Source organism: Leisingera daeponensis, assembly GCF_019801465.1.
GTDB classification, from domain to species: domain Bacteria; phylum Pseudomonadota; class Alphaproteobacteria; order Rhodobacterales; family Rhodobacteraceae; genus Leisingera; species Leisingera daeponensis_A.
Genome location: NZ_JAHVJA010000010.1, coordinates 1 through 54,550, shown reverse-complemented (window position 1 = coordinate 54,550; position 54,550 = coordinate 1). Strand labels below are relative to the sequence as shown.

General features: G+C 64.5%; 56 protein-coding genes (1 of these 56 cut by a window edge). 27 read left to right on the top strand and 29 right to left on the bottom strand.

Going from position 1 to position 54,550, the window contains the following annotated elements:
- The 3 genes in view from KUV26_RS18265 to KUV26_RS18255 are tightly spaced (at most 29 nt apart) and all read right to left on the bottom strand, a layout consistent with a single transcriptional unit that may run on beyond the window.
- Positions 1 to 302: the 5' portion of an ornithine cyclodeaminase family protein gene (locus tag KUV26_RS18265; RefSeq protein WP_222509439.1), read on the bottom strand. 616 nt of this gene lie to the left of the window's left edge; the window shows 302 of its 918 coding nt (coding positions 1–302); it begins with the start codon at positions 300 to 302; its stop codon lies beyond the left edge, outside the window.
- A gap of 29 nt (positions 303 to 331) precedes the next feature.
- On the bottom strand, positions 332 to 952 hold the full coding sequence (locus tag KUV26_RS18260; protein ID WP_222504667.1) for an HAD family hydrolase: 621 nt from the start codon (positions 950 to 952) through the stop codon (positions 332 to 334).
- Positions 953 to 957: 5 nt separating this feature from the next.
- Entirely contained in the window at positions 958 to 1,920 is a 963-nt protein-coding gene (locus KUV26_RS18255) for a DMT family transporter (RefSeq protein WP_222509438.1), read from the bottom strand.
- 416 nt (positions 1,921 to 2,336) lie between these two features.
- On the opposite strand from KUV26_RS18255, the gene KUV26_RS18250 reads away from it, so the two are divergent.
- Positions 2,337 to 2,675 (top strand): NIPSNAP family protein, encoded by a 339-nt coding sequence (locus KUV26_RS18250; protein WP_222509437.1) that lies wholly within the window; start codon positions 2,337 to 2,339, stop codon positions 2,673 to 2,675.
- Here the strand turns inward: KUV26_RS18250 and KUV26_RS18245 are convergent.
- From KUV26_RS18245 to fghA, 3 genes are read right to left on the bottom strand one after another with little or no spacing between them, the layout of a single operon-like run.
- Positions 2,672 to 3,130 carry a YaiI/YqxD family protein gene (locus KUV26_RS18245; RefSeq protein WP_222509436.1) on the bottom strand — a complete coding sequence of 153 codons (459 nt, stop codon included), beginning with the start codon at positions 3,128 to 3,130 and terminating at the stop codon, positions 2,672 to 2,674. The genes KUV26_RS18250 and KUV26_RS18245 overlap by 4 nt on opposite strands.
- The gene (sthA, locus tag KUV26_RS18240) at positions 3,127 to 4,641 is read right to left on the bottom strand and encodes a Si-specific NAD(P)(+) transhydrogenase (protein WP_222509435.1); all 1,515 of its coding nucleotides are present in this window, start codon (positions 4,639 to 4,641) and stop codon (positions 3,127 to 3,129) included. The genes KUV26_RS18245 and sthA overlap by 4 nt, the downstream gene beginning before the upstream one ends.
- A gap of 18 nt (positions 4,642 to 4,659) precedes the next feature.
- On the bottom strand, positions 4,660 to 5,493 hold the full coding sequence (fghA, locus tag KUV26_RS18235; RefSeq protein ID WP_222509434.1) for an S-formylglutathione hydrolase: 834 nt from the start codon (positions 5,491 to 5,493) through the stop codon (positions 4,660 to 4,662).
- A gap of 228 nt (positions 5,494 to 5,721) precedes the next feature.
- Here fghA and KUV26_RS18230 point away from each other — a divergent pair, with 228 nt between their 5' ends.
- Positions 5,722 to 6,063, top strand: a complete 342-nt coding sequence (locus KUV26_RS18230; protein WP_222509433.1) for a cupin domain-containing protein — start codon at positions 5,722 to 5,724, stop codon at positions 6,061 to 6,063.
- A 9-nt stretch (positions 6,064 to 6,072) separates the two neighbouring features.
- Here the strand turns inward: KUV26_RS18230 and KUV26_RS18225 are convergent, their stop codons facing one another.
- Positions 6,073 to 6,996: an AEC family transporter gene (locus KUV26_RS18225; protein WP_222504660.1), complete on the bottom strand. Its 924-nt coding sequence runs from the start codon at positions 6,994 to 6,996 to the stop codon at positions 6,073 to 6,075.
- 277 nt (positions 6,997 to 7,273) lie between these two features.
- Positions 7,274 to 8,248 (bottom strand): iron exporter MbfA, encoded by a 975-nt coding sequence (gene mbfA, locus KUV26_RS18220; RefSeq protein ID WP_222509432.1) that lies wholly within the window; start codon positions 8,246 to 8,248, stop codon positions 7,274 to 7,276.
- A gap of 138 nt (positions 8,249 to 8,386) precedes the next feature.
- Here mbfA and KUV26_RS18215 point away from each other — a divergent pair, with 138 nt between their 5' ends.
- The gene (locus KUV26_RS18215; RefSeq protein WP_222504658.1) at positions 8,387 to 9,004 is read left to right on the top strand and encodes a TetR/AcrR family transcriptional regulator; all 618 of its coding nucleotides are present in this window, start codon (positions 8,387 to 8,389) and stop codon (positions 9,002 to 9,004) included.
- Between the two features lie 12 nt (positions 9,005 to 9,016).
- Here the strand turns inward: KUV26_RS18215 and KUV26_RS18210 are convergent, their stop codons facing one another.
- On the bottom strand, positions 9,017 to 9,493 hold the full coding sequence (locus KUV26_RS18210) for a c-type cytochrome (protein ID WP_261399977.1): 477 nt from the start codon (positions 9,491 to 9,493) through the stop codon (positions 9,017 to 9,019).
- A gap of 112 nt (positions 9,494 to 9,605) precedes the next feature.
- Here KUV26_RS18210 and KUV26_RS18205 point away from each other — a divergent pair, with 112 nt between their 5' ends.
- The 3 genes from KUV26_RS18205 (at position 9,606) to KUV26_RS18195 (ending at position 12,517) form a co-directional block, all read left to right on the top strand.
- Positions 9,606 to 11,279, top strand: coding sequence for a Y-family DNA polymerase (locus KUV26_RS18205; RefSeq protein WP_222509430.1), 1,674 nt, complete (start codon positions 9,606 to 9,608; stop codon positions 11,277 to 11,279).
- A 76-nt stretch (positions 11,280 to 11,355) separates the two neighbouring features.
- Positions 11,356 to 12,045, top strand: coding sequence for an ArsR/SmtB family transcription factor (locus KUV26_RS18200; RefSeq protein ID WP_222504655.1), 690 nt, complete (start codon positions 11,356 to 11,358; stop codon positions 12,043 to 12,045).
- 127 nt (positions 12,046 to 12,172) lie between these two features.
- The gene (locus KUV26_RS18195; protein ID WP_222504654.1) at positions 12,173 to 12,517 is read left to right on the top strand and encodes a DUF2794 domain-containing protein; all 345 of its coding nucleotides are present in this window, start codon (positions 12,173 to 12,175) and stop codon (positions 12,515 to 12,517) included.
- 93 nt (positions 12,518 to 12,610) lie between these two features.
- Here the strand turns inward: KUV26_RS18195 and KUV26_RS18190 are convergent, their stop codons facing one another.
- From KUV26_RS18190 to KUV26_RS18180, 3 genes are all read right to left on the bottom strand, one after another.
- Complete coding sequence (locus KUV26_RS18190; RefSeq protein ID WP_222504653.1) at positions 12,611 to 13,435, bottom strand: C40 family peptidase; 825 nt, start codon at positions 13,433 to 13,435, stop codon at positions 12,611 to 12,613.
- A 4-nt stretch (positions 13,436 to 13,439) separates the two neighbouring features.
- Positions 13,440 to 14,822, bottom strand: coding sequence for a leucyl aminopeptidase family protein (locus tag KUV26_RS18185; protein WP_222509429.1), 1,383 nt, complete (start codon positions 14,820 to 14,822; stop codon positions 13,440 to 13,442).
- An 84-nt stretch (positions 14,823 to 14,906) separates the two neighbouring features.
- Positions 14,907 to 15,266, bottom strand: a complete 360-nt coding sequence (locus KUV26_RS18180) for a hypothetical protein (RefSeq protein WP_222504757.1) — start codon at positions 15,264 to 15,266, stop codon at positions 14,907 to 14,909.
- Positions 15,267 to 15,442: 176 nt separating this feature from the next.
- On the opposite strand from KUV26_RS18180, the gene KUV26_RS18175 reads away from it, so the two are divergent.
- Entirely contained in the window at positions 15,443 to 16,093 is a 651-nt protein-coding gene (locus KUV26_RS18175; protein ID WP_222504651.1) for a carbonic anhydrase, read from the top strand.
- A 2-nt stretch (positions 16,094 to 16,095) separates the two neighbouring features.
- On the opposite strand, the gene KUV26_RS18170 is transcribed toward KUV26_RS18175, so the two are convergent.
- The gene (locus tag KUV26_RS18170) at positions 16,096 to 17,259 is read right to left on the bottom strand and encodes a DUF3095 domain-containing protein (RefSeq protein WP_222509428.1); all 1,164 of its coding nucleotides are present in this window, start codon (positions 17,257 to 17,259) and stop codon (positions 16,096 to 16,098) included.
- A gap of 124 nt (positions 17,260 to 17,383) precedes the next feature.
- Between KUV26_RS18170 and KUV26_RS18165 the strand changes: the two genes are divergently transcribed.
- The 4 genes from KUV26_RS18165 to KUV26_RS18150 all read left to right on the top strand — a co-directional run bounded on the left by KUV26_RS18165 (position 17,384) and on the right by KUV26_RS18150 (position 21,863).
- Positions 17,384 to 18,556, top strand: a complete 1,173-nt coding sequence (locus KUV26_RS18165; RefSeq protein ID WP_222504649.1) for an MFS transporter — start codon at positions 17,384 to 17,386, stop codon at positions 18,554 to 18,556.
- An 82-nt stretch (positions 18,557 to 18,638) separates the two neighbouring features.
- Complete coding sequence (locus KUV26_RS18160) at positions 18,639 to 19,661, top strand: aspartate-semialdehyde dehydrogenase (RefSeq protein ID WP_222509427.1); 1,023 nt, start codon at positions 18,639 to 18,641, stop codon at positions 19,659 to 19,661.
- 125 nt (positions 19,662 to 19,786) lie between these two features.
- Positions 19,787 to 20,119: a hypothetical protein gene (locus tag KUV26_RS18155; protein ID WP_222509426.1), complete on the top strand. Its 333-nt coding sequence runs from the start codon at positions 19,787 to 19,789 to the stop codon at positions 20,117 to 20,119.
- 163 nt (positions 20,120 to 20,282) lie between these two features.
- On the top strand, positions 20,283 to 21,863 hold the full coding sequence (locus tag KUV26_RS18150; RefSeq protein WP_315900143.1) for a DUF4139 domain-containing protein: 1,581 nt from the start codon (positions 20,283 to 20,285) through the stop codon (positions 21,861 to 21,863).
- A gap of 189 nt (positions 21,864 to 22,052) precedes the next feature.
- On the opposite strand, the gene KUV26_RS18145 is transcribed toward KUV26_RS18150, so the two are convergent.
- The 7 genes from KUV26_RS18145 to KUV26_RS18115 all read right to left on the bottom strand — a co-directional run bounded on the left by KUV26_RS18145 (position 22,053) and on the right by KUV26_RS18115 (position 28,964).
- Positions 22,053 to 22,823, bottom strand: a complete 771-nt coding sequence (locus KUV26_RS18145; RefSeq protein ID WP_222509425.1) for an aldolase/citrate lyase family protein — start codon at positions 22,821 to 22,823, stop codon at positions 22,053 to 22,055.
- 15 nt (positions 22,824 to 22,838) lie between these two features.
- On the bottom strand, positions 22,839 to 23,639 hold the full coding sequence (hpaH, locus tag KUV26_RS18140) for a 2-oxo-hept-4-ene-1,7-dioate hydratase (RefSeq protein WP_222509424.1): 801 nt from the start codon (positions 23,637 to 23,639) through the stop codon (positions 22,839 to 22,841).
- On the bottom strand, positions 23,636 to 24,490 hold the full coding sequence (locus KUV26_RS18135) for a fumarylacetoacetate hydrolase family protein (RefSeq protein WP_222509423.1): 855 nt from the start codon (positions 24,488 to 24,490) through the stop codon (positions 23,636 to 23,638). The genes hpaH and KUV26_RS18135 overlap by 4 nt, the downstream gene beginning before the upstream one ends.
- Entirely contained in the window at positions 24,487 to 25,899 is a 1,413-nt protein-coding gene (locus KUV26_RS18130) for a pyridoxal phosphate-dependent decarboxylase family protein (RefSeq protein WP_222509422.1), read from the bottom strand. The genes KUV26_RS18135 and KUV26_RS18130 overlap by 4 nt, the downstream gene beginning before the upstream one ends.
- A 90-nt stretch (positions 25,900 to 25,989) precedes the next feature.
- Positions 25,990 to 26,970, bottom strand: a complete 981-nt coding sequence (gene hpaD / locus KUV26_RS18125) for a 3,4-dihydroxyphenylacetate 2,3-dioxygenase (protein ID WP_222509421.1) — start codon at positions 26,968 to 26,970, stop codon at positions 25,990 to 25,992.
- A 90-nt stretch (positions 26,971 to 27,060) separates the two neighbouring features.
- Positions 27,061 to 28,572 carry a 5-carboxymethyl-2-hydroxymuconate semialdehyde dehydrogenase gene (gene hpaE, locus KUV26_RS18120; RefSeq protein WP_222509420.1) on the bottom strand — a complete coding sequence of 504 codons (1,512 nt, stop codon included), beginning with the start codon at positions 28,570 to 28,572 and terminating at the stop codon, positions 27,061 to 27,063.
- Positions 28,572 to 28,964, bottom strand: coding sequence for a 5-carboxymethyl-2-hydroxymuconate Delta-isomerase (locus KUV26_RS18115; RefSeq protein WP_222509419.1), 393 nt, complete (start codon positions 28,962 to 28,964; stop codon positions 28,572 to 28,574). Before KUV26_RS18115 ends, hpaE begins: the two co-directional genes overlap by 1 nt.
- A gap of 114 nt (positions 28,965 to 29,078) precedes the next feature.
- Here KUV26_RS18115 and hpaR point away from each other — a divergent pair, with 114 nt between their 5' ends.
- From hpaR to KUV26_RS18090, 5 genes are all read left to right on the top strand, one after another.
- Positions 29,079 to 29,519 carry a homoprotocatechuate degradation operon regulator HpaR gene (gene hpaR, locus KUV26_RS18110; protein WP_222509418.1) on the top strand — a complete coding sequence of 147 codons (441 nt, stop codon included), beginning with the start codon at positions 29,079 to 29,081 and terminating at the stop codon, positions 29,517 to 29,519.
- A 273-nt stretch (positions 29,520 to 29,792) separates the two neighbouring features.
- Positions 29,793 to 31,043 carry a sarcosine oxidase subunit beta family protein gene (locus KUV26_RS18105; RefSeq protein ID WP_222509500.1) on the top strand — a complete coding sequence of 417 codons (1,251 nt, stop codon included), beginning with the start codon at positions 29,793 to 29,795 and terminating at the stop codon, positions 31,041 to 31,043.
- Positions 31,044 to 31,059: 16 nt separating this feature from the next.
- Positions 31,060 to 31,347 carry a sarcosine oxidase subunit delta gene (locus tag KUV26_RS18100; protein ID WP_222504639.1) on the top strand — a complete coding sequence of 96 codons (288 nt, stop codon included), beginning with the start codon at positions 31,060 to 31,062 and terminating at the stop codon, positions 31,345 to 31,347.
- 11 nt (positions 31,348 to 31,358) lie between these two features.
- On the top strand, positions 31,359 to 34,370 hold the full coding sequence (locus KUV26_RS18095) for a sarcosine oxidase subunit alpha family protein (RefSeq protein ID WP_222509499.1): 3,012 nt from the start codon (positions 31,359 to 31,361) through the stop codon (positions 34,368 to 34,370).
- The gene (locus tag KUV26_RS18090; protein WP_222504638.1) at positions 34,363 to 34,944 is read left to right on the top strand and encodes a sarcosine oxidase subunit gamma; all 582 of its coding nucleotides are present in this window, start codon (positions 34,363 to 34,365) and stop codon (positions 34,942 to 34,944) included. The genes KUV26_RS18095 and KUV26_RS18090 overlap by 8 nt, the downstream gene beginning before the upstream one ends.
- Positions 34,945 to 34,980: 36 nt before the next feature.
- On the opposite strand, the gene KUV26_RS18085 is transcribed toward KUV26_RS18090, so the two are convergent.
- A complete protein-coding gene (locus KUV26_RS18085; protein ID WP_222504637.1) occupies positions 34,981 to 35,925 on the bottom strand; it encodes a LysR family transcriptional regulator in 945 nt (314 codons plus the stop codon).
- Positions 35,926 to 36,025: 100 nt separating this feature from the next.
- Between KUV26_RS18085 and KUV26_RS18080 the strand changes: the two genes are divergently transcribed.
- The gene (locus KUV26_RS18080) at positions 36,026 to 37,006 is read left to right on the top strand and encodes a sterol desaturase family protein (RefSeq protein WP_222504636.1); all 981 of its coding nucleotides are present in this window, start codon (positions 36,026 to 36,028) and stop codon (positions 37,004 to 37,006) included.
- Positions 37,007 to 37,013: 7 nt separating this feature from the next.
- On the opposite strand, the gene KUV26_RS18075 is transcribed toward KUV26_RS18080, so the two are convergent.
- From KUV26_RS18075 to KUV26_RS18065, 3 genes are all read right to left on the bottom strand, one after another.
- Positions 37,014 to 37,544 (bottom strand): hypothetical protein, encoded by a 531-nt coding sequence (locus KUV26_RS18075; RefSeq protein ID WP_222509417.1) that lies wholly within the window; start codon positions 37,542 to 37,544, stop codon positions 37,014 to 37,016.
- A 100-nt stretch (positions 37,545 to 37,644) separates the two neighbouring features.
- Positions 37,645 to 38,649 (bottom strand): GlxA family transcriptional regulator, encoded by a 1,005-nt coding sequence (locus tag KUV26_RS18070; RefSeq protein WP_222504635.1) that lies wholly within the window; start codon positions 38,647 to 38,649, stop codon positions 37,645 to 37,647.
- Between the two features lie 102 nt (positions 38,650 to 38,751).
- Positions 38,752 to 40,098 (bottom strand): NAD(P)-binding domain-containing protein, encoded by a 1,347-nt coding sequence (locus tag KUV26_RS18065; RefSeq protein ID WP_222509416.1) that lies wholly within the window; start codon positions 40,096 to 40,098, stop codon positions 38,752 to 38,754.
- Positions 40,099 to 40,260: 162 nt separating this feature from the next.
- Here KUV26_RS18065 and KUV26_RS18060 point away from each other — a divergent pair, with 162 nt between their 5' ends.
- A complete protein-coding gene (locus KUV26_RS18060) occupies positions 40,261 to 41,562 on the top strand; it encodes an ABC transporter substrate-binding protein (protein WP_222509415.1) in 1,302 nt (433 codons plus the stop codon).
- Between the two features lie 6 nt (positions 41,563 to 41,568).
- On the opposite strand, the gene KUV26_RS18055 is transcribed toward KUV26_RS18060, so the two are convergent.
- Positions 41,569 to 42,294 carry a FadR/GntR family transcriptional regulator gene (locus KUV26_RS18055; protein WP_222504632.1) on the bottom strand — a complete coding sequence of 242 codons (726 nt, stop codon included), beginning with the start codon at positions 42,292 to 42,294 and terminating at the stop codon, positions 41,569 to 41,571.
- 512 nt (positions 42,295 to 42,806) lie between these two features.
- On the opposite strand from KUV26_RS18055, the gene KUV26_RS18050 reads away from it, so the two are divergent.
- Positions 42,807 to 43,463: an XRE family transcriptional regulator gene (locus KUV26_RS18050; protein WP_315900141.1), complete on the top strand. Its 657-nt coding sequence runs from the start codon at positions 42,807 to 42,809 to the stop codon at positions 43,461 to 43,463.
- A 210-nt stretch (positions 43,464 to 43,673) separates the two neighbouring features.
- Here KUV26_RS18050 and KUV26_RS18045 read toward each other — a convergent pair whose 3' ends face one another.
- The 4 genes from KUV26_RS18045 to KUV26_RS18030 all read right to left on the bottom strand — a co-directional run bounded on the left by KUV26_RS18045 (position 43,674) and on the right by KUV26_RS18030 (position 47,513).
- Complete coding sequence (locus KUV26_RS18045) at positions 43,674 to 44,720, bottom strand: heme-dependent oxidative N-demethylase family protein (RefSeq protein WP_222504631.1); 1,047 nt, start codon at positions 44,718 to 44,720, stop codon at positions 43,674 to 43,676.
- An 11-nt stretch (positions 44,721 to 44,731) separates the two neighbouring features.
- The gene (locus KUV26_RS18040) at positions 44,732 to 45,697 is read right to left on the bottom strand and encodes a PDR/VanB family oxidoreductase (RefSeq protein ID WP_222509414.1); all 966 of its coding nucleotides are present in this window, start codon (positions 45,695 to 45,697) and stop codon (positions 44,732 to 44,734) included.
- Positions 45,694 to 46,305 carry a dimethylamine monooxygenase subunit DmmA family protein gene (locus tag KUV26_RS18035; protein ID WP_222504629.1) on the bottom strand — a complete coding sequence of 204 codons (612 nt, stop codon included), beginning with the start codon at positions 46,303 to 46,305 and terminating at the stop codon, positions 45,694 to 45,696. The genes KUV26_RS18040 and KUV26_RS18035 overlap by 4 nt, the downstream gene beginning before the upstream one ends.
- A 71-nt stretch (positions 46,306 to 46,376) precedes the next feature.
- A complete protein-coding gene (locus KUV26_RS18030; RefSeq protein WP_222509413.1) occupies positions 46,377 to 47,513 on the bottom strand; it encodes an aminomethyltransferase family protein in 1,137 nt (378 codons plus the stop codon).
- A gap of 35 nt (positions 47,514 to 47,548) precedes the next feature.
- On the opposite strand from KUV26_RS18030, the gene KUV26_RS18025 reads away from it, so the two are divergent.
- From KUV26_RS18025 to KUV26_RS17990, 8 genes are all read left to right on the top strand, one after another.
- A complete protein-coding gene (locus KUV26_RS18025; protein WP_222504627.1) occupies positions 47,549 to 47,722 on the top strand; it encodes a hypothetical protein in 174 nt (57 codons plus the stop codon).
- A gap of 343 nt (positions 47,723 to 48,065) precedes the next feature.
- Positions 48,066 to 49,439, top strand: a complete 1,374-nt coding sequence (locus KUV26_RS18020) for an ammonium transporter (protein WP_222504626.1) — start codon at positions 48,066 to 48,068, stop codon at positions 49,437 to 49,439.
- Between the two features lie 11 nt (positions 49,440 to 49,450).
- Positions 49,451 to 49,666: a hypothetical protein gene (locus tag KUV26_RS18015; RefSeq protein WP_222504625.1), complete on the top strand. Its 216-nt coding sequence runs from the start codon at positions 49,451 to 49,453 to the stop codon at positions 49,664 to 49,666.
- 133 nt (positions 49,667 to 49,799) lie between these two features.
- Positions 49,800 to 50,696: a class II glutamine amidotransferase gene (locus tag KUV26_RS18010; protein ID WP_222509412.1), complete on the top strand. Its 897-nt coding sequence runs from the start codon at positions 49,800 to 49,802 to the stop codon at positions 50,694 to 50,696.
- A gap of 1 nt (position 50,697) precedes the next feature.
- A complete protein-coding gene (locus tag KUV26_RS18005; protein WP_222504623.1) occupies positions 50,698 to 51,381 on the top strand; it encodes a GXGXG domain-containing protein in 684 nt (227 codons plus the stop codon).
- An 18-nt stretch (positions 51,382 to 51,399) separates the two neighbouring features.
- Complete coding sequence (locus KUV26_RS18000) at positions 51,400 to 52,731, top strand: FMN-binding glutamate synthase family protein (RefSeq protein WP_222509411.1); 1,332 nt, start codon at positions 51,400 to 51,402, stop codon at positions 52,729 to 52,731.
- Between the two features lie 76 nt (positions 52,732 to 52,807).
- Complete coding sequence (glnT, locus tag KUV26_RS17995; protein WP_222504621.1) at positions 52,808 to 54,139, top strand: type III glutamate--ammonia ligase; 1,332 nt, start codon at positions 52,808 to 52,810, stop codon at positions 54,137 to 54,139.
- A 295-nt stretch (positions 54,140 to 54,434) separates the two neighbouring features.
- On the top strand, positions 54,435 to 54,550 hold a 116-nt coding region (locus KUV26_RS17990; RefSeq protein ID WP_222477505.1), incomplete at its 3' end, for a formate--tetrahydrofolate ligase.

Genomic DNA, 54,550 nt, shown 5'->3' with positions numbered 1-54,550 from the left:
ACCAGGTGGAAATCCACCAGTGCCTCCAGCGTGCCGTCCGTGTCCGAGTAGAGGCAGACAGAGCCGTTGATCATCGGCTTTCCCGCATCGGGGTTGCGCGGGAAGATATTGGCGGTCTTCACCGCCAGCCCCAGCCCGTCAATCCAGGCGGAGCGGCTCAGGAGCGTGTCGGGATCGCGGTAGAGGAAGGTGTCGCCGATCTCTGCCTTGGGCAGGTCGTGGCTGGCGGCCAGCGCTTGGGCGAAGCTGACCCAGTCCAGCAGGGCTTCACCTTCTTCAAAGCTGATGAACGGGATGGTCATGGGCCTGTCTTCCTTTTCCGTGTGCCGTCTCAGGCGGCTTCTTGTTCTGTCAGCAGCCCCGCCTGCACCAGCCGCGCCGCGAACGGCGCAGGGGCGGTGAACAGGTGGGTCTGCCAGCCGCGCGCGGCCGCGGCCTCGATGTTTTCGGGGCGGTCGTCGGTGAACAGCAGATGCTGCGGCGCCACCCCGGTTTCGCGTTCGAGAATGGCATAGATCTCCGGCTCTGGCTTGATGCATTTCAGATGCGCGGAGACAAATGTGCGGTCGAAGCCACGCAGGGCCGGGTAGGCTTCGCAGGCAATCTCGAACGTCTCGGTGCCGAAGTTGCTGAGGGCGAAGACCGGTGTGCCCTTGGCCTGCAGGGCCTGCATCAGCCGGACGGAGCGGGGAATGCCGCACGGCACCATCTGCAGCCAGCAGTCGTGCCACCAGCGGATTTCCTCGCGCCACTCCGGGTGCTGCTCTGCCAGGGCATAGACGGTTTCGCGGAAGGGGTGGCCGCGGTCGACGTTCAGGTTCATCTCGTGCAGCGGCACCTGTTCGAACAGCTGCTGGCGGCGGGCCGCGCCGATGCGGCTGTCGTAGAAGCGCTCCGGCTCCCACTCGATCAGCACGCGGCCAATGTCGAAGACGACGGCGTCAATGGTCATAGGATTCATCCTTCTGCGCGCGGGCGGGGCCGCGGGGCGGGGCGGTTGCGGCGGGTCTCGCGCCAGACCGAGACCAGGCCGGAGGCAATGATCAGGGCGCTGCCGAGCCAGACCTGCAGGTCCGGCCATTCATTGAAGATCAGCACGCCCCAGAGGACCGACATCGGCATCGCGATGTACTCAAATGGGGCCGCCAGCGCCGCCTCGTTCATGCGGTAGGCCTGGCTGACCAGATAGCCGCCGGCCGAGCCCGCGATGCCGACGCCGATCAGATACGGCCAGTCTTTCGGCGCGGGCCAGATCCAGGCGCGCAGCAGGAAGTCGAGGGCGGGGCTGCCGCCGGTGGCAAAACGGCCGTCGCCGAAGATCAGCCCGGCCAGGGCGCTGAGAACCAGGAAGCCCATCATCGGGTAGAAGGCCAGCGTGGCGCCGGCCTCGGAACCGCCCGCGTGCCGGGTCAGCACATGCAGCGTGGCATAGCCGCAGGCGCCGAGGAACGGCAGGATGGCAGCGGGCTGGAAGCTGTCGGCGCCGGGGCGCATGATGATCAGCACGCCGAGGAAACCGGCCATCACCGCGCCCCAGCGCCAGGGGCCGGGGCGTTCGCCCAGGAACAGCGCCGACAGGGTGGTGACGATCAGCGGTGTGGCAAAGGCGATCGCCACCGCCTCGGCCAGCGGCAGCAGGGTGAGGCCGGTGAAGAAGCAGATATTGGCAAAGAACACCACCAGGCAGCGCAGCAGGTGCAGTTTCGGCTGGTGGGTGCGCAGCAGGTGGTAGCCGCCCTCCAGCGGCATGATGATGGCGAGCATCACCGCAACCGCGACGACGGAGCGGAACAGCACCATTTCATACAGCGGGTAGTCGCCCGAGAGGAACTTGAAGATCATGTCGATGACGGAGAAGGCGATGCCTGCGCCGGCCGCGGCAAACAGGCCGGGGACGCTGATCTTCACCTCTGCCGACATGCCGTTGCCCCGCTTGTTTCCTGCCCCCTGATCAGTGGCGGATTTGGCTCAGGCGGGCAATGGGGCGGGGGCGGAAAAATGCAATTTTTCCGGGCAAAGGTCCGGGCGGATATCCGCTGTGCAGATCGCGAGTTTCGGTGGGCAGGGGAGAGGTTGGATTTTTTGCTGAGAAGCGGTTCAGGCCCGGACGGGCGGAGCCCTGCCCCTGAACGCGCCTGCCCGAGTGTGGGAGCGCCTGATCCCGCGCCAAGGTCACGCCGTGCTCAAGCACGGTCCGCGGGCGCGGAGTCTTGCCCCGGGATCAGGCCTGTTTGGCCCGGGCATTTGCGTTTGCGAACAGGGGGATCACGCAAAGTCATTGGGCATGGCGGGTGCCGGCGCCTAGGGTCGGCAGCGAACCTGCAAAAGAGGCGGCGATGATCACCTGCTACATCACTTACGAAATTCACCCGGACAAGCTCGAGGCCTTTGAGGTTTACGCCAAGGCCTGGATCCCGCTGGTTGAGCGGTTCGGCGGCACCCATCACGGCTATTTCCTGCCGCATGAAAGCGCCAATGATCTGGCGGTGGCGCTGTTTTCCTTCCCCTCGCTTGCCGCCTATGAGGACTACCGCGCGAAAAGCTTCGAGGATGCGGATTGCCTCGCCGCGTTCCGGTTCGCCTGGGAGAACGGCATTGTCCGGCGTTATGACCGGACCTTCCTGCGCCCGGTCCTGGAAGGGGATATTGCGCCCTTGAAAGCCGCGATGGCTTAGCTGCCCGCCTTGGCCGCGCGCAGCTCGCGCTCCAGCGCGTCGAGGAAGCGGGAGCGGTCGGCCTTGGTGAAGCCCTTGCCGCCGCCTTGCATGCCCAGCGGGTTGGCGGCGCGCAGGTCGGCCATCAGGTCGCGCATGGCCAGCTGCTGGCCGATGTTGGCTTCAGTGAAAGGCTCGCCGTTGTGGCGCAGCACCCGGGCGCCGGCTTCGATGCATTTGGCGGCGAGCGGGATGTCGCCCGTCACCACCACATCGCCGGGGCCGCAGCGGTCCGCGATCCACATGTCGGCCACATCGGCGCCCTCGGCCACGATCACATTTTCCACCAGCGGGTTCTGCGAGGGGCGCAGGCCGCCGTTGGAGACCACGAACATGCGCAGGCCGTGGCGGGTGGCGACCCGCTCGGCCTCCTGCTTCACCGGGCAGGCGTCAGCGTCGATGTAAAGGGCGGTCACTCTGCAGCCTTCTTGTCCGCTGCGGGGGCTTTCTCCGCCTTGGCCTCGGGTTTGGTTTCGACCTTGGGGGCGGGCTTGGCCTTGCGGGCGGGCTTCTTCACCTTGAACTCTTCCGGGATCGGCATCCGGTTAAAGGCGTCGAGACCGGCGATCTTGTACGCTTCAGCCAGGGTCGGGTAGTTGAAGGTGTTCTGCACGAAGTAGTCCACCGTGCCCTTGAGGTTCAGCACCGCCTGCGCGATGTGAATGAGCTCGGTTGCGCCTTCACCGACGATCTGCACGCCCAGCACCCGGCGGGTTTTCAGCGAGAACAGCATCTTAAGCATGCCGTGCTCCAGCCCCATGATGTGGCCGCGCGAGGTTTCGCGGAAGCGGGCGACGCCGACCTCGTAAGGGATGCCGCGCTCCTTCAGCTCTTCCTCGGACATGCCGCAGGTGGACATTTCCGGCACCGAGTAGATGCCATAGGGGTACCAGGGGCTTTCCGGCAGGGTCGGGGTTTCCAGCGCGTGGCAGGCGGCAACCCGGCCCTGCTGCAGCGAGGTGGAGGCCAGCGACGGGTGGCCGATCACATCGCCGGCGGCGTAGATATGCGGCACCGCGGTCTGGTAGGTCTTGCGGTCCACCGACAGGCGGCCGCGGTGGTCGGTCTCGAGGCCGGTGGCCTCGAGGTTCAGCGAGGCGGTGGCGCCCATGCGGCCGGCCGCAAACAGCAGCATTTCGGAGCGCACGTGGCGGCCGTTGTCGAGGATCACCTCGACATGCTCGCCGCGGTCCTCGATGCTTTCGACAGCGGAGCCGAGCCGCAGGTCGACGCCGTTCTCGCGGATCTGGTGGGTGAATTCCTGGATCAGGGTCTTGTCGATGAAGTCGAGAAAGGTCTCGCGCGGCTCGATCAGGGTAACGCGGACGTCGAGGGCGGAGAACATGGTGGCGTATTCCACCCCGATCACGCCGGCGCCGATCACGGTGAGGGAGCGCGGGATCTCTGCCATCTCCAGGAACTCGTCGCCGTCCACCACGGTCCTGCCGTTGAAGGGCACGTAATCCGGGCGGTAGGTGCGGGTGCCGGTGGAGATCAGGAATTTCTCAGCCGTCAGCCGGGTGGTCTCGCCGGCCTCGGTGGCCACCTCGACCTCATTCGGGCCGATGAATTTCGCCAGGCCCAGCAGGGTATCCACGTGGTTGCGGTTGAACTGGTGCTCCAGCACGTCGACCTCGTAATCGAGGGTCATGTGCAGGCGCGCCTTCAGGTCGTTCGCTTCGATCTGGTCCTTGACGCGGTAGGAGCGGCCGTAGAACGACCGTTCGCGCCAGCCGGAGAGGTTCAGCACGGTTTCGCGCAGGGTCTTCGACGGGATGGTGCCGGTGTGCACCGACACCCCGCCGAGGCGGTCCTTGCGGTCGATCACCAGCACCCGGCGGTGCAGTTTGCCCGCCTGGATGGCGGCGGCGCGGCCCGAGGGGCCGGAACCGATGATGATCAGGTCATAATCAAATTCGTCACTCATGGCCGCGTCCTTTGTTTCTTAGTTCTGGTACAGCGCGTCGGCATGGAAGGAGACATGCTCCTCCATGAACGTCGACACGAAGAAATAGCTGTGGTCATAGCCCGGCTGCATCCGCAGGGTGGCCTGCTGGCGGCGTTCAGCCGCAGCCTGGGCCAGCGCCTCCGGCTTCAGGAGGTCGATGAACTGGTCGGAGGTGCCGGTGTCGATCAGGATCGGGCCGTCGAACCCTTTCTCCCGCATCATGAGGGTGGCGTCATGCTTGACCCATGCAGCCTCGTCATCGCCCAGATAGGCGCTCAGCTGCTTGCGGCCCCAGTCCGACGCTGTCGGGTTGGAGATCGGCGCAAAGGCGGAAACCGATTTGTAGCGGCCCGGCAGGTTCATCGCCAGCGTCAGCGCGCCGTGGCCGCCCATCGAATGCCCGGTGATCGCCTGGCGGTCCAGGTCGATGGCGAAGTTCTCGCCCAGCAGTGCGGGCAGTTCCTCAGCCACATAGTCCCACATGCGGAAGTGCGGCGCCCAAGGCTGTTGTGTTGCGTTCACGTAGAAGCCCGCGCCCTGGCCCAGGTCATAGGCGTCATCGTCCGCAACGCCTTCGCCGCGGGGCGAGGTGTCGGGAAAGACGATGGCGATGCCCTGCTCGGCGCACCAGGCCTGGGCGCCCGCCTTGGTCATGGCGTTTTCATGGGTGCAGGTGAGACCGGACAGGTACCACAGCACCGGCACCGGGCCGTCCTTGGCCTCTTCCGGCAGGAACAGGCCAAAGGTCATGTCGCCGCCGGTGGCGGTGCTGGCGTGTTTGTAGACGCCCTGGGTGCCGCCAAAGGCGCGGTTCTCGGAAACGGTTTCCATGGGTGAGGCTCCTCAAAATCTGTTAGCCCTACCGCTACCTGCTGACGGCCTCAGGGTCCAGCGGATGGGCGGCAGCAATGCCGGTTTTTGCGGCACAAGGCTTGCGATTTCGCAAACATCCGGGGCTTTGGGCGGGCGGCGGCTGCCGCATTTGCGCAGGAGGCTGCTGGACAGCGGCGGTGAAAACCGGGACAGTCCGCCGCCAAGGCAAGAGGGAGGCAAAGGGCCATGGGCGATTTTCTGAGACTGACACCGGAGGCCGCGGAGGCGGAGGTGGAGCGCCCGGCGCCGGCGAAGGTGATCGCGGGCGATCCGGTGTTCACCACCTGGAACGCGGAGGAGCGCGACGGGCTGTATTGCGGCATCTGGCAGTCGACGCCGGGCAAATGGCGGATTTCCTATGAAGAGTGGGAATACTGCCGGATTCTGGAGGGGCGCTCTGTCATCACCAGTGATGACGGCACGGAATATCCGCTGGCGGCAGGCGACAGTTTCATCCTGCGGCCCGGCTTCAGCGGCACCTGGGAGGTGATCGAGACCACCCGCAAGGATTACGTGATCCGGCTCTGATAGGCCGGATCAGGAGACCCAGGCGATCACCGCCGGCACGGTGACGATCGACACCACCGTGGAGATGAAGATGGCGGCGGAAGCCCGGTGCGGGGCCACGCCGTAATGCTGCGCCAGCATGTAGACATTGCCCGCCACCGGCAGGGACGCGGCGGCGATGGCCACGGCGGCGGGGAACGGTGCCGCCGGGATCAGCCACAGCACCGCGACGGCGACGCAGGCGGGATGCAGCACCAGCTTGGCAAGGCTGAGCCAGCCCGCGACCTGCACCCGTTCCGCCGATTTCGACGCCAGCGAGGCGCCGATGGCAAACAGTGCGCCGGGGGTGGCGGCGCCGCCGAGGATGGTGAGGAAATCATTTGCGGGCTCCGGGATCGGCAGCGCCGAGGCCGACCAGCCAAGCCCCGCGACGATGGACAGGATCATCGGGTTCTTCAGCAGGCCCAGGCCGACAAGTTTCAGCGTCGCCAGCCCCAGGCCCTGGCCGCGGCCCGCGTTGATCAGGATCACGATCAGCGAGGAGAACACCACCAGGTCAACGCTGAGCACCACCATCATCGGCGCCGCGGAGGCGGGGCCGAACAGGATGGCCATCATCGGCAGGCCCAGGAAGCCGACATTGCCGATTGCGGCGCATTGCGCCTCCACCGCTGCGGTGGGCACGTCCAGGCCGCGGATCATGGCGACGGCTGTCACCAGCAGGTAGACCGCCAGGGTGCCTGCCAGATAGCCCAGGATCAGGGTGGGATCGAACACCTCGGCAAAGGACAGGTTGGCGGCAAAGCCGAAGATCATCGCCGACAGGGGGAAGTAGAAGACGAAGCGGGTGAGATAGGCGGTCGCTTCCTCAGTGAAGAAGCGGCTGCGCCCGGCCCAGTAGCCGAGGCCGATGATTGCGAAGAAGGGCAGGGTGCGGAAGAAGATGTCAGCCATGGGGAATTGGTAACAAGAACTGACCAATTGACAAGGGCTGTTTTCGGGCAGGCTTGGGACGGGCAGGGGTGTGCCCCCGCCTGTTCAGGGTCATTCGAAGAATGCCCTTCGCAGTTGGGCGTGGCCCCGTGCTGCGCACAGGGCAAGGGGTTCTGCTGAGAGCGCCTGGTCAATTGTGATATCGTCCAAGACAGCCTCAAGGGTAGACCGCTCTGGCGCGCGGCGGCTGTGCTGCCCTTGACCCTGTCTTGGCCAAGCGGAGCAACCCGCAGCGCGTCTAACCGCTCCCGATCAGCATGCCGGCGCCGAGCACCAGCGCACCGCCGAGCACCACCTGCATCGTGGCGCGCCAGAACGGGGTCTCCATGAACCTGTTTTGGATCCAGGCGATGGCCCAGAGCTCCACGAAGACGATCAGCAGCGCCAGGGTGGTGGCGGTCCAGAATTCCGGGATCAGGTAGGGCAGGGCGTGGCCGAGGCCGCCGACGGTGGTCATGATGCCGGAGGCCAGCCCGCGTTTGACGGGGGAGCCGCGGCCCGAGAGTTCGCCGTCGTCGGAGGCGGCTTCGGTGAAGCCCATCGAAATGCCTGCCCCGACCGAAGCTGCCATGCCGACCAGGAAGGTGGTCCAGGTGTCCTGGGTGGCAAAGGCGGTGGCGAAGATCGGCGCCAGGGTGGAGACCGAGCCGTCCATCAGCCCGGCCAGCCCCGGCTGCACCCAGGTCAGAATGAACTGGCGGTGGGCGGTGCGGTCCTCGTCCGCGCGGGTGCCGTCGTCCAGATGCGCCTCCTGCAGCTCGCCGGCGCGGGCCTGGTGGCCTGCCTCGGCAGCGGCCAGGTCGCCCAGTAGCTTGCGGGTGGCCGCATCGCGGGTGCGGGCGGCGGCGGCGCTGTAGAAGCGTTCGGCGCCGTGCTCCATCGCGCGGGCCTCGTCGCGGATGCGGTCCAGGCTGAGGTTTTCCATCAGCCAGACGGGGCGGCGGGCGTAATATCCGGCCACGTGCTCGCGCCGGATCAGCGGGATCGCCGGGCCGAAGCGCGTCTCGTGCAGGGCGATCAGCTGGGCGCGGTGATCGTCTTCCTCCGCAGCCATGCCGTCAAACATCGCTGCAGACGCGGGAAATTCGGCGCGCAGCCGTGCGGCATAACCGCGGTAGATGCGCGCATCATCCTCCTCGGAGGAGATCGCGAGGGCGAGGATTTCCTGCTCCGACAAATCCCTGAAGTGCTTGCGCTGGGTGAAAAAACGCATCTTCTGCCCCTCGATTTAGAATAATTCTAAACATAGCGGTTCCGCGGTGGAGCGCAAGACGGCACGGGTTAAGCTGTTGCAATGCAGCGGCGCAGGCTACAATAGGGCCAGAACCTGATGCCAGCCAACGGAGCCCGCATGAACCAGCAAGCCAGCGTCCTGCGCACCGGCCGGAAATTCGACCAGGTCCTGGAAGGCGCGCGCGACGTGTTCCTGGCGGACGGGTTCGAAGGCGCGAGCGTTGACAAGATCGCCAAGGCGGCGGGCGTTTCCAAGGCGACGCTCTACAGCTATTTCCCCGACAAGCGGGTGCTGTTCATGGAAGTGGTGCGGTCGGCCTGCGTGCAGCAGGCGGATGAATCGCTGGAATTGACGCCCGGCAGCTGCGGGCCGCGGGACGTGCTGCGGGCGGCGGCGGAGCGGGTGCACGGGGTGCTGCTGGGCGGCTTCAGCCTGCAGCTGTTCCGCATCTTCGTGGCCGAAGCCGACCGGTTCCCGGATCTGGGGCCGATGTTCTATGAGAGCGGGCCGATGGTGCTGCACGGGGAGATCCAGGCCTATATGGAAGCCGCGGCGGCGCGGGGAGAACTGAAGATCGAAGACGCCGATCTGGCCGCGGCGCAGTTCATCGAGCTGTGCAAGGCGGATATTTTCCTGCGGTTCCTGTTCAAGATCGATACCGAGTTCAGCGAACAGGAACGCGAGCGGGTGATCAGCGGCGCCATCGACACCTTCATGGCGCGCTTCGGCGCCTGAGCCTGCCCGCCCCTAGTGCGTGGTAAAGCCGTTCGGCGTGTCGCGGTAGGTCTCGTGACAGCTGAGGCAGCTTTGCATCAGGCCGGGGAGGGTGCGGCGCAGCCCGGGCAGGGACCGGGTGTTGAGGTTCCTGGCCGCGGCTTGGGCAGTGCCGGCGCGGGTCTTGAAATCCTCCCAGGCGTTCCAGATCAGGGGCCGGGCGTTGGAGCGCGGGTCCAGCTGCGGTTTCCTGAAATGCTTGCGGATGCTGCCGGTGGATTTGATCAGCTGCCGCCGGGCGCTGCGGGCCTTGTCCCGGTCGAAGATGACGCGCCCGGCCATCATGCCGGTGAGCACGTCCATCGCCGCCTTCTGCCCGGTCATCAGGGCCATGCGGCGGGTCACATGCTTGCTGAGGCCGCTGTCTGCCGTGACCGGGGCCGAGGGGCCGGCGGCCAGGGCTGCAAGCAGGGCAAGACAGGCAAGAGGTTTGAGCAGGCGCAGGGTCATGGCGCAGTGCTCATGCGGATTGACCGAATCGCATATTGAGAACAAAATGGGAACATCTGCCGTGAGTCTCCTGTAACCTGCCGCCTGGCGGCCCTTGCTGCCCGATCTGCCCATGCCCCATCGCCGCATTCTATCGCTGTGGTTTCCGCGCCTTGGCGCCGAACGCATTTTGCGGGCGGAGCGCGGCGGCATTGCCGGGCCGCTGGCCGTTGCCGAGGAAGTGTCCAACACCCAGGTTATTTCCGCGTTAAACATGGCCGCCTCGGCAGAAGGGCTGCAGGTTGGCCAGCCCTTGCGCGATGCCCATGCGATGTGCGCGGGCCTGGTGGTGCGGCCGCGCAGCCGGGCGGCGGAGATGGCGTTCCTGGCGGCGCTCAGGCGCTGGGCGGGCAAGTTCAGCCCCTGGGTGGCAGAGGCCGGGGAGGACGGGCTGACCATCGACCTCACCGGCTGCGCGCATCTGTTCGGCAGCGAGGCGGCGCTGATGGAGACGGCGGGGCAGGATTGCGCGGAGATGGGCCTGAGCGTGCGGATGGGGCTGGCCGACACCCTGGGCGCGGCCTGGGCGCTGGCGCGCTACGCAGGCGAGGAAGCGGCGCCGGAACGGTCGGGCGATGCCATCGACCAGGAGGCGCGCGCGACCCGTGCGCGGGCGCAGAAACGCCAGAGCGTCAAGCGGCGCCATTGGATCCGGGGCGGCGCGGCGCCGCAGCTGCAGGCGGTGGTGCCGCAGCTGGGCCGGATTGCGGAACCGGGCCAGGCCTATGGCGCGCTGGCGCCCTTGCCGGTGGCGGCCTTGCGGCTGGACAGCGCCACGGTGGCGCAGCTGAACCGGCTGGGGCTGCGGCGGGTCGGCGATCTCTTGGGTCAGCCGCGGGCCAGCCTGGCGCGCCGCTTCGGCCAGGGGCTGGTGCTGCGGCTGGACCAGGCGATTGGCAGCGCGCCGGAGCCGGTCTCGCCCGCACGCAGCCCGGACCATTTTGCGGTGCGGCTGACCCTGCCGGAGCCGATCGGGCTGATGGAGGATCTGCTGGCCGGGATCGACCGGATGCTGCCGCGGCTGTGTGCCCGGCTGGAGGCGCGCGGCAAGGGCGCGCGGGTCCTGCGGCTGGAGGCGCACCGCTGCGATCAGGAAATGGAGATGGTGACGCTGGGCCTGGCCCGGGCCAGCCGCGAGCCCGCCCGCATCCGGCCGCTGCTGGAAATGAAGCTGGAGCAGATCGATGCTGGCTACGGCATCGACATGCTGCGGCTGGAGGTGCTGCAGGCGGAGGCCATCCACGCCCGCACGCCCGCCGGCCATGCCGAAGCGGGGGCCGCGGCGCGGGCGCGGCAGGAGGATGGCGCCGCGCTGGAGGATCTGATTGGCCGCCTGGGCGCGCGGCTGGGGCTGGAGGCGATCACCCGCTACCACCCGGCAGAGAGCCATATCCCGGAGAAGACCTTCACCGTGCAGGCGGCGGCCTGGTCGGAGCCTGCCGCCGGCGACTGGCCGCTGCCGCCGCGGCCGCGGCCGCTGCTGCTGTGGCGGCCCGAGCTGGTGCATGCGCCGGATGTGCCGCAGGTGCCGCAGCAGTTCCGCTGGCGCGGCCGCGACTGGGCGCTGGCAGAGGCGGAGGGGCCGGAGCGGATTGCGCCGGAATGGTGGCTGGAGGACCCGGAGTGGCGCAGCGGCGTGCGCGATTACTGGGTGGTGGCGACGGAGTGCGGCACGCGGCTGTGGCTGTTCTTTGCCCATGGCGGCGCGCTGTCGCCGGGCTGGTTCTGCCACGGGTCGTTTGAGTGAGACGGAGCGGAACAGTTCGGCGCGCGGCGAAGGGTTTTGCTTGGGCCGGGCTGCAGGAACCGCGTAGGGTAGGACCATGATCACACCGCGGTTTGACATTCTGGGCCAGGCCATCAGCGACGCCAGCCGCACGCAGATGCTGTGCGAGCTGATGGAGGGCCGCGCCTATACCAACAAGGAGCTGGCAGCGGCTGCCGGGGTGACGCCGCAGACCGCCTCTGCCCATCTGCGGCTGCTGCAGGATGCCGGGCTGGTGGTGGCCGAAAAGCGCGGCCGCTGCGTCTACCACCGGCTGGCGGGGGCCGAGGTGGCCCATGCGCTGGAGCAGCTGGCGGCGATTGCGCCCGCAGACAGCCTGCACCGCGCCCAGCAGCGCAAGGCGGGCGGGCTGGCGCAGCTGCGCAGCTGTTACGACCATCTGGCGGGGCCGCTGGCGGTGGCGATGACCCGCGCCTTCCTGGACCGCGGCATGCTGGTGGAGGAGCAGGGCGCCTTCCGCGCGGTGCCGGCCGGGGAGTGGCTGAAGCTGGGGGTGGTGCTGCCGGAAAAGACCGGCCGCCAGCCCTTTGCCCGGCCCTGCCTGGACTGGACCGAGCGCAAGCTGCATGTGGCCGGACCAATGGGGCGGCAGATCCTGGATCACACGCTGGCGAGCGGCTGGGTCAAACGGCGCAAGCACAAGCGCGGGCTGCTGCTGAGCGCGCCGGGGCGGGCGGCGCTGGAGCAGATCCTGGACCTGCGATGCGGCGCGCTGGCGGCGGCCTGAACAGGGCCGAAACAGGCTCTGATACAGGCGGAAACACGCGTTCCGCACCTGTGCGGATACTGCACCACACGAAAATTCGACCGTTAAAAGCCTTGATTTGCCGCGGAAACGGCGCAACCTTTTATCTATGAGCTTTGATCAGGTGCAGCCTTTTCCCGGATCTTCCTATCCTCAGCAAGTCGCATTTGACCGGCGGGAACTGTCGGTCATTATGACATTGTACGGCCGCATGGTGGCCGCCGGGGAATGGCGCGATTACGGGATATCCTCCTTGCGCGATCTGGCAGTATTCTCCGTCTTCCGGCGCACGGCAGAGCATCCGCTCTACCGCATCGAAAAGCGCCCCAAGCTGCGCAACCGGCAGGGGCAGTATTCGGTGGTCGGCATGGACGGGCATATCCTGAAGCGCGGGACGGATCTGAAGACCGTGCTGAGGGTGCTGGAGCGCAAGCTGATCCGCTCCGTGGAGTAGCCGCGAGGGCTGCGGCGGAGCGGGGACCGGAATTTTCACAAAACTCCGGTCAAAAATCTTATCAAGATTATTTCCCGCGGCATCGGGGCCGCGTTACGCCAGCCGCTTGTGCGCGGTGACCGGGCCGTCGCCCTGCGCCGCGATCCGTTCGATTGCCGCAGCGATGGGCTCAACCGCCACTGCCATGTCGTGGGCATTGGCGTGAATCAGGGTGCCCGAATCCCGCACCATGGCAACATGGCCCTTCCAGAACAGCAGGTCGCCGCGCTGGTAGTCTCCGGCGGGGGCATCCTGTCCCAGCTCCGCCTCCTGCATGTCGCTGTCGCCGGGGCAGGCGGTGCCGCAGGCCAGCAGCGCCGCCTGCACCAGGCCGGAGCAGTCGATGCCGAAGCGGCTGTTGCCGCCCCACAGGTAAGGGGTGCCGAGGAACAGTTCCGCCACTGCCACCGGATCATCCGCATGGGCCCCCAGCGGCGACAGGTGGCGGGCGGGGATGAAGCCGAGGGTGGTTTCAAGGAACCGGCCGCTGCCGCCCAGGACCTCCACCCGGCTGCCGTGGCTGAGGGCATGGGATTCCGGCGATTTGAAGTCGTCGGCGGAATAGGCGTGGGTGGCCGGGGCGCTGACCCAGTGGGTGGCTTCAAAGGGTGTGGTCAGGGCGCTGCTGGGCAGGTAGCCGACGTAGGAATCCTTGGCCGCCTGCAGAAACGCCCAGCCTTCGCGGTCCTCGTAGACCGTGACCGGCTCGCCGTAGACAAGCTGGCGGTCGCGGAACCCGTCCGGGGCGCGCAGGAGATCTGCAACTGGCACGCCGATGCGGGCGGCGCTGCCGTCCGCACGCTCAAGGTCTTCGGGCGCATCGTCCAGATGGGCGGCGGCGATACGGTCGTTCACCGGGGTGCGGCGGCGGTCTGGCATCAGATCACAGCTCCAGCATGTCCGGCAGGGCGGCAAACAGCGCGCGGGCGCCCTGCAGGGCGCCGCCCTTGGAGCGGCCGGGCGCGTCGCTGGGGGTCCAGCCGTAGATGTCGAAATGCATGTAGCGGGTCTCTCCGGCGAAGCGGCGCAGGAACAGGGCGGCAGTGATCGAGCCGGCAAAACCGCCCGCCGGCGCGTTGTCGAGGTCGGCGATGCCGGGTTCGATCATCGTCTCGTAAGGGTCGTGGAAGGGCATCCGCCAGACCGGGTCGGCGGTGCGGGCGGCGCTGGCCGCAAGCGCGGCGGCGTCGCCGTCGTGATCGGTATAGAAGGGCGACAGGTCGGGGCCGACGGCGACCCGCGCTGCGCCGGTGAGGGTGGCCATGGAGATCAGCAGGTCCGGCGCGTCCTCCGCCGCCAGCGCCAGGGCGTCGGCCAGCACCAGGCGGCCCTCGGCGTCGGTGTTGTTGTTCTCCACCGTCAGCCCCTTGCGCGACATCAGCACATCGCCGGGGCGGAAGGCGGCGCCGGAGACGGCATTTTCCACCGCGGGGATCAGCACCCGCAGCTGCAGCTTCAGCCCGGCGGCCATGACCATGCGGGCGAGTCCCAGCACATTGGCTGCACCGCCCATATCCTTTTTCATCAGCGCCATGCTGTTGCCGGGCTTGATGTTCAGCCCGCCGGTGTCAAAACAGACACCCTTGCCCACCAGTGTCAGCCTGGGGCCGGAGTTGCCCCAGCGCAGGTCAATCAGCCGCGGCGCGCGGTCCGAGGCGCGGCCGACGGTGTGGATCAGCGGGAAATTCTGCTCCAGCAGGTCCGCGCCCAGGATCACCGAGGCTTCGGCGCCGAATTCCCGGGCCAGGGATTCGGCTGCGGCCTGAAGCTCTGCCGGGCCCATGTCGGCGGCGGGGGTGTTGATGAGGTCGCGGGTCAGGCATTCGGCGGCAGCCAGCGATTCCACGGCGGCGGCATCCACCTCTTCAGGCGCCTGCAGCGCGGCGGTGACGCCGTTGGCATCCTTGTAGCGGTCGAACCGGTAGGCGGCGAGCAGCCAGCCAAGGGATTCGCTGGCGGCGTCTTCGGCGGGCAGGCCGGAGGCGATGCGGTAGGTCCCCGCGGGCAGTTTCTGCGCGGCTTCGGCCAGCACGAAGCGGCGCCGCGCGCGCTGGGCGGCGCTGCCGTAGCCCGCCAGGGCCATTGCGATTCTGCCGTCCGCGTCCGGCACCGTCAGGGCCTGGCCGCAGGCGCCGGTGAAGCCCTGCGCCTTTGCCCAGACCTGAACGCGCTGCGGCTGGCCCGGGAGCCAGCTGTCGAATGAGTCGCTTGCGATAACATGCACAGGGCAGGCGTCAGGGCCGGGTGCGGCAAAGACTGGCGGCATCGAAATACTCCGGTTGCAATCACTTCTGGTGCGCCAGAGTAGCCGCCGCCGCGCGGCCTGCAAGCCCTGCGGGCTGCTCAAATGTCAGATCGTCATGTCCTGCTGGTCCCAGACCGCGGTCAGAGAGCGCTCGCCCACCCGCATCAGGCGGAACAGGATGGCGGCAACCGCCGGCGCGTCCTCGGCATCGATCGCTTCGGTCACGTCCCTGGAAATGGTTGCCAGCGCGGTCATGCCGATCTGCTCGGCCATTGCAATCAGCGACCGGGCGCTTTTGCGCAGGTTCACCATATCGTTCTGCCGCCACAGGCGCTCGCAATGCGTCAGGCGGACCGCCATTTCCTCAATCGCCCGGCACACGACGTCCTCGGCACCGGCTTCGCCGAGCTGCTCATACAGCGCGGACAGCTTGTCTGGATCTAATCGCACTGTCTCGGAGTGCATCACTGTCAATATATTGGCCACCACAATCACCCAATTCTTCGTACCCCCACGGCACGTCTGCCAATTTGAAAGCCATAAGTTTTCAAAAGGTTTCCGCGGGAAGATCAAATCTCTCGAATTTAGGGACAATGCAGGGTAATACGGCCGTCAACGCGCAACGAATGGAGGATTCGACAATGGAATTTGCCAAACCTCTCCCCAGTTATCTGGTGACCCGGTATCACGGCTGGAAGGCCACATCTTATGAAGAAAACCAGGGCTGGTACCGCCGCCTGGCAACCGAGGGCCAGCGGCCGCGGGCGATGGTGATCTCCTGCTGCGACAGCCGGGTGCATGTGACGTCGATCTTCGGCGCCGACCAGGGCGAGTTCTTCATTCACCGCAACATCGCCAATCTGGTGCCGCCCTATGCGCCGGACGGCGACCACCACGGCACCTCGGCGGCGGTGGAATATGCGGTCACCGCGCTGAAGGTGTCGCATCTGATCGTGCTGGGTCATTCCCAGTGCGGCGGCGTGCAGGGCTGCATCGACATGTGCAAGGGAAACGCGCCGCAGCTGGAAGAGAAGACCAGCTTTGTCGGGCGCTGGATGGAGATCCTGAAGCCCAAGTTCGGCGGCGTCGCGGATATCGACGACCCGGTGGAGCAGGCGCGCCAGTTCGAGCGCCAGGCGGTTGTGGCCTCGCTGGAGAACCTGATGACCTTCCCCTTCATCGAATCGGCGGTCAAGGCAGGCCAGCTGAGCCTGCACGGGCTGTGGACCGATATCGGCGAGGGCGGGCTGGAATGCTACGACCCGAAAACCGGGGCATTCGAGGCGGTCTGAGGTCAGGCCGTTTTTCTGCCGGAAACAAACGCAGCCGCCAGATTGGCGGCTGCTTGCGTATAGCCGCCTGCTGCCCCGTCGACGAAGTGGATGTGATCGTCCTCGACCGGGGAGGGCACGATGCAGGTGACCATGGCGGCGTCCTGTTCGTGCAGGCCGAACTGCACCAGCCCTTCCGCGGCGGCCCGTTCCAGGCGATGCCGGATGCGGTCGCGGATTGCAGGGGTGCAGTCCAGCGTCATTTTCAGCCCGTCGTCGAATTTGCGGAAATCGGAGTGCGCCCGCAGCATCGACAGGTAATGCACCGGATCGAAGGACCCGGCCGGGCGCTTGCTGAGCAGCAGCAGCGCCGCAAAGGCGCAATGGCCAAGCAGGTAGAGCTGCCGCAGGAACAGCGGCAGCCTCCCGCGGGAGGCTTTGGCCTCCAGCGTCAGCCCTTCGGGCGGGAAGCGCAGCCTGGGGCCGGACTCGGGGACCGGGTGGCCGCTGTCTTCCAGCTCTGCCGCAAACTCCAGCAACTCTGCGGCGAGCCCGGCGAAATCCTGCAGGCTGGCCCCGGGGGCGGGATGGGCCACCACCGACAGGATGATGCCATGGCGTGCGGGCGTATTGCTCCAGCGGCAGGACAGGCCGGCAAGGTCGGGCGGCGGGGCCTGCGGCGCGGGCGCGACTTCGAAAGCGCCGGCTTTCATCTGCGCTTCGGCCCAGGCCAGGCCGCCGCCGCTGAACATGGCGAAATCGGCGTGCTCTGAGGCCGCATAGCGGGCGACCTGCGCATCCAGCCCCTCGGCCCGGATCCGGCTGACAGGCAGCACTGCGGCACGCAGGGAGACGCCGTATTCGGCATCTGTCCAGCTGCGCAGGGAGCCCAGAACGCGCTGGGTCGTGCCGCGGCGGCCGGGCGGCACAGCAAAGGAGGCGCCGTCGCCGCCGAACACATAAGGAAACGCCTCCCCCTCCAGCGCGTTGCGCATCGCGGCGATCACCGCGGCGCCGACCATGTTCACGGTCTTGTAGCGGCCGGCCTTCACCAGCCCGGTGGAATTCACGATGTCGGTGCAGCACAGGAGCCAGTCGCCGGGCAGCGGCGCGAAGACCGAGGGGTCGGAGAGAGCGCTGAAGTCGCGGACCTTGGGCAGGCTGGCATAGAATGTGTCCGTTGTCATTTGTCTCAGCCCCCTGACCCGGTCCCGTGACCTGCCGTTTCTGTCTAAACAAATTGTGCGCCCGCGCCAAACATGCAAGCTGTGCGGCAGCAACGAAAACGTTTGCGGATCTTGGGGGCGGAGAATGCAGGCTGGATTGATCTTATTGTGCTTGGCCTATGTGCTGAGCCAGTTTTTCCGCGCCTTTCTGGCCGTCCTGTCGGGAGTGCTGGGCCAGGATATCGGCGCGGCGCCGGATGATCTGGCGTTTGCGTCGGGCATGTGGTTCCTGTCCTTCGCGGCGATGCAACTGCCGGTGGGCTGGGCGCTGGACCACGTCGGACCGCGGCGCAGTGCGTCGCTCCTGCTGCTGCTCGGCGGTGGCGGCGGCGCGGCGCTGTTCGCCGCTGCCACGGCCCCCTGGCATGTAGGCGCAGCGATGTTCCTGATCGGCATCGGCTGTTCGCCGGTGCTGATGGCGTCCTACTACATCTTTGCCCGCCAGTATCCGCCCGCAAGGTTTGCCACCCTGGCGGCGCTGATGCTGGGGGTGGGGTCGGCCGGCAATCTGGTGGCCTCCTACCCGACAGCGCTGGCGGTGGATCTGTTCGGCTGGCGCGGCACGCTGGCGGGGCTGGCAGCGGTCTCGGTTGCAGTGGCAGCGGGAATTTTCCTGACCGTGCGCGACCCGGACAAGCCGGACGGCGAGCACAAGGGATCTGTGTTCGACCTGCTGAAAATGCCGGCGATGTGGGCCATTTTTCCGCTGATGCTGGTGGCCTATGCGCCCTCCGGCGCACTGCGGGGGCTGTGGATCGGGCCCTATCTGAGCGATCTGTACGGGCTAAGCACCCAGCAGGTGGGGCTGGCAACGCTGGTGATGGGGGCGGCGATGATTGCAGGCACCTTTGCTTATGGGCCGCTGGACCGGGTGCTGGGCACCCGCAAATGGGTGATCCTGGGCGGCAACTTGTTGGGCTGCGTGAGCTTGGGCGGGCTGATCCTGGCCACCGGCGCGCCGGTCTGGATGCCGGTTGCGATGATGGCCGCGGTCGGGTTCTTCGGCGCCTCCTTCCCGGTGATCATGGCGCACGGGCGGGCTTTTGTGCCGCCGCATCTGGCCGGGCGGGGCGTCACTCTGCTCAACTTGTTCGGCATCGGCGGGGTGGGAATCATGCAGTTCGCCACCGGCCGCATCCATTCAAACCTGGCCGGAGCGGACCCATCCTTGCCCTATACGGGCATTTTCGCCTTCTTTTTGGCGCTTCTTGGGCTCGGCTGCGCGATTTATCTGCTCAGCCGCGACAGCATGGACTGATCCGCCCCTTTAAACTTGTCTGCAGAAGCTTTATCACACCGGCGCCGGCCATGAGGCCGGGCAAGACTGGAGAAACAGATAAATGGGTTACCGCATCGTCGTCGTTGGCGCCACTGGCAACGTGGGCCGCGAAATGCTGAACATCCTGGCCGAGCGCCAGTTCCCTGTGGATGAGATCGCTGTGCTGGCCAGCCGCCGCTCTCTCGGCACCGAAGTCAGCTTTGGCGATAAGACCCTCACTACCAAGGATCTGGACACTTTTGATTTCTCCGGCTGGGACATGGCGCTGTTTGCCGTCGGTTCCGAGGCGACCAAAGTGTATGCCCCCAAGGCCGCGGCCGCGGGCTGCGTGGTGATCGATAACTCCTCGCTGTACCGTTATGACCCGGAGATCCCGCTGATCGTGCCGGAGTGCAACCCGGAAGCGATCCACGGCTACAAGAACAAAAACATCATCGCCAACCCCAACTGCTCCACTGCGCAGATGGTGGTGGCGCTGAAGCCGCTGCATGACCGTGCGAAGATCAAGCGCGTTGTTGTCTCGACCTATCAGTCGGTGTCCGGTGCGGGCAAAGACGGCATGGATGAGCTGTGGGAGCAGACCAAGGCGGTTTACAACCCCACCACCGATGTGCCGCCGAACAAGTTCCAGAAACAGATCGCCTTCAACGTCATTCCGCAGATCGACGTCTTCATGGAAGACGGCTCGACCAAGGAAGAGTGGAAGATGGTTGTCGAGACCAAGAAGATCGTCGACCCGTCGATCAAAGTCACAGCGACCTGCGTCCGCGTGCCAGTGTTCGTTGGCCACTCCGAGGCCGTGAACATCGAGTTCGAGGAGTTCCTGGACGAGGACGAGGCCCGCGATATCCTGCGCGAGGCGCCGGGCATCATGGTGATCGATAAGCGTGAGCCGGGCGGCTACGTCTCGCCGGTGGAATGCGCAGGCGATTTCGCGACCTTCATCAGCCGCATCCGCCAGGATTCGACCATCGAGAACGGCCTGAACCTGTGGTGTGTCAGCGACAACCTGCGCAAGGGCGCGGCGCTGAACGCGGTGCAGATTGCCGAACTGCTGGGCCGAGAGGTCCTGAAGAAAGGCTAAGCCTTCTACCTTTCCGGATAGGGGGGCTGCTTCGAAAGAGGCGGCCCCTTTTCTTTTGCGCGGCTGCCCGGGAGCCGGGCCGGGTCTAACCTGATCCTGAACGTAAGAGTGATTGAGGTTAGACCATGCTGGCGCCTAAGGAGTTCGCCGCAGATTTCATGAACCGGAACGCCCCATCCGCCCTGAGTGCCTGGGCCACCGCGCGCATCCACAAACGGCTGGATTCGGAGATGGCGGCGCAGTTGCGGATGCTTCTGGCGGGAAGCTTTCAGACCGCCAGAAGCTGGCTGGAGCTGCGCAAGGGGCTGAAGCAGCACGGCTTCTACCTGTGCCGCAGCGGGCTGCGCCTGCTGCTCTGTGACATGCACAGCCATGTGGAGATTTGCTCCTGCCGGTTCCTGGGATTTCCGGCGGCGGTGCTGGAACAGCGTTTGGGCAGTCTTATGCCGCAGGTTTGAACAGTGCGGCGGCCGGGCTGGCCGGACCTTTCTGGCAGGGGTAGCATGGCATCTGGCGGGGGGACGCCCCGATTTTGATTGAGAGATGCCAATGCGATATTCCTTGATGGTCTTTGCCTTAACGTCTTTTGCCGCGGCTGCCGCTGCGGCGGACACAATACCCGTGAGCAGCACGGTGTCGGAGGTGACGCTCTATCCGGGGCTGGCGGAGGTCACCCGCAGCGCCGCGCTGATGCTGCCGGAAGGGCGCCACCGGCTGGTCCTGCAGAACGTGCCCAAGACGGCAGCGCTGGAGACCTTGCAAGTGGAAATAGCTGGTGCCCGCCGGGTCGCCACCCTGCTGCGCGAGAATTACGTGCCGCCGCGCGATGCCGGTGATCCCGCGGCGGAGGCCGCAGAAGCGCGGATGCGCGAGGTTGAGCTGCGGATGGCTGCGGTGCGGGATGAGGCCGCGCGGGCGCGGTCCGGCGTGCGGGCGGCGGAGGCTTCGATCGGCTTCCTGCAGCAATTGGGCGCGAACGAGGGGCTGGCGGAAGCGGATGCCGCTGCGCTGAGCGCGATTGCCCGGATGATTTCCGAAGAGGCCGCGGGCGCCAGCCAGGCGGCGGTGGCGGCAGAGGCGGAGGCGCGCCGGATTGAGCTGCAGCTGGAGGACCTCGAGGAGGAGCTGGCAGCGGCGCAGGCGGCGCTGGCTGCGATCACGCTGGAGGATAACGACCGGCTGTATATCGCGGTGGATATCGAAGCGGAGCAGGCGGGTGAGGGCGCCGTCAGGGTAAGCTATTACACTACGGGAGAAGGCAGAATCGGCTGGCAGCCGTCCTACGAGATGCATCTCAGCACCGTGACGGAGCAGCAGGTTGTCCTGAAGCGGGCGGTGATGCTGGTGCAGGACACCGGCGAGAACTGGCAGGATGTGGCGCTGACGCTGTCGACGGCGGTACCGGGTGACCAGGGCAGCCCGTCGGTACTGCGCCCCTGGCTGCGCCGGGTCGAGGAGCCGCAGCCGCCGCGGGCGCTGAAGTCCATGGGGCAGGATGCGGCGGAACTGTCTGCGCTGGCGGAACCGGCCGCTGCGCCTGTCTTTGCGGAGGAGGCCCGCGGCGGCTGGGGCACCGATCTGGGCGGTGCGGCGGCCACCTACCGGTTCGGCATGCCTGTGTCAATTGCCTCTGGCGCTGATCTGCTGCGGCTGGAGATGGACAGTCTCACCGCCAAGGCAGAGATGCGGGCGGTTGCCGTGCCGTTGCAGGACGGGACCGCTTACCGGGTGGCGACTTTCAGCAACACATTCGGCGAGCAGCTGCTGGCCTCTGACGAGGTGCCGCGGTTTGTCGATGGCAAGCTGGTGACGGTGGAGGATTTTGCCGGGCTGGCGCCGGGGGCGGAGATGGACGCAGGCTTCGGCCCCATCGAAGGCTTGAAGCTGCGCCGCGACGTGCTGGGGCAGAGCGAGGGCGAGCAGGGGCTGATCTCGCGCAGCAACGCGCAGGTGCAGAAGGTGGAGATTACCGTGGAGAACCTGACCGCGCAGGACTGGGCGGTGCGGGTGCTGGACCGGGTGCCCTATTCGCAGCAGGACGACCTGGAGATCGAGTGGAGCGCCAGCCCGAGGCCCGCGGAAGAGAACGTGGAGAAGCAGCGCGGCATCCTGGCCTGGGACCTCGAGCTGGAGGCAGGCGAGAGCCGCACCATCCGGTTGGACACCACGCTCAGCTGGCCCGAGGGCATGGTGCTGCGCTGATCTTGGCATCGCGCTTGATGGCGGAGGGAAGGCTCCCGCCCGTCGTCAGGTATTGGAAATACCTTCCTTCCGTTGGGCACGGCACCGCGCTTCGCGCGGTGCCGTGCCCAAACCCGCTGCCGCTGCGCTGGAAAAGCCTGGGCTGCGGCCGGGCGCCGAAGGGCTCTTTGTGCGATTTGCGGGGCGGGGCTAGTCTGTCTTCCACTTGGCGGCGAGATCGCGGGCGTTCTTGGCCAGCACCATGACGTCGATGCCGACCGCCAGGAACTGCGCGCCCATGTCCGCGTAGGCCTGGGTGGCCTCATCCGTGGTGCCGAGGATGCCGGGGGCGAGGCCTGCCGCCTTGATGCGGGTGATGGCATCGGCAATGGCCGCGCGCACTTCCGGGTGGGCGGAGTTGCCTTGGTGGCCCATGTCGGTGGACAGGTCCGCCGGGCCTATGAACACGCCGTCGATGCCCTCGACCTGCAGGATCTCATCGAGCGCCGCCATCCCGGCGCGGTTTTCGACCTGCACCAGCAGGCAGACCTCCTGATCGGCGGTCTGGATGTACTCGGTGACCGTGCCGAACATGGTGGCGCGCGCCGCCGTGGCGCCGACGCCCCGCACGCCTATGGGCGGGTAGTGGCAGGCACGGACCAGCTCGCGGGCCTGATCGGCGCTTTCCACGATCGGCACCAGCACCGTCTGCGCGCCTGCATCCAGCACCTGCTTGATCATCCAGGTTTCGCCCACCGGCACCCGCACCACCGGGTGGCTGGGGGAGGCCGCCAGCGCGATCAGCTGGTCGCGGATCGAGCGGATGTCGTTGGGCGCATGCTCGCCGTCGATCACCAGCCAGTCGAAGCCGCAGGTGCCCATGATCTCGGCAATCTGGCCGTCGGCAAAGCTCATCCAGCAGCCGATCTGGCGTTTGCCCTGTGACAGAGCCTGTTTGAAGCTGTTCCTGTGTGCCGGCATGGGCAGGGCCTCCTGTCAGGCAAAGTTGATGGATGCAGAGCCGAAGGGGCCGAAATCGGCGGCGATCTCCGTGCCCGGCGGGCATTCGATGGGGCGGATGAAAGAGCCCGAGAGCACGATATCCCCGGCCTCGATCCGTTGTCCATATTCCGCCATCCGCCGCGCCAGCCAGAGGACCGAGGTGACGGGGTCGTTCAGCACGCCCGCGCCGAGGCCGGTTTCCTCCACCGTGCCGCCCCGGGCCACGATGGCACCGACCCAGCGCAGGTTGTGTGCGTCCACCGCGTGGCGTTCCGCTCCCAGCACGACGCCGGCATTGGCAGCGTTGTCGCTGATGGTGTCGGTGATGATGCGGGCCTGGCCCGTCGCCGGATCGGCGCGCAGGATGCGGGTGTCGAGGATCTCCAGCGAAGGCGCCACATAATCCGTGGCGGCCAGCACATCGGCGCGGCTGCAATCGGCTCCTGCGAGGGAGGATTTCATCACGAAGGCGATCTCGGCCTCCACCCGCGGCTGGATGAAGCGGCCTGCGGGGACGGTGGCGCCGTTTTCAAACGCCATGTCGTCCAGCAGCACGCCGCTGTCGGGCGTGGTGATGTTCAGCGCCTGCTGCATCGCACGGCTGGTGAGGCCGATCTTCCAGCCGATTTTTCTGCGGCCGGAGGCTAGTTTCTGCCTTATTAGAGCCTGTTGCACGGCATAGGCATCATCCAGTGTCATGCCGGGATAGGCCAGCGAGAGCAGGCCGCACTGCTGGCCTGTTTGCTCGGCTTTCAGCAGGGTTTCGGCGGCCTCCTGGTGCTGGTTCGGTGTCATGCCTCGTCCTCGACCGTGTTGCGCAAGGTGCCGATGCCGGTGGCCTCGACCTCGACCACGTCGCCGGGCTTCAGGTACTTCGGCGGATCAAACCGCGCGCCGGCACCAGTGGGGGTGCCAGTGATGATGATGTCGCCGGGCTGCAGCGTGGTGAAGGTGGAGATATAGGCGATCTCCTCGCGGATCGGGAACATCATGCGGCTGAGGGCGTCGTCCTGGCGGACCTCTCCGTTCACGCGGGTGACAATGCGGGCCTCATCCAGCTGGGCAGCATCTGTGAAGGGAACCAGCCAAGGGCCGATAGAGCCGGAATTGTCCCAGTTCTTGCCTTGCGTGACGTTGAACTTGGCGTGGCGGACCCAGTCGCGGATGGTGCCCTCGTTACAAAGCGTCAGCGCCGCGATGTGCCCGTAGGCGTCCTCCGGTTTGATCCGGCGGCCTGCCTTGCCGATCACCACGGCGACTTCGCCTTCGTAATCCAGCGTGTGGTTTTCCGGCGGGCGGATCAGCGGGCGTCCGGCGCCGGTGAAGGAGCGCGGGAAGCGGGGGAACAGGGACATGTGCTTGGGCTGGGCGGAGCCGTCCTTGTACTCCGCGTTGCGGTCGGGAAAGTTGACGCCGACGCAGAGGATCTTTTCCGGGTTGGGGATGGGGATCTCGTAGGTGAAATCTGTGTGGGTGACCGGCTGGCCTTTGGCGGCTTCGGCCAGCGCGGGCAGGCCGTCTGCCGCGATCACCTCGCGCAGGGTGGGCCAGTCCGGGAACTGCGGCGAGAGGGCGATCATGCCCGCTTCTGTGACCGTGCCATAGAAGACCTCGCCATCGGCGGTGTAGGTGGCAAAGCGCGTCATTGCAGGCTCCTTGCGATTTCGGTGATGACGCCGAAGGCCATCATCACGTCTGCTTCCGTGGTCTCGAACTGGCCTGCCTGGAAACGGATCACCAGCTGGCCGTCGAGGCGGGTCTGGGTCAGGTAAATGCGGCCGTCGTTGTTAATGGCGTTGACCAGCCGCAGGTTCAGATCGTCCAGATCCGCGGCGGCCTCAGGTGCATAGCGGAAGGACCAGAGCGACCACATCGGCGCGGAAGTGATCTGAAAATCAGGCTCTAACTTGAGCTTTTCGTGCAATTGTTTCGACCACGTGATGTGGTTGCGCAGGCGCTGGCGCAGGCCCTCCAGCCCGTAGGTGCGGATCAGGAACCAGATCTTGAGCGCGCGGAAGCGGCGGCCCAGCGGCACCGACCATTCGGAATAGTTGATGATGCCGTCATGGCCGTGGGTCTTGAGGTACTCGGGGCTGATGGCGAGGGTCTGGACCAGATCATCCGGGTTCTTCAGGAAATGGGCGGAGCAGTCGAACTGCACGCCCAGCCATTTGTGCGGGTTGAAGACGATGCTGTCGGCGCGTTCCACTCCCGGCCAGTAGTGGCGGTATTCCGGGCAGATCATGGCAGAGCCGGCCCAAGCGGCGTCGACATGGGTGTAGAGTCCATGCTTTTCGGCCACATCCAGCACGCGGTCCACCGGGTCGGTGGCGCCAACGCCGGTGCCGCCGACGCAGAGGATGACGCCCGCGGGCTGGTGGCCTGCGGCGAGATCGGCCTGAATTGCTGCCTCCAGCGCGTCCGGGTCCATGCCGCGCCAATCGCCCTTGATCGGCACGCGGATCAGGTTCTGCTGACCAATGCCCGCAACCCAGACGGCGCGGTCGATGGAGGTGTGGACTTCGGAGGAGCAGTAGATGCGCAGCGTTTTCTGTCCGAACAGACCCTGCTGGTTGCCCTGCCAGTTCAGTGCTTTCTCCCGCATGGTCAGGACGGCGGCGAGGGTGGCGGAGGACGCCGAGTCCTGGATGGCACCCTGGAACTGGACCGGCAAGTCCAGCGCCTGGCGCAGCCAGTCCATCATCCGGGTTTCCATCTCTGTCGCCGCTGGTGAGGTCTGCCACAGCATGCATTGCGGCGCGATGGCGGCGGTCAGGAATTCCGCCAGCACCGAGGGCGCGGCGGCGTTGGAGGTGAAATAGGCAAAGAAACGCGGGTGCTGCCAATGGGTGATGCCGGGCATCACGATGTTCTCGAAATCGCGGAAGATCGCCTCCATCCCCTCGCCATCTTCAGGCGGGGTTTGGGGCAGGGCGTTCAGCACTTCACCGGGCTCGGTTCTGGCGCGCACGGGGCGGTCACCAACGGTCAGGTGGTAGTCCTGCGTCCAGTCTGCGACCCGGCGGCCCCATTCGGAGAAATCATCCCATTTCATTTGTGCATACTCTCAATGGACGCGGAGCGGTCCTCAATTTCCATATTTTCTGCCCGGCAGGCGCGCCCCTCAGCTTTGATACCGCGAGGTTCACGGTGCAATAATCGGCTGCGCGTCCAGGGTGCTGGGTTTCGCAGTGGCGCCTGCAAAGACCGAGCCTTCCTCGAACCAGCTGCGCGGTGCCGGGGCACCCCAGAGGGTCTGGCGCTGCGGGTCGGTGAGCGACCATTTGATCGGCTCCAGATCCGGGTCGACGGTCTGGTAATCGGAGCAGTAGATCTCGATCCGGTGGCCGTCGGGGTCGCGCACATAGAGGAAGAAGGCGTTGGAGATCCCGTGGCGGCCGGGGCCGCGCTCGATGTTGTCGACGTAGCCGGTGGTCGACATCAGGTCCAAAAGGTCGATGATGTTGAGTGGCGTTGGCACCCAGAAGGCGGTGTGGTGCAGGCGCGGGCCAAGCCCGTTGGTGAAGGCCACGTCGTGCACGCCGCCCTTGCGGTGCATCCAGGCGGCCCAGACCTTGCCGCTCTCGTCATCCTCGGTGAACTCAGTGACGCGGAAGCCCATCTCGTTGTAGAAGGCGACGGAGGCATCCACATCCGCCGAGAACATGTTGAAATGGTCGATGCGGAGCGGTTTTACCCCGTTATAGAGCCTGTATTTCTGATGGATCGGCTCCAGCCGGTCCATTTTTACATAGAACTCCAGCGGGATGCCCCAAGGGTCGCGGGTGCGCAAAGTGCGGCCCATGCGGGGGCGGTCCACCCATTCGACAGGCAGGCCTTTAGAGGTGAAGAATTCCGCAGCCTTGTCCAGGTCCGGCTCGTCGTACAGCTTGAAGCCCAGAACGCCGACGGAGGCCGTGTCGGCCTGAACCAGCACGATGCAATGGTGGCCGCGTTCCTCCATCGCGCGGAGATAGATGCGGCTGTCGTCCTCATGGGTCACTTGCAGGCCCAGCGTGTCCGCATAAAAAGCGCGGGAGGCGGCGAGGTCGGTGACGGCGTATTCAACGTGGGACAGCCGCACGATGTTGAAAGGCGGGTAGAGGTTGGGGGCGGGGACGGGCATGTTCGGAACCTTTCACTTGGGGCCGGAGGCGGGAGCGAGGAGCCGGCCCCTCGCTCTTCCCGGGAAATTTTCAGCCGTTTGAAGAGCGGATCAGGCGCCGAGGCGCGGGATCTTGTGGGGGCCGGTGGCAAAGCCGATGTGTTTCTGCTCCATGTAGAAATCGAAGCTCCAATCGCCGCCGTCGCGGCCGATGCCGCTGGATTTGACGCCGCCGAACGGGGTGGGCAGGTGGCGGACGTTTTCCGAGTTTACCCAGATCATCCCGGCCTCCAGCGCGTTGGTGAAACGCAGGGCGCGGGTGAGGTCGTTGGTCCAGACATAGCCGGTAAGGCCGTATTGGGTGTCATTTGCCAGTGTCAGAGCCTCATCCTCGTCCTTGAAACGGATCGCGGTGAGGACCGGGCCGAAGATTTCCTCCTGCGCGATGGTCATATCGTTGGTGGCATTTGTGAACAGCGTCGGGCGGACGAACCAGCCCTGATCGCCTGCCCGGGTGCCGCCGACGGCGACGGTAGCGCCGTCCTGTTTGGCGGTCTCGAAGTAGGAGGTCACCTTGTCGAAATGCACCTTGTGAATCAGCGGGCCGACCTCGGTGGCCGGGTCCAGCGGGTGGCCGACATTGATGTTGTTGACGCGCTCGATCAGCTTGGCTTCGAACTCTTCCGCGATGCTCTCCTGCACCAGCAGGCGCGAGGATGAGGTGCAGCGCTCGCCATTGAGCGAGTAAATCATGAAGATCGCAGCATCGAGCGCGCGGTCGAGGTCGGCGTCATCAAAGACCACCACGGGGTTCTTGCCGCCCAGTTCGAAATGCACGCGCTTCAGGGTGTCGGCGCCCTGTTTCATGATCATCGAGCCGGTCTTGCTTTCGCCAACAAAGGCGATGGCCTTGATATCCGGGTGTTCGGTCAGCGCTTTGCCTGCGTCCTCGCCAAAGCCATTGACCAGGTTCCACACGCCGGCGGGCAGGCCGGCCTCATGGGCGATCTCGGCCAGGATGCGGGCGGTGAGCGGGGAGAATTCCGCCGGTTTGTGGACCACGGTGCAGCCCGCCGCCAGCGCGGGCGCAATCTTCCAGGTGGACAGCATGAAGGGGGTGTTCCACGGGGTGATCACGCCGACCGGGCCGATCGGCACCCGGGTGGTCACGTTCATCAGCGTCGGGGATTGCAGTTGCTGGCCGTCGCGGGCGGAGGTGGCCTTGTCGGCGAAGAAGCGGAAGTTCTCGGCACCGCGCAGGGCGGCCTTGGACATGAAGCGCAGGGCCTGGCCGGTGTCCCAGCATTCACACAGGGCGATTTCCTCGGCGCGTTCGACGATCAGGTCGGCGATGCGATTGAGGATCTTCTTGCGGTCCAAGGCGGGCATGTCGCGCCAGGCGGGGAAGGCGGCCTTGGCGGCTGCTGCCGCCGCGTCGATGTCCTCTGCGCCGCCTTTTGCAACTGGGCAGATCACGCTTTCATCCACTGGCGAGGACGTATCAAACGTGGCGCCGGAGGCGGCGGGGCGGCTTTCACCTCCGATGAGGTTCAGGATCCCGTCGGTGCGAAAGCAGGCCAAGTGGCTGTTCAGCATTTCGATGTTGGTGGTCAGATCGCTCATCACGGGTCCGCCTTTTGCATGTGGTCGCGGATGGTGCCGCATTTCGGGGAAAGCTCAGGGTCGATGTCGCGCATCTCCAGCGACAGCGCGATGGAGTGCTGCTGCATTGCTGGTTTCAGGAAATCCTCGGCAGCGTCGAACACCGCCAAGGCAGCGCGTTTACGGGTTTCAAGGTCACGGCCTGCGCGCAGCCGGATGGAGATGTCGATATACCCGTGCTGCAGATCGCCATCGGCAATGGAGACATGATTGGCTGCAAAGGCGCGCACCCGGATGCCCGCCAGAGGGAACACGCCCGTCTCTGCTGCGGCCTGCCGCAGGTGGCGGCAGAGTGCAGCCATGTCGGTCCGGGCTTCCATATTGGCCGAGTAGTCCAGCGTGATGTGCGGCATCTGCGTTACCTTTCCTGAATTACTTAACATGTGTAGCATTTGTGATGCCAGGAGTCAAGCAGAAGAAACCCAAGCCGCAATTGCGTTTAGCCGGCAGCGGGGTGATAATCGGGTATGACCAGGATGATGCCCTCCACCGACCGTTCGCTGCCGATTGCCCTGCTGAGGGCGCGGGAGCGCGTAATGGGTCCGATCCGTTCGCTGCTGAGCGGGGCGGGCCTGACCGAGCAGCAATGGCGCGTGCTGCGGGTGGTGCAGGAGAGCGGGCCGATCGACCCGACCCAGATTGCCGACAAGGCCTGTCTGCTGCTGCCCAGCCTGACGCGGATCCTGCAGAAGCTGGAGGAAAAGCAGCTGATCAGCCGGGAGCGCGATAAGGAGGACCGCCGCCGGCAGGTGGTCCAGATTGCGGTTGCGGGCGAGAAGGTCATTGCCGACAATCTTGAGGCCAGTCTGGAGCTGATGGAGCAGACCCGCCTGAAGATGGGCGCGGAGCGCTATGAGGCGCTGCTGGATCTGCTGAACGAGCTGGATCAGATCGAAATGCCGGAGTGAGTCGGTCCTGCCGCATTTGGCGCGGATGGCGGGGTGCGTGACGCAAACGGGGTTTGTCCCGCCTTTCGGCTTCTTTCGCTCAAATTCAGCAATTATTGAAGTAATATCAGCCGGATAAATCCATGTTGAGCCCGCGGAGCCATGCCTTTGAGTGCTGTGTCCGCATTGGTGATATTCCGCTTGTGACGCATATGGCGCTGCCGATGTCCGAAATCCCCCTGTGACGTGACGCATTTCTCACTCAATCTGCCGGGGACAGTTGATGAGGACATCATGCGGTACTCCGGCCTGAAAGTGATCAAGGAGGCCCTGACGGGCCACAAGGGATGGCGCCCCACCTGGCGCGATCCGGAACCCAAGAAAAGCTACGATGTGGTGATCATCGGTGGCGGCGGGCACGGGCTGGCGACGGCCTACTACCTGGCCAAGAACCACGGCATCACCAATGTTGCGGTGATCGAAAAGGGTTGGATCGGCGGCGGCAATGTGGGCCGTAACACCACCATCATCCGCTCCAACTACCTGCTGGACGGCAATGAGCCGTTCTATGAGCTGTCGCTGCAGCTGTGGGAAGGGCTGGAGCAGGACTTCAACTACAACGCCATGGTCAGCCAGCGCGGCATTCTGAACCTGGTGCACACCGATGCGCAGCGCGATGCGGCGCGGCGGCGGGGCAACGCGATGATCCTGAACGGGTCGGACGCGGAGCTGCTGGACACCGATGGCGTCCGCGCGATGTATCCGTTCCTGAACTTCAACGACGCGCGCTTCCCGATCAAGGGCGGGCTCCTGCACCGCCGCGGCGGCACCGTGCGCCATGATGCGGTGGCCTGGGGCTATGCCCGCGGCGCCGACCTGCGCGGCGTCGACATCATCCAGAACTGCGAAGTGACCGGCTTCAAGATCGAGAACGGCAAGTGCCTGGGCGTGGAAACCACCAAGGGCTTCATCGGCGCCAACAAGGTGGCGAGCTGCGTGGCAGGTTCGTCGAGCCGGGTGATGGAGAAGGCGGGCATGCGCCTGCCGATCGAGAGCCACGTGCTGCAGGCCTTTGTTTCCGAGGGGCTAAAGCCGGTGCTGGACGGGGTCATCACCTTTGGCGCGGGCCACTTCTACTGCAGCCAGTCGGACAAGGGCGGGCTGGTGTTTGGCGGTGATCTGGACATGTACAATTCCTATGCACAGCGCGGCAACCTGCCGGTGGTCGAGGACGTGATGGAAGGCGGCATGGCGCTGATCCCGGCGCTGGGCCGGGTGCGGATGCTGCGCAGCTGGGGCGGTATCATGGACATGTCGATGGACGGCTCCCCCTTCATCGACAGAACCCATATCGACGGGCTCTATTTCAACGGCGGCTGGTGCTACGGCGGCTTCAAGGCGACCCCGGCCTCGGGCTGGTGCTATGCGCATCTGCTGGCGACGGACACGCCGCACAAGGTGGCCTCGGCCTACCGGCTCGACCGGTTCCGCCGCGGCTGCATGATCGACGAAAAGGGCCAGGGCGCCCAGCCGAACCTGCACTGAGGGAAGGAAGACAGCGATGATTATCAACCATCCGATCCTCGGGCCGCGGGACAGCCAGGAGTTCACCTACCTGGGGGACGCGGCGCTGATCGACCGTCCCGACTGGCAGGCCGAGAATGCCGCGGATCAGTTTCACGACTATCTGTACCTGCGCGACAACCCGGCGGGCGAGCACCGCGAGCTGTGGTTCCACGAGCAGGGCGACCGGTCCTGGCTGGTGGTGACCCGCAACACCGTGACCCATGAAATCCTGAATGTCGAACTGGCCCGCGATGTGGCCCGGGCGAGGGGGCGCAGCAAATGACTGATGCAGTGATGAATGCCGGCCGCGTGGCCTTTCAGGCCGACGGCAGCACCGGTGCCCGCAAAGGGGTGCAGGTGAACCGCCTGGACGGCGGGCTGATCAAGGGCAGCAAGGCGCTGACCTTCACCTTTGACGGCAAGAGCTACAAGGGGTTTGAGGGCGACACGCTGGCCTCGGCCCTGCTGGCAAACGGCGTGCGGCTGATGGGCCGTTCGTTCAAATACCACCGCCCGCGGGGCGTGCTGACCTCCGGCTCGGAAGAGCCGAACGCGCTGGTCGAGCTGCGCAGCGGCGGGCGGCAGGAGCCGAACACCCGCGCCACCGTGGCCGAGCTCTATGATGGGCTGGAGGCGAATTCGCAGAACCGCTGGCCGTCGCTGCAGCACGACTTCATGGCGATCAACGACCGGTTCTCGAACTTCCTGACAGCCGGGTTCTACTACAAGACCTTCATGTGGCCTGCGGCGTTCTGGGAAAAGCTGTACGAGCCCATCATCCGCAAGGCGGCGGGCCTGGGCAGCATCAGTTTCGAGGCCGACCCGGACGCCTATGACAAGGGCTTCCTGCATTGCGACCTGCTGGTGATCGGTGCCGGCCCTACCGGCCTAATGGCGGCGCTGACTGCCGGGCGTGCCGGGGCGCAGGTGATCATTGCGGATGAGGATTTTCTGCTCGGCGGGCGCCTCAATGCGGAAACCTTTGGTGTTGGCGACCTGACCGGCGCGGCCTGGGTTGAGCAGGCGCAGGCGGAGCTGGCGGCGATGCCGAATGTGCGGGTGATGCCGCGCACAACCATCATCGGCGCCTTTGACCACGGCATCTATGGCGCGGTGGAGCGGGTTTCCGATCACGTGCTGGCGCCGGAAGCGGGCAAGCCGCGGCAGATCCTGTGGCGGATCTACTCCAAGCGGGCAATGCTGGCGGCGGGCGCCACCGAGCGGCCGATCGCGTTTGAGAACAACGACCGTCCGGGTGTTATGCTGGCCGGTGCGGTGCGCGCCTATGCCAACCGCTGGGCGGTGACTCCGGATCAGACCGTTGCGGTTTTCACCAACAACGACGACGGCCACCGCACCGCGGCGGACCTGATCGCCAAGGGGGTGAAAGTCACCGCGGTGATCGACACCCGCCCGGATGCGCCCAAGGTCGAGGGGGCTGAGCTGTTTGCCGGTGCTCAGGTGATCGACACCAAGGGGCGGCTGGGTCTCGAGTGGGCGCGCGTGCGTCTGGCCAACGGCACCACCCGCGACGTGCCTTGCGGCGCGCTGGCGGTCTCCGGCGGCTGGAACCCGAACGTGCATCTGACCTGCCACCAGCGCGGCCGTCCGGCCTGGCGCGAGGATATTGCCGCCTTTGTCCCTGCGGGCGAACTGCCGCAGAACATGTCGGTGGCCGGTGCCGCCAATGGCGATTTCTCCACCGCCGCCGCGCTGCGCGCCGGTGCCGAGGGTGCCGTGGCCGCATTGTCGGAACTGGGCATCGAGACCAAGGCCGGTGATCTGCCCGAGGCCGAGGACGCGCCCGTCAACGTGACCCCCTTCTGGTACGTGAAGGAAGGCAAGGGCCGCGCCTGGCTGGATCAGCAGAACGACGTCACCGTCAAGGACGTGAAGCTGGCGCACCAGGAGAACTTCCGTTCTGTCGAGCACCTGAAGCGCTACACCACGCTGGGCATGGCGACCGATCAGGGCAAGACCTCCAACATGGGCGGTCTGGCCATCATGGCCGAACTGGCGGGCAAGCAGATCCCCGAGGTCGGCACCACCATGTTCCGTCCGCCCTATACGCCGGTGTCCTTCGGCGTGATGGCAGGCCGCTCGGTGGGCGAGGAATTCCGCCCCACCCGCAAAACCCCCAGCCACAAATGGGCCGAGGAGCAGGGTGCGGTGTTTGTCGAGGTCGGCCAGTGGCTGCGCGCGCAATGGTTCCCCAAGGCGGGCGAAACCCATTGGCGCCAGTCGGTGGACCGCGAAGTGCTGCAGACCCGCAATTCGGTCGGCATTTGCGACGTGACCACGCTGGGCAAGATCGACGTGCAGGGCAAGGATGCGGCGGAATTCCTGAATAAGATCTACGCCAATGCCTTCGCCAAGCTGCCGGTCGGCAAGGTCCGCTACGGGCTAATGCTGCGCGAGGATGGCATTGCCTATGACGACGGCACCGCCGCGCGTTTTGCCGAGGATCATTTCGTGGTGACCACCACCACCGCCAACGCAGTTCTGGTTTACCGCAACATGGAATTTGCGCGCCAGTGCCTGTTCCCTGACATGGATGTGCAGCTGATCTCGACCACCGAGGCCTGGGCGCAGTTCGCGGTGGCGGGTCCGAATGCCCGCAAGCTTCTGCAAAAGGTCGTGGACCCCGAGTTCGATATTTCGAACGAGGCGTTCCCCTTCATGGGCTGCGGCGAGATCACCGTGGCGGGCGGATGCCGGGCGCGGCTGTTCCGGATCTCCTTCTCGGGCGAGCTGGCCTATGAGATCGCGGTCCCGACCCGTTACGGCGATGCGATGATCCGCAAGCTGATGGAAGCGGGCGAGGAGTTCGGCGCTGTGCCTTACGGCACCGAGGCGCTGGGCGTCATGCGGATCGAGAAGGGCCATGCCGCCGGCAATGAGCTGAACGGCACCACCTCGGCGCTGAACCTTGGCATGGGCAAGATGGTCAGCAAGAAAAAGGACTGCATCGGCAACACGCTGAGCGAACGGGAAGGCATGAACCAGGAGGATGCGCTGAAGCTGGTCGGCTTCAAGCCGGTCAATGCCGCCGATCCGGTGCAGGCCGGGGCGCATCTGATGAACGCTGATGGCGAGGTCAGTGCGGCCACAGATCAGGGCTATATCACTTCAGCCGCCTATTCGCCCGTGCTCGGCTGCTCGATCGGGATCGGTTTCTTGAAGAGCGGCGACAGCCGTAAGGGCGAAGTGATCCGCGCGGTCAATCCGCTGGAGGGCAAGGAAATCCAGGTCGAAGTTGTCAGCGCGCATTTTGTGGATCCGGAAGGGGAGCGTCTCCGTGGGTAAGTTCGATAATCATGGGCTGAAAGCCATTTCGCCGCTGGGCGGGCATGAACCGCGGGTGGACGCCTTCACCGGGCTGCTGATCCGTGAAGTCGCCGACCGGGCGCTGGCCTCTCTGGCGGCGCGCCAAGGGCAGGAGGAGGCGGTAAAATCTGCCGCGGCGTCCTATCTGGGCGGTGCGCTGCCCGCACCGGCCAGCTGGAGTGAAGCCGGTGTCTATGCCGCCTGGTGGATGGGGCCGGACCTGTGGATGGTTTCGGCACCGCATGACAGCCACGAGCTGATGGCGGGCGATTTGAAACAGGCGGTGGGTGACGCTGGATCCGTGGTGGAGCAGACCGACGGCTGGTGCCGCTTCGACATCGAGGGCCCGCGCTGTTTTGACGTGCTAGAGCGGCTGTGCAATGCCAATGTCCGCGCGGGCAAGGCGGGTGATGCCACCCGGACCTCAATGGAGCATCTGGGTGTTTTCCTGCTGTGCCAGGAGCCGGGGCAGAAGTATGCGGTGATCGGGCCGCGCTCCTCGGCGGGGTCGCTGCACCATGCGCTGGTGGCGGCAGCCAAGTCGGTGATCTGACCAAACCCTCCGAAGAAAATGCGCTGGCGCTCCCGTTCAGGGGGCGCCTGTTTCGTTTGGCGGCAGCACGACAAAACCGGCGGCGCCGGGGCTGGCGGCCCAAGCCTTGCAGCCGTCCGCAAATGCGCTGACGATGCGGCGCGGATTTTCGCGGTTGTAACCGACGGCCAGTTGCAGCGGCGCGCCGGCGTCGCGCAAGGGCCGGGCCGTCAACTGCTGCCCGCCGTAACTGAGGTCAGTAGCGGGGCGCATGTTCAGCACCGCGCAGCCGTGGCCCGCAGCCACCAGGCAGCGCACCATTTCGGTCGTATTCGCCTGCACGACGGTGTCGGGACCGCGGCCCAGGGATTCGAACAGGCGCTGCTGGTATTCGGTGACCATCGGGCGGTTCAGCGCGATCAGCCGCTCTTCGGCAAGATCCGCGAGGCTGAGTTCCCTGCGCGCAGCCAGCGGGTGGCCGGAGGGAAGCAGGGCATAGGCCGGGGCCTCGAGCAGCACCTCGTATTCGATCTGCGGGCAGGTGCCGTCGGGGACAAACAGGATCGCGTCATAGCGGCCGTCCAGCAAGCCCGACTGGGCGGCGTCGTTGTGGCATTCCTCGAGGTCCAGGCTGACCTTCTGGCCGGGCGCCAGGAACGGCGTCAGAATCTGAGGCAGGAAACCCGGCGCCACCGGGGCATAATACCCCAGGCGGAAACTGCCGCTGAACTCCTGCTTCAGTTCGGCGCCTTCGGCGAGGACCGTGTCGTAATCCTCCAGCAGGCGGGTGAACTTGCGCGCCATTTCCCGCCCTGCACGCGTCGGCGCGATGCCGCGGGCGCGGTGGCGGGTGGCGAGCTGCAGCTGAAACCGGGCTTCGACCTGATCGATGGCGGCAGACACGGCGGAAGCAGCCACATGCAGCTCTTCCGCGGCGCGGCTGATGTTGCCGTGGCGCAGGGCGGTGGTGAAATAGCGCATTGCTTTGAGGGTGACGGGCATTTCTTACCTCTGAAATTCAGAGGAAGATTAGCAAAAAGTTCTGTTTTATAAAGATGTAAGGCCGCGGCACTCTGCTCTGGACCCATTAGAGGATGGTTTCATGAGCGAACAAGAACTGAAGGGCTGGAATCACCTGCCGCCGCTGCCGCTGCAGACGTCGCCGCTGTTCCAGTGGCCGCCGCGCCCGTTGGCGGCGCTGAAATGGTGGCTGAGCGGCTGGTTTCTGATCTCGGAGAAACTGATCATCGCCGGTATCGCGCTGATCTCATTCTACTGGCTTCAGCCGCCGCTGGAGCAGAGCCGGCATTTGGCGCTGGACTGGATCCTGCCGATGTACCTGCGCAACCTGGTGCTGATGGGTGGGGTGGCCGGGCTGCTTCATGTGTATTTCTACAGTTTCACCGCGCAGGGGAAGCGCCTGAAATACGACCCGCGGCCGTTGATGAAGAACGGCCGCCAGTTCACCCTGGGCGGGCAGATCCGCGACAACATGTTCTGGACCATGACCAGCGGCGTGTTCTTTTGGACCGCCTATGAGGTGCTGATGTTCTGGGCGATGGCCAACGGCTATGCCCCGATGATCACCTGGGCGGCGCATCCGTTCTCGTTCATCGCACTGTTCTGGCTGATCCCGATCTGGGAAAGCTTCTATTTCTACTGGATCCACCGGTTGCTGCATATGCCGTTCTTCTACAAGCACGTGCATTCGGTGCATCACCGCAACATTAACGTGGGCCCCTGGTCCGGCATGTCAATGCACCCGGTGGAGCATGTGATCTTCTTGGGGTCGGTGCTGATCCACTGGGTGGTGGCGGCGCATCCGGTGCATATCCTGTACCACCTGCAGTTCAACGCGCTGACAGCGGCGACCACCCACACCGGGTTCGAGGGGCTGCTGATGAAGGACCGTAACAGATTGAACCTGGGCACCTTCCATCACCAGATGCATCACCGGTATTTCGAATGCAATTACGGCTCGCTCGAGGTGCCGTGGGACAGGGTGTTCGGCTCATTCCATGATGGCACGGTGCAGGCGGATGCGGAGATCAAGAAGCGCCGTAAGCGGATCATGGGCGGCTAGTCTGGTGTCATTTACGGTTGTGGAGACGCTGCATCAGGGTCAGATCGCAGGCTGTAGCGTGACCCATGGCGCGTTTGATGCCGGGCAGCATCGCGGCGCCGTTCATCGCAAACGACAGCTCGATCAACCCTGCTTCGCCGTAGCGGCTGAGGATGGCTGCGCGGGCATCCAGGTCGTCCTGCCGCTGCGAGGTGACCGCATCGCTGAGCAGGATGACCGGGGCCAGTTCCGGCGGCAGGGCGGCAAGGTCGGACGCAAGAACCGCGGCGATCACATGTTCTTCCAGTCCGCCCGCCCTGGCCAGGCTGACCTCGGCCTCGACGCAGGTTCCGCAATCCGCGGCCAAGGCGCCGCGCAATCTGGCGGTGTGATAGGCCGCCACCGGGACGTGGCAGTTGGGGTCCAGAAAGCCGAAAATGCGGTTGTAGCGGCGGAGCAGCCCGAGATCCGTCCGGGCAATCTGGCGGATGTAATCCAGCTTTACCCCAAGGCGGATTTCGGCTCGGCGGATCAGGCGGATGGCAATGGCCGTCAGCATTGGCGTTTCCTCGCAGGCGGACTCTCTTCTGAGAAACCATCCTAGCCGAAAAATGCATGCCAGGATTGTGCGGCGATGCGCCGCCTCTGCCCGGTTTGCGTCAGGCCGAGGGGATCGGGCGGTTATCCTGGACCCTGAACAGGTTCACCTTGCGGCGTTCCTCCTGCGGGGTGACGCCGAAGCTTTCGCGGTAATGCTGCGACAGGGTGGAGGAGGTGGCATAACCCACCGCATTGGCGATCGAGGTGATCGAATCGCGCGAATACATCACCAGCTGCCGTGCCGCGTTCATCCGCAGGGTGCGGTAGTAGATGGCAGGGCTTTGGCCGGTGGCGGCCTTGAAGCTGCGCTCCAGCTGGCGCGGCGAGACGCCGATTTCGCTGGCCGCGTCACGGATCGAGACCGGGTGCTCCAGGTTGTCGGCAAACAGCTCAACCGCCTTGGCGACCGGCGGCGGCAGGCTGTCGGCGGTGCTGTCGGTCTTGAAGGCGGGGATTTTCTGGCGCACGCCCTCGGCGCGGACCATCGGATGCTGGAACCAGCAGGCGACCTCAGTCATCACCGCGTCGCCCATGGCGCGTTCGATCAGCTTCAGCGACAGGTCGAACATCGCTGCGGCGCCGCTGGCGGTGAAGCGGCGGCGGTCCAGCACAATGACGTCGTCAACGGTGGTGAGGGACGGGAATTCCGCAGTGAATGCAGCCTTGTAGCACCAGTGAACCGAGCAGCTGTGGCCGTCCAGCAGGCCGGAGCGGGCCAACGGGAACACGCCGCCGGAGACTGCGCCCATGGTGGTGCCGTGCCGGGCCAGGTGGCGCAGCTTGCCGTTGGAGGCCTTGGGGTCGTCGAATTTGCCTTGAGGGCTGGACAGGAGAAACAGGGTGTCGATGTCCTCTGCCGCGTCCAGGGGGCAGTCGGGCTGGAACGCCACATTGGCCGAGGCATTCACGCTGTTGCCGGTTTCGGACACCAGTTTCCACCGGAAGGTTTCAGAGCCGGCAATTTCATTTGCCGCCCGCAGGGGTTCGATGGCCGAGGTCAGGCAGGCCATTGGAAAGCCGGGGAAAATCAGGAAGCCGAGTGTCATGGTTTTATCGCGCTGCATGAGGTGAATTATAGCTTGCGAAGAGAGATTCGCACAGCGGCGAAGGGGTGCCTGCGCCGTACAGGAAGGGAAACGGCGCAGGCAATCTGCAGGGGTGTGCCGTTAGTTCTGCAGATATACTTCCAGCGAGTCGTCCAGGGCGTCCTTCCACGGGGTGTGGTGCACGGGCGCCATGGTGCCGGTGATGACCGATTTGTAGGAGTTGTTGCGGAAGGCCATGATGTCCTGGGCCTTGTGGCCCTTCCATTCATAGAAGGCCTGGCAGGCGCCGGCCACGTCGAAGGTCGGGTAGTCGGTTTCCTCGATCAGCTCCAGCACATAATCGCCCTGGTATTTGATCGCGTATTTGACGTCGTCCGACGCTTCTTCGCGCGCTTCGCGTTCCTTAACGTCGGCCAGAAGGGTTTCCTTGTCCGCCGGGATCTCGATCTTGCCCATGATCGCGTCACGGACCCACCAGGCCTGAGCGTCGAACATGTTGAAGGTGAACCACTGGTCCTGCATGCCGAGGTAGAACATCTTGGGGTTATGGGCGTAGACCACGCCCTTGTAGAGATCGGCGGTGGCCAGGCGGTTGGCGGTCTTCAGGCGCAGGTCGTCCGGCAGGAAGCTGAAGAAATGCTTGTAGCCGGTGCAGAGAATGATCGCGTCGACCTTCTTGCTGGTGCCGTCGACGAAGGTTGCGGTGTTGCCGTCAACCGACTCCAGCGCCGGTTTTTCCTCCCAGTTGTCCGGCCATTTGAAGCCCATCGGCGCGGTCCGGTAGGAGGTGGTGATTGTCTTGGCGCCGTATTTCCAGCACTGGGAGCCGATGTCTTCGGCGGAGTAGGAGGCGCCGAGGAGGAGGATGTCCTTGCCGGCAAACTCGCGGGCATCGCGGAAGTCATGGGCGTGCAGCACGCGGCCGTTAAAGGTGTCGAAGCCGGGGTAGAACGGCACGTTCGGGGTCGAGAAATGGCCCGAGGCGCAGATCACGTGGTCAAAATCTTCCTTATAGGTGCTGTCCTTGGCGTGGTCGTGCACGGTGACGGTGAAGTTGCCCTTGTCCTCGTTGTACTCTACCCAGCGGATCGGGGAGTTGAAGCGGATCCACTTGCGCACGTCCGCCTTCTTCACCCGGCCCTCGATATAGTCGAACAGCACGGCGCGCGGCGGGTAGGAGGCGATCTGCTTGCCGAAATGCTCTTCGAAGGAATAATCGGCGAATTCCAGGCCTTCCTTGGGGCCGTTGGACCACAGGTAGCGGTACATCGAGCAATGCACCGGCTCGCCGTTTTCATCCAGGCCGGTGCGCCAGGTGTAGTTCCACAGGCCGCCCCAGTTGTCCTGCTTTTCGAAGCAGACGATTTCCGGGATCTCTTCACCTTTATTGGCCGCGGATTGAAATGCGCGAAGCTGGGCCAGGCCAGAGGGGCCGGCGCCGATGATGGCAATGCGTTTCTTGGTCATGTGGTTCTCCCGTTGGTTCGGACCAATATTTGGTTTTGGTTCATTTGGTCTGGTCCAATTAGGTCCAAATTCGCCCCCAAAAGTCAACATTTTTTCACATGCGGAATGATTTTTGGCGCAATTGGACTGGAAGCACGTTGTTTTCTTGGTAGGATTCCGGGCATGAAGACGACCAGTTTTGTGCATCAGCTGACTGCCCGTGCAGCGCTGCCCCGCTTGTCCGTGGGGATGGCAGAATCAGTGAATATCGGTTTTTTGGGGCCGCTTTCCGGCCGGGTGGAGAGCTGGGGCTTGCCTGGTCTGAACGGCTGCCGGATCTGGGAGGACGGGCTGAACAAGGCCGGGGGAGTGCTGATCGGCGGCCGCCGCTACCCGATCCGAATCCACTCCTATGATTGCGGCTATGATCCGGAGCGCGCGCTGGAGGGGGCGGTTGAGCTGGTTCAAAAGCACAACGTCAAGCTCATGCTGATGCTGGGGGGTGATACCTTTGCGCCGGTGCGGGATTTCCTGATGCGCAACAAGGTGCTGACCTCGACCCTGCTGCCGACTGACTTGTCGCCGGACACGCCTTATCTGATTGCTCCCAGCGAGGCGCATCCGATCCAGAATGTGACCGGTGTGGCTTGGCTGGCGGAGAACAGGCCGGAGCTGAAGACGGTTGCCCTGTGCAGCCAGGCGGATCTGCTCGGACTGCCGGCGCAAGCGGTTTACCGCGCGGCGTTCAAGGCTGCGGACAAGCAAATTCTGCAGGAAGTGCAGTATGATCCCGGTTCCAGCGATCCGGCACCGGTGGTGGATCCGATGCTGGAGAGCGGTGCGGATATCTTGTGCTGGTGCTCCTCCTACGCGCCGATGGTGCACGCGATGACGGAATATGCCTATGCCAAAGGGTTCAGGGGGCAGATCATCAGCTGCACCATGGATGGCTACGACCGGCTGGTGGAGCGGACGTCAGTGGACTTCATGGAAGGGGTGGTGTTCCAGTTTCCGGACTTTGACGATCCGATGCTGAGTGAGAAGGCGTTTTTCTTCAACCGACCGCATAAGTTCTTTGAGGAGTACAGCCGCCGATTTCCGGGCAGCTGGTCGGCTGTGAGCTGGGAGTATGTTGCGATCCTGGATATCTGGCACAGCGCGGTGGAGAAGGCCGGATCGGTTGCGCCGCCATCGGTGCTGGCGGCGATGAAGCAGCTTGGCCATGTCACCCACGCCTTCGGCCACGCGGAATGGTGGGGCGAGGATATTTTCGGCATTTCCAATGCCTTGGTTGGAGATTGGCCGGTGGTGACGATCCGGGAGGGCAAGGCGCGGATCGCCGAATTCAAGTCAATCCCCGCCTGGCTGGCGGAGCACTCCGGCCTGCTGAAATCGGAAATGGAGACGCTGGGGCAGCTGTGGCACCAGCGGCTGGAAAGCGATGCGCCGGGCAGTGAGGTCAGCTCCCGCGCGGTTGACGGATAGGCGCGGTCAAACCTCCTGCAGAAGCAGTTTCTGCTCGTCGATCAAGTGCAGCTTGATGAATTCCACCGCGGATTCCACATCGCGCGAGGCAATGGCGTTGAACAGCGTGTTGTAGCGTTTCTGATAGTCCTGAATCCGCTGCGGTGTCAGGTGGCGGCGGCGCAGGGCCGTGCGGTAGGACAGGCGGCAGGCCTCGATCGTCAGCTCGTAGCAGGAATGCAGAAGCGGGTTGCCGGTGCCTTCGGCGATTTTGCGGTAGAGGTCCTCCTCGGCCTCGATGAAATCGCCGGGATCGGTGCGCACGGCCTCGACCCGGGACAGGATCTGGTCCAGCTCCTCGATCTGGCGCGGGGTCATGTTGATCACCGCAAGGCGCACCAGTTCCGGTTCCAGAATGCCGCGGACCACAAGGTGGTCGAGTGGTGAGACTTCGTTGGCCAGCGAGCTGTAGGAGGCTTCCGGCTTGGGGTCGGACCGGAATTTCACAAAGCTGCCAGACCCGGCCCGGCGGTGGATGACGTTCTGGCTGGCCAGCACATCCAGCGCCTCGCGCACGGTGTTGCGGGCCACGCCCAGCTCGGACGCCAGGGTGCGTTCGGAGGGCAGCCGGGTGTCCACGGGGTAACTGCCGGATTTGATCCGGGCGAACAGCGTGTCGATCACCACCTGCACCGTCGCGCCGACGGAATGGGTGGTCAGAATTTGCGAAGTGGTTTCTTCCGCTGAGCTCATGTTTTGTCTTTTCCGGGCCTTATGAGCGGGAAACCCTGCTCCTGATCGCCGTGCCTGTGTTGCAATTGCCGGTTATCGCGGCCGTGCTGCAACGGGCTCACACAGCGGTGACTGGCACACAGATTAGCGGTTTCAGCGCCGCTCAGCAAGGACGGGGCGCAAATTGGTTCTGCGCTTGGGTGTTTCCGCCGGCTCTGAAATTCAGACGTAGCTATCTGTTTTTCCGTCATTTTAATTTTACGTGCTGGCCCGAGCGTTCGGTGGGGTCTGGAATTGGTGCTTTTTTGGTCCAGCAGTAGCAGGCCAGCGGCTCCGGCTGGCGCGGGACGCAGTGCTCAGGCGCCCCGGTTGCCGCGGCGTGGCAACTATTTTCTTTCCTCTGGCGGTAAAGGGTTGGGAAAAACAGGTAATGACAGTAAAATAATATTCGCACCGTTCCTTGCGTCGGGGAAAGTTTTCACATATCGGCTGCTGCGCGCTTGTCAGAGGCCATCGATAAGGAAGATAACACAGTGGCTAAACTCAAAGATGACAGTGACGCAGTGGCAAATAACCTTTCTCAAGACCCGCACCGGGTCCGCGATGGTGCGGAAAAAGTTCTGGAAGTTGCGATCGGGCGCGAAGTGCGGTCGTTCCGGCGCCAGCAGGGGATCACCGTGGCGGATCTGGCCAACCTGACCGGGCTGTCGATCGGGATGCTGTCGAAGATCGAAAACGGCAACACCTCTCCGTCGCTGACAACGCTGCAGCTTCTGGCCAATGCGCTGAGCGTGCCGATCACGTCCTTCTTCCGGCGTTTCGAGGAAAGCCGAGAGGCGGTCCACACCAAATCCGGCGAAGGGGCGGAAACCGAACGGGCAGGTACCCGGGCAGGCCATCAGTATCAGCTTCTGGGGCATCTTGGCGCCAATGCCTCAGGCGTCATGGTGGAGCCCTATATGATCACCCTGACCGAGGAATCGGATGTCTTCCCGACCTTCCAGCATGACGGTGTGGAGATGCTCTATATGCTGGAGGGCGAGGTGGACTACCGGCACGGCGACAAGGTGTTTTCGCTGAAGCCGGGGGACACGCTGTTCTTTGATGCGGATGCGCCGCACGGTCCGGAAGGGCTGGTCAAGCTGCCGGCGCGGTATCTGTCGATCATTTCCTACCCGCAATCGAGCTGAGGCGCGGCTGGCGCGTCCCGCCTATTACGGGGCAGCCGGGGTGCTGATGCACGGATGGGCCAGGCGCTGCGCGATGCGCGGCGCTTTTGCTTTCCAGGGCCGCCTTGCGGATTGCGGGCAAAAAGAAACTGCCGAAGCCAGAGGCAACGGCAGTCAGTGAAGCGGGCCTAAGTGACAGGGGGTAGGGACGGCCCGCTAGTCCGCTCGGGATCAGTCGTCGTCGGGCCAGATGCCGTCCGAGGTTGGGCTGCCGTCATCATACTGCGACAGCCATTCCACCATCATCGGTCGGTTGTCGATGAAGCCCTTGTAGGTTGCGAGCTCCTCCGGCAGGTCGCGGATCACCCGGTGCAGGCGGCGGCCCCATTTCGGCACTGTCACCAGATCGCCGAAGCTGATCAGGTAGCAGCGGATCGGGAACACCAGCGCGTTGGAGCGCGGCAGACGGAAGAAGGTCTGCAATTCGACCCGCAGGTGCTGCTTGCTGCCCATGTTCTCCAAGGTGAGGTCCTGCTTCATCTCGCCCCACTTGTGGTAGTTCTCCGGCGAGGTGTCGAGCAGCGGGTTCACTGTCATGGTCCAGTTCAGGCGCCGCGCGGGCTGGCCCTGCTGGATGTTCAGAAGGAACTTGAGGGCGCGCACGAAAATGCCCATCTCATGGGCCTTCGGCACCGGGGCATGCCATTCGAAGAAGTTCATGCCGATGTCGAAATCCAGGCTCCAGTCGGCCTGGGTGGTGACCATGCCTGCGTCCATCCACAGGTTGTCGTCGCGCTGGTCGAGCAGCGCGAAGTCGCCCTGGGTCTGGCGGGTGATGTATTCCATCGGGCCGTAGGGCAGAGTGCTTTCGTCGAGGAAGGTGAAAGTGTCGTCGATGCCCAGCGGCTTGTTCACCCAGCGCCAGCGGTTGCCGTTCTTGTGCAGCTCGAACAGGTCGGGGTATTCGCGCGCCTTGGCTTCCATGATCAGTTCGACCAGATCCCAGCCTGCCAGCGTCATGTGCGGCAGCGACTGGCAGCGCAGCGGGTCATCCGCCAGTACCTGGGCGCGGTCCTTCATTTCGGAGACATAGTGCTCGTCGACATCGAAGGTGCGCTCGAACACGGAGCCGGGCCGGTAGGAGGTGTGCGGCTCCATGTTGACCGAATACATGTAGCTGTCTTCGTGGAACGGGAAGGGGAAGCGCTTGATCGCCCATTCCGAGTTGCGGAAAGTGAAGTCCCCGCGGAAGGTTTCGTCGTTGAATTGAATGGTCATTTCTCTCTCCCTCAGCGGTCCAGAACCAGGGTCTTGCCCTCAAAGCGCGACACGCAGGGCATGATATGCTTGCCGCCGGCCTTTTGCTCGTCGGTCAGCCAGTGGTCGTAATGCAGGAACTTGCCGTCGTAGCCGATGACATTGGTCTCGCACTGGCCGCAGGCGCCGCCGCGGCAGAGGTAGGGGGCGTCGATGCCGGCCGCCTCCAGCGCTTCCAGCAATGACTGGTGCTCGCCGACCTGGACGATTTTGTTCGAAACCGCGCATTTGACCTCGAAAGGCTTGCCGGAGGCAGGCGCCAGGAATTCCTCGGAATGCACCGCCTCGCGCGGCCATCCCATAGCCTCTGCGGTGCCATGCACCCATTCGATCATGCCCTTTGGGCCGCAAACGTAGACATGGGTGCCGAGCGGCTGGTTGGCGAGCAGGGTCTTGAGGTCGATCGCCTCGTTCTGGTCGTCGTGGTAGATGTGGACCTTGCCCGGATAACGCTCAGACAGCTCCTTGGCGTAGGTGCCCAGCGAGGCCGTGCGGACCGAGTAGTGAAGCTCGAAATGCCCGTCCATCATTGACAGCTGGTGCATCTGCGCCATGAAGGGGGTGATGCCGATACCGCCGGCCAGCATCAGATGCTTCTTTGCGCGCAGATCCAGCGAGAACAAGTTCACCGGGTTGGAGATCACCATCTCCATGCCCTCTATCACCCTGGTGTGCATGAACTTGGAGCCGCCGCGGCCCTGGTCGTCGCGGCGCACCGAAATGGTGTAGGCGCCGCGGTCGGCCGGATTGGACATCAGCGAATAGGCGTTGAGCCGGGTGATGTCGCCGTCCTGCATCTCAACCACGGTGTGCGCCCCGCCCGAGAAAGTGGGCAGGTCGCCGCCGCCGGTGCGGACGAATTTGAAACGGGTGACCAGGTCGTTGATCGGTTTGACCTCGGCCACGGTGACATTCAGTTTTGCGGTGCCAGCACTCATTTGAACAGCTCCACTTTCTCGGGGATGTTGCCCGGATCTTCGGCATCCACCCGCACGCCCTGAAAGGCCGCGATGCGGCGCGAGTAGTGGTCGCGCACGAACAGGCTCAGGCCGCAGTGGCTGCACTCGAACGGATCGGTGGTGACGTCCTCGGTGATGCCCTTGCAGTGCACGCACTGCATGCGCCGTGCGGTCGAGCCGCGGTGTTCGGTTTGGATCGCGGTGTGCGGAATGCCTGCGGTGACTGCCTCATGCATCGCCTGGCCCATCAGGCTCTCGGTGCCGGTCAGATAGACCTGGGTGCCCATGTGGCAGTTCTGCAAGGCGCGGCGGATGCGGCTTTGCGCGGCCTCGTAGGAGGGGCCGCAGTAATACTGGCCGGCGCCCAGCTGCTCCAGCTGGCTGCTGTACTTGGTGCCGGTTTTCTTGGGGATGTAGATGATGTGGGTCTTGGCCCAGAACCCGGGGTCAACGGATTTTGCCAGCCCGAGGATAGCTTCGGCGCCTTCGGCATCGGCAATCATCAGGTGGCCGCTGCCGGCCCGCGGTTCAAGCTCGCCGTAGACGGGGCGGCTTTTGATGGAAGGGGGGAATTCGGTCTTAGACATGTGGATCGCTTTTCCTGCAGTCGGGTGAACGGAAGCGGGCGCCCCCGGATTGGGGACGCCCGGGATTCGGCTCAGCCTTTTGCGGTCCGGCGCTTCTTCTCCGGATCGTGGAACGGCATCTCCGCTGCAACGCAGGGGATCTCGCCAGTGGAGTTCTTGACGGTCAGCTGGACGCCGGGTTCAGCGCAGTCGACCGGCATGCGGGCGATGCCCACGTTGTGCTCGTTCAGGGGCGAGTACATGCCGATGGTAACGACACCCACCTGCTTGCCGTCCTTCAGCAGCGGCGCGCCCTCTTCGGCCGGCTCTGAGCCTTCCAGCTTGACGCCGTAGATCTTGAAGCGTTCCTTGCCCTTCAGGCGGTAGTGCTCCTCGGCGCCGCGGAAGCCGGTCTTGCCCGGGGACACGGTGAAGTCGAGGCCAAGCTCCCACAGTGTATCACCGCATTTCTCGTTCTCGAAGGGGTACATCTCCGAGTTGTCATAGGGGAAGAACAGCAGGTAGCTTTCCGCCCGCAGCAGGTCGAGCGTGGTGAAACGGGTCGGGATGATGCCCTTGGGAGCACCTTTTTCGACCAGGTTGTCCCAGATGTGCGGCGCGTCCTGGCCGCGGCAGAAGATCTCGTAGCCGCGCTCGCCGGTGTAGCCGGTTCGCGAGATGGTTACCGGCTTGTCCCACAGGGTGGTGTGAATGTGGCTGAAGTAAACCACGTCACGGATGCCGGGAACGCCCTGTTCCTCGAGGAAGTCGACGGCAGCGGGGCCTTGCAGGGAGATGTCGTGCAGGTTGTCGTCAAAGCGGATGTCGACGTCGCGGCCTTGGGCCGCCATGGTCAGGGTCTCGTGGCCCTGGCCGGAGCCGTGCACGACCATCCAGCTGTTCGGGCCCATGCGGTAGATGACGCAGTCGTCGATGAACTTGCCGTCGTCGTTCAGCATGCAGGCATAGGTGCTGCGGCCGGGTTTGATTTTTTCCGGATTGCGGGTGGTGGCCCGGTCGATCACATGGCTGGCATGCGGGCCGACCAGGTGCACTTTCTTGAGGCCGGACACATCCATGAAGCCCGCTTTGGTGCGGATTGCCATGTATTCTTCGGTCTGGTCCTTGTCATAGGTCCAGGCGGTGCCCATGCCGCTCCAGTCTTCCAGGTCGGAACCCATCGCCCGGTGGCGGTCAGCAAGGGTTGAGAAGCGCCAGGATGCAGTCATTTTATAAATCTCCCTTTTGGTGCGGACCAAAATTCTTGATCTGGTTCCTTTGGTCCGGTCCAGTTAGCCAAGGGAGGGGGCTTCCTGTCAACGATTATTCCTATCAGGAAAAAGATTTTGCTAAAAAGGCTGGATTCGAACGGCTTTGCGGCATGGACTGGGCTGAAATGGTCTTTTTGGGTCTCGGCTTGGGGTTGCAGGAGGGCTGATTTGACCCGTCCGGAGTGAGAATCGCTGACGGGCGTGCCGGAGATTCGCGTGATTCCGTCGCAATCAGGCGCTGGTTTGTCCCGATTGCCGGGAGTGTCCGCAAGTCACCCGCGGCTGCCAGCTGCCGCATGGTAATCAGCGTTTCGCCTTGGGAAGTCCGGGGTTTAGGGGAACCGGAGCAGAGCGGAGGGAGCCGGCCCCTGCCGGAGGGGATTTCCCTAAGGGTAACAATTTTTCACATGATTATTGACAGCTCGGCCCGCTGAGACTCAATAATATAGGAAAATAATTTTCCCAAGAGGCAAAAAGTGTCCGGGATAGTGCCAACAGGAGGGCAAAACATTGGATGGAAATCTGAACGCGTTAACAACGGTGTTCACCGAGTTCTATTACTGGGTGACCGTTGTCTTCATGTTCCTCATTCACGTGGGGTTCTGCATGTACGAGGTCGGCGCCAGCCGCCACCGCAACCACATGCACACATTGATGAAGAACATCATGATCATTCCGCTGGTCACAGTGACGTTCTTCTTCTTCGGCTGGTGGATCTACTGGGCCTTCCCCAGCTTCCCGTTCTTCGGCGGGCTGAACCATGAAGCCGGCGCGGCGAACCTGCCGTGGTCGGAAAACATGGGCACCAACCTTTCGGACCGGATCACCGGTGTGTTCTGGGCAGCGTTCCTGCTGTTCTCCTGGACAGCGGCCTCGATCGTGTCCGGCGCAGTCATTGAACGGATCCGCTCATCCGCTCTGTGGGTGCACGCGGTCATGATCGGCTCGGTGTTCTGGATCATCGATGCCGCCTGGGGCTGGCATGCCGAGGGCTGGATGGTCAAATACCTGGGCTATCACGATGCCTATGCATCGGGTGTGATCCACGCGGTTGCCGGCGGCTATGCGCTGGGCGTCATCATGGTGCTGGGGCCGCGGCTGGGCAAATTTGCCGCCGATGGCACCCCGCGTGATATTCCACCGCATAACCCGTGGATGCTGACCATCGGCATCTTCCTGATCTATTCGGGTTTCTGGGGCTTCTACGCGGCCTGCAACATCCCGGCGATTTCGCCCGAGGGCATCGGAGGCCTGCTGACCGGCGAGACCTGGACGGCCACCAATATCTATCTGGCGCCAACCTCGCTGTCCGCGATCACCTTCAACTTCCTGATGTCGCTGTCCGGCGGCCTGATGGCAGCCTATGTGGTCTCCAAGGGCGATGCGTTCTGGACCTTCTCCGGCGGCCTGGCGGGCATCATCACGGCTTCTGCCGGCAATGATCTGTATCACCCGATCCAGGCGATGCTGGTTGGCGCGGTTGGTGTCGTGATCGTCTACAATCTGCACTACTGGGTCGAACGCACGTTCAAGATCGACGATGCGGTCGGGGCCGTTGCCGTGCACGGTTATTCGGGCATCGTCGGGCTGATCATCGCAGGCTTCCTGCTGTGGGGCGCGCCGAGCTCTCCCTATGAGGGCTATGCAACCGTCAATCCGGTCGGCCAGACCCTTGGTGCCGTCATCATGTTCTTTGTGCTCGGCTGGCTGCCTGCCTTCGTGATCTCGAAGATCCAGGCCGCCATGGGGGTTTTGCGAATCCCTGCGGAGGTCGAGATTCAAGGTCTCGATTACGCGGAACACCACGCCTACGAGGAAGCAAAAGCCGCAATTATCGAAGCCGACAAGGCTGCGCTGAACATCGGTAAAGTTCCGGCAGAATAAGGAGAACTTAAATGTCTACGATCGGTTACGACAGCTGGGCAGTGGACCTGGCAGAGGTGGGGGCGGTGTATCCCTTCCAAGGGTCAGAGGGTCTGATGGTGGTTCTCGGCGTGATCTTCTGGATTGGCTGGCACAGGATCCAGTTTGTCCGCGAAGGCGAGCATCTGCAGAAGGCTAAGAACATAGGAGACAAGGAGAAAATAACCTCCTTGCTTGAGAAGTACTGACTTGAAACCCAAGAAGGCGCGCCAACTCGGCGCGCCTTTTTCTTCCTTCTAAGGAAAATAAGTTTCATAAGAGTTGAACGGGTGAGCGCAAACTGCTAGCGTTGATTCGAGTTGAAAACCAGGAGGCACACCCATGTGCGGGATTGTCGGTCTTTTTCTGAAAGACAAATCACTTGAGCCGAAGCTGGGCGATATGCTCACCGATATGCTCATCACCATGACGGACCGCGGTCCGGACAGCGCCGGTATCGCCATCTACGGCGCCAACAGCGACGGGCGCACCAAGCTTACTGTTCAGTCGGATAAGCCCGGCGAGGCTTTCGGCGGGCTGGATAGCGCCCTGGCCGAGGCGCTGGGCGGTGAAGTGTCGATCCGGGTGATCGATACCCACGCGGTTCTGAACCTGCCTGCGGGCAAGGAAGAGGAAGCCCGCACCGCGCTGGCAGAGCTGCGCCCCGGCCTGCGGGTCATGAGCGCAGGCGAAGCGATCGAGATCTACAAGGAAGTCGGCCTGCCGGAGAAAGTCGCGGAGCGCTTTGACGTGCGCGGCATGAGCGGCACCCATGGCATCGGCCACACCCGTATGGCGACCGAATCCGCCGTGACCACCGAGGGCGCGCACCCGTTCTCCACCGGCCTGGATCAGTGCCTGGTGCACAACGGTTCGCTCTCCAACCATAACTCTCTCCGCCGCCGGCTGCAGCGCGAGGGCGTGCGCATCGAAAGCCAGAACGACACCGAGGTCGGTGCCGCTTATCTGACCTGGAAGATGCAGAACGGCGCCACTCTGGGCGAAGCGCTGGAAGGGACCCTTGAGGACCTGGACGGTTTCTTCAACTTCGTTGTGGGCACCAAGGACGGCTTTGGCGTGGTCCGCGACCCGATCGCCTGCAAGCCCGCCGTTATGGCCGAGACCGACCAGTATGTGGCTTTCGGAAGTGAATACCGCGCGCTGGTGAACCTGCCGGGCATCGAAGACGCCAAAGTCTGGGAGCCCGAACCCGCAACCGTTTACTTCTGGAACCACTAAGATGCAGACATACGACCTTGAAGCAAATGGCCTGCGCGGTCTGAACGCGGCCCTGCAGGAACTCAACGGCAGCTCCGACAAGACTGCCTGGGAAATCGTCAACCCCAAGGGCAGCCATGCCATTGCCGTGGGTTTGAATTCGCCCGCCGAAGTGACGATCAAGGGCTCCACCGGCTACTACTGCGCCGGCATGAACCAGCAGGCGACCGTGACGGTCAAAGGCTCGGTTGGCCCGGGTGTGGCGGAAAACATGATGTCCGGCACCGTGATCGTGGAAGGCGACGCCAGCCAGTACGCCGGGGCCACCGGCCAGGGCGGCCTGCTGGTGATCAAGGGCAACGCCTCGTCGCGCTGCGGCATCTCGATGAAGGGCATCGACATCGTCGTGCACGGCAACATCGGCCACATGTGCGCCTTCATGGGGCAGGCCGGCAACCTGGTGGTGCTGGGCGATGCCGGTGATGCGCTGGGCGACAGCTGCTACGAGGCGCGCTTCTTTGTGCGCGGCTCGGTCAAGAGCCTGGGCGCCGACTGCATCGAGAAGGAAATGCGCCCCGAGCACATCGAGGTCCTCAAGGATCTCCTGGCCCGGGCCGGCGCGGATGCCAAACCGGAAGAGTTCAAGCGCTACGGCTCGGCCCGCAAGCTCTACAACTTCGACGTCGACAACGCGCAAGCGTACTAAGGACAGGGATCAACAGACATGGATAGCAATAACATCCCCCGCACGGTCCCGATTCAGTCGGCGACCTTCTCCAACCCGATCAACGCGGAAATCCGCCGCGCTGCGGCCTCCGGGATCTATGACATCCGCGGCGGCGGCGCCAAGCGCCGGGTCCCGCACTTTGACGACCTGCTGTTTCTCGGCGCCTCGGTCTCGCGCTACCCGCTGGAAGGCTATCGCGAGAAATGCGAAACCAAGGTGACTCTTGGCACCCGCTTTGCCAAGAAGCCGATCGAGCTGGACATCCCGATCACCATCGCCGGCATGAGCTTTGGCGCGCTGTCGGGCCCGGCCAAGGAAGCCCTGGGCCGCGGCGCCTCTGCTGCCGGCACCTCGACCACCACCGGTGACGGCGGCATGACCCCGGAAGAGCGCGGCCATTCTTCCAAGCTGGTGTACCAGTACCTGCCGTCGCGTTACGGCATGAACCCTGATGATCTGCGCAAGGCCGATGCGATCGAGGTTGTGGTCGGCCAGGGCGCCAAGCCGGGCGGCGGCGGCATGCTGCTGGGCCAGAAGATTTCCGACCGGGTCGCGCAAATGCGCTGCCTGCCCAAAGGGATCGACCAGCGGTCCGCCTGCCGCCACCCCGACTGGACGGGGCCGGATGATCTGGAAATCAAGATCCTCGAGCTGCGCGAAATCACCGATTGGCAAGTGCCGATCTATGTGAAGGTCGGCGGCACCCGCCCCTATTATGACACTGCTCTGGCGGTGAAAGCGGGCGCCGACGTGGTGGTCCTGGACGGCATGCAGGGCGGCACCGCTGCCACCCAGGATGTGTTCATCGAGCATGTCGGCCTGCCGACTCTGGCCTGTATCCGGCCTGCCGTTCAGGCGCTTCAGGATCTGGGCATGCACCGTGAGGTTCAGCTGGTCGTGTCCGGCGGCATCCGCACCGGCGCAGACGTGGCCAAGGCGCTGGCGCTGGGCGCAGACGCCGTCGCTATCGGCACCGCGGCGCTGATCGCCCTGGGCGACAACGATCCCAAATGGGAGAGCGAGTACCAGAAACTGGGCACCACCACCGGCGCCTATGATGACTGGCACGAGGGCAAGGACCCGGCCGGGATCACCACCCAGGACGCCGAACTGATGAAGCGTCTGGACCCCATTGATGCGGGCCGCCGCCTGCGCAACTATCTCAAGGTGATGACGCTGGAGGCGCAGACGATTGCCCGTGCCTGCGGCCACAACCACCTGCACAACCTCGAGCCCGAGGACCTGTGCGCCCTGACCATGGAGGCCGCCGCTATGGCGCGCGTGCCGCTGGCCGGTACCGACTGGTACCCCGGCAAGGCAGGGTTCTGAGTTATTGCCGGGACGCGGCCCCCTGCGGTGCCGCGTCCCACAACAAACACCTTCAACAGGGAAAGGAAGTAGGACCATGACGACAGATCTGGCTGCTTTCGCTAAAGAAAAAGGCGTCAAATACTTCATGATCTCCTTCACCGATTTGTTCGGTGGCCAGCGCGCCAAACTGGTGCCGGCAGAGGCGATCGCGGATATGCAGGAAGACGGGGCCGGCTTTGCCGGTTTTGCCACCTGGCTTGACCTCACCCCGGCGCACCCGGACATGTTGGCGGTGCCGGATCCGTCCTCGGTGATCCAGCTGCCATGGAAGCCGGAGGTCGCCTGGGTGGCGGCCAACTGCGTGATGGAAGGCAAGGACCTGGCCCAGGCGCCGCGCAACGTGCTGCGCCGCCTGATCAAGGAAGCCGCCGACGAAGGGCTGCATGTGAAAACCGGCATCGAGGCCGAGTTCTTCCTGCTGACCCCGGACGGCGAGGAAATCTCGGACGATCACGACACTGCGGAGAAGCCCTGCTACGACCAGCAGGCGATGATGCGCCGCTACGATGTGATCCGCGAGATCTGCGATTACATGCTGGAGCTGGGCTGGGGCCCCTACCAGAACGACCACGAGGACGCCAACGGCCAGTGGGAGATGAACTGGGACTTCGACGACGCCCTGGCAACCGCGGACAAGCACAGCTTCTTCAAGTTCATGGCGAAATCGGTTGCAGAGAAGCACGGCTTCCGCGCAACCTTCATGCCCAAGCCGGTTGAGGGCCTCACCGGCAACGGCTGCCATGCGCATATCTCGGTCTGGGACGCGCCGGGCAAGGATTCCCGCACCAACGTCTTTGCGGCCGAGAAGGGCGAGGGCCAGATTGCCGAGCTGGGCCTCTCCCAGCAGGGCGGCTACTTCCTGGGCGGCATCATGAAGCATGCTTCGGCCCTGGCGGCGATCACCAACCCGACGGTGAACTCCTACAAGCGGATCAATGCGCCGCGCACCACGTCCGGCGCCACCTGGGCACCGAACACCGTGACCTGGACCGGCAACAACCGCACCCATATGGTGCGCGTCCCCGGCCCGGGCCGGTTCGAGCTGCGCCTGCCGGACGGGGCGGTGAACCCCTATCTGCTGCAGGCCGTGATCATCGCGGCCGGCCTCTCGGGTGTCCGTTCCAAGGCTGATCCGGGCCCGCGCCACGACATCGACATGTATGCGGAAGGCCACAAGATCACGGATGCGCCGAAACTGCCGCTCAACATGCTGGATGCGCTGCGTTTCTATGACAAGGACGATGGCCTGAAGGCGATGATGGGTGAAGAGTTCTCCACTGCTTACCTGAAGATGAAGCAGCAGGAGTGGAATTCCTTCGTCAACCATTTCTCCCGCTGGGAGAAGGATAACACGCTGGATATCTAGACACTGATTCCCCCTGTCCGGCCGTCAGGCCGGACCCTGCACGGCCCGGGCAATGCCCGGGCCCTTTTGTTTGCGGCAGCGCATGCCGCAAATGCGCCGTGTTCACCCGGGGTGAAATACCGGCTGTTTCCTATTGGCGGCGGAAATGCGGAAAATGCCCGGTTTTACACAGAAAACAGGGCGGCAGGGTGTTGACGGTCAGGAAAATAAATTGAGTAATAGGAATATATCTTGCCTCGTAATGAAGCTTTGCTTCGGGGCGTGAACCGGAACGGATGGCAGCAGGGAGATGGCCATGAGCTACAAGAGTGACATCGAGATTGCGCGTGAGGCGCAGAAGAAGCCGATCCAGGAGATTGGCGCGAAGATCGGGATTTCGGACAGCGACCTGCTGCCCTACGGCCATGACAA

Bases quoted from the DNA above. Each gene is read 5' to 3' on its own strand.
- KUV26_RS18260 (WP_222504667.1), bottom strand. From the start codon at position 952: ATGACCATTGACGCCGTCGTCTTCGACATTGGCCGCGTGCTGATCGAG.
- KUV26_RS18255 (WP_222509438.1), bottom strand. From the start codon at position 1,920: ATGTCGGCAGAGGTGAAGATCAGCGTCCCCGGCCTGTTTGCCGCGGCC.
- KUV26_RS18250 (WP_222509437.1), top strand. From the start codon at position 2,337: ATGATCACCTGCTACATCACTTACGAAATTCACCCGGACAAGCTCGAG.
- sthA (WP_222509435.1), bottom strand. From the start codon at position 4,641: ATGAGTGACGAATTTGATTATGACCTGATCATCATCGGTTCCGGCCCC.
- fghA (WP_222509434.1), bottom strand. From the start codon at position 5,493: ATGGAAACCGTTTCCGAGAACCGCGCCTTTGGCGGCACCCAGGGCGTC.
- KUV26_RS18230 (WP_222509433.1), top strand. From the start codon at position 5,722: ATGGGCGATTTTCTGAGACTGACACCGGAGGCCGCGGAGGCGGAGGTG.
- KUV26_RS18225 (WP_222504660.1), bottom strand. From the start codon at position 6,996: ATGGCTGACATCTTCTTCCGCACCCTGCCCTTCTTCGCAATCATCGGC.
- mbfA (WP_222509432.1), bottom strand. From the start codon at position 8,248: ATGCGTTTTTTCACCCAGCGCAAGCACTTCAGGGATTTGTCGGAGCAG.
- KUV26_RS18215 (WP_222504658.1), top strand. From the start codon at position 8,387: ATGAACCAGCAAGCCAGCGTCCTGCGCACCGGCCGGAAATTCGACCAG.
- KUV26_RS18210 (WP_261399977.1), bottom strand. From the start codon at position 9,493: ATGACCCTGCGCCTGCTCAAACCTCTTGCCTGTCTTGCCCTGCTTGCA.
- KUV26_RS18205 (WP_222509430.1), top strand. From the start codon at position 9,606: ATGCCCCATCGCCGCATTCTATCGCTGTGGTTTCCGCGCCTTGGCGCC.
- KUV26_RS18200 (WP_222504655.1), top strand. From the start codon at position 11,356: ATGATCACACCGCGGTTTGACATTCTGGGCCAGGCCATCAGCGACGCC.
- KUV26_RS18195 (WP_222504654.1), top strand. From the start codon at position 12,173: ATGAGCTTTGATCAGGTGCAGCCTTTTCCCGGATCTTCCTATCCTCAG.
- KUV26_RS18190 (WP_222504653.1), bottom strand. From the start codon at position 13,435: ATGCCAGACCGCCGCCGCACCCCGGTGAACGACCGTATCGCCGCCGCC.
- KUV26_RS18185 (WP_222509429.1), bottom strand. From the start codon at position 14,822: ATGCCGCCAGTCTTTGCCGCACCCGGCCCTGACGCCTGCCCTGTGCAT.
- KUV26_RS18180 (WP_222504757.1), bottom strand. From the start codon at position 15,266: ATGCACTCCGAGACAGTGCGATTAGATCCAGACAAGCTGTCCGCGCTG.
- KUV26_RS18175 (WP_222504651.1), top strand. From the start codon at position 15,443: ATGGAATTTGCCAAACCTCTCCCCAGTTATCTGGTGACCCGGTATCAC.
- KUV26_RS18170 (WP_222509428.1), bottom strand. From the start codon at position 17,259: ATGACAACGGACACATTCTATGCCAGCCTGCCCAAGGTCCGCGACTTC.
- KUV26_RS18165 (WP_222504649.1), top strand. From the start codon at position 17,384: ATGCAGGCTGGATTGATCTTATTGTGCTTGGCCTATGTGCTGAGCCAG.
- KUV26_RS18160 (WP_222509427.1), top strand. From the start codon at position 18,639: ATGGGTTACCGCATCGTCGTCGTTGGCGCCACTGGCAACGTGGGCCGC.
- KUV26_RS18155 (WP_222509426.1), top strand. From the start codon at position 19,787: ATGCTGGCGCCTAAGGAGTTCGCCGCAGATTTCATGAACCGGAACGCC.
- KUV26_RS18145 (WP_222509425.1), bottom strand. From the start codon at position 22,823: ATGCCGGCACACAGGAACAGCTTCAAACAGGCTCTGTCACAGGGCAAA.
- hpaH (WP_222509424.1), bottom strand. From the start codon at position 23,639: ATGACACCGAACCAGCACCAGGAGGCCGCCGAAACCCTGCTGAAAGCC.
- KUV26_RS18135 (WP_222509423.1), bottom strand. From the start codon at position 24,490: ATGACGCGCTTTGCCACCTACACCGCCGATGGCGAGGTCTTCTATGGC.
- KUV26_RS18130 (WP_222509422.1), bottom strand. From the start codon at position 25,899: ATGAAATGGGATGATTTCTCCGAATGGGGCCGCCGGGTCGCAGACTGG.
- hpaD (WP_222509421.1), bottom strand. From the start codon at position 26,970: ATGCCCGTCCCCGCCCCCAACCTCTACCCGCCTTTCAACATCGTGCGG.
- hpaE (WP_222509420.1), bottom strand. From the start codon at position 28,572: ATGAGCGATCTGACCACCAACATCGAAATGCTGAACAGCCACTTGGCC.
- KUV26_RS18115 (WP_222509419.1), bottom strand. From the start codon at position 28,964: ATGCCGCACATCACGCTGGACTACTCGGCCAATATGGAAGCCCGGACC.
- hpaR (WP_222509418.1), top strand. From the start codon at position 29,079: ATGACCAGGATGATGCCCTCCACCGACCGTTCGCTGCCGATTGCCCTG.
- KUV26_RS18105 (WP_222509500.1), top strand. From the start codon at position 29,793: ATGCGGTACTCCGGCCTGAAAGTGATCAAGGAGGCCCTGACGGGCCAC.
- KUV26_RS18100 (WP_222504639.1), top strand. From the start codon at position 31,060: ATGATTATCAACCATCCGATCCTCGGGCCGCGGGACAGCCAGGAGTTC.
- KUV26_RS18095 (WP_222509499.1), top strand. From the start codon at position 31,359: ATGAATGCCGGCCGCGTGGCCTTTCAGGCCGACGGCAGCACCGGTGCC.
- KUV26_RS18085 (WP_222504637.1), bottom strand. From the start codon at position 35,925: ATGCCCGTCACCCTCAAAGCAATGCGCTATTTCACCACCGCCCTGCGC.
- KUV26_RS18080 (WP_222504636.1), top strand. From the start codon at position 36,026: ATGAGCGAACAAGAACTGAAGGGCTGGAATCACCTGCCGCCGCTGCCG.
- KUV26_RS18075 (WP_222509417.1), bottom strand. From the start codon at position 37,544: ATGCTGACGGCCATTGCCATCCGCCTGATCCGCCGAGCCGAAATCCGC.
- KUV26_RS18070 (WP_222504635.1), bottom strand. From the start codon at position 38,649: ATGCAGCGCGATAAAACCATGACACTCGGCTTCCTGATTTTCCCCGGC.
- KUV26_RS18065 (WP_222509416.1), bottom strand. From the start codon at position 40,098: ATGACCAAGAAACGCATTGCCATCATCGGCGCCGGCCCCTCTGGCCTG.
- KUV26_RS18060 (WP_222509415.1), top strand. From the start codon at position 40,261: ATGAAGACGACCAGTTTTGTGCATCAGCTGACTGCCCGTGCAGCGCTG.
- KUV26_RS18055 (WP_222504632.1), bottom strand. From the start codon at position 42,294: ATGAGCTCAGCGGAAGAAACCACTTCGCAAATTCTGACCACCCATTCC.
- KUV26_RS18045 (WP_222504631.1), bottom strand. From the start codon at position 44,720: ATGACCATTCAATTCAACGACGAAACCTTCCGCGGGGACTTCACTTTC.
- KUV26_RS18040 (WP_222509414.1), bottom strand. From the start codon at position 45,697: ATGAGTGCTGGCACCGCAAAACTGAATGTCACCGTGGCCGAGGTCAAA.
- KUV26_RS18035 (WP_222504629.1), bottom strand. From the start codon at position 46,305: ATGTCTAAGACCGAATTCCCCCCTTCCATCAAAAGCCGCCCCGTCTAC.
- KUV26_RS18030 (WP_222509413.1), bottom strand. From the start codon at position 47,513: ATGACTGCATCCTGGCGCTTCTCAACCCTTGCTGACCGCCACCGGGCG.
- KUV26_RS18015 (WP_222504625.1), top strand. From the start codon at position 49,451: ATGTCTACGATCGGTTACGACAGCTGGGCAGTGGACCTGGCAGAGGTG.
- KUV26_RS18010 (WP_222509412.1), top strand. From the start codon at position 49,800: ATGTGCGGGATTGTCGGTCTTTTTCTGAAAGACAAATCACTTGAGCCG.
- KUV26_RS18005 (WP_222504623.1), top strand. From the start codon at position 50,698: ATGCAGACATACGACCTTGAAGCAAATGGCCTGCGCGGTCTGAACGCG.
- KUV26_RS18000 (WP_222509411.1), top strand. From the start codon at position 51,400: ATGGATAGCAATAACATCCCCCGCACGGTCCCGATTCAGTCGGCGACC.
- glnT (WP_222504621.1), top strand. From the start codon at position 52,808: ATGACGACAGATCTGGCTGCTTTCGCTAAAGAAAAAGGCGTCAAATAC.